Below are 57,671 nucleotides of genomic sequence, written 5' to 3'. Positions count from 1 at the left end.
TTTCGTGATGGATCGCGCTGGAATAGCGGATGGCGAGCCTGAATCGGCCGCCGATGACGACTCCGGTGATGTCCAGCAGATGGGGTCGCTCGGCACGGTCGCTCTGCTGGGCGACGGCCGGCAGGACGGCGCGTACCGGACCGCCGTCGGCGGCGCCCGGGGCGTCGTCGAACCGGCCGAGATAGTTGAAGACCACCTGCGGCGCGTCCGTGCCGGTCAGCACGGGTTCCCGCGTGAGGTGGCGCAGGGCGCCGTACCCCAGTCCGTGCCCGGGGACGGCACGCAGCCGCCGGCCTACGAGCTTCACGCGCGCTCTCGGCGGCTGATCACCGGGGACGCTCAGATGCACCGGATGGAGTGTGGTGAACCAGCCGACCGTGCGTGACAGATCGAGGTCGTCGAACAGCTCTTCGCGGCCATGGCCTTCGAGGTGGATGGAGACGCCGCCACCCGCCCAGCCGGAAAGGCTCGCGCCGAGCGCGGTCAGCAGAATGTCCTCCGTACGGACGCGGAATGCGGCCGGTACGGTACGCAGAAGCGCCTCGGTTTCCGACGTGTCCAGTTCGACGGTGAATTCCGCCTCCGACGCGACCGTATTCGGTCCTGGACCGTCCACCGGAAGAGGAGCGGATTCGTGCTCCAGCACCTCTTTCCAGTAGGGGACTTCGGATGCGAAGCCGCCGTCCTGGGCGTGCGCGGACAACCGGGCGGCCCATTGCGCGAAGGACGTACGGACCGGCTCGATCCGTACCGGACGGCCCTCGCGCGCCTGCCGGTACGCAGAGTCGAGGTCCGCGAGCAGGACGCGCAGCGAGACGGCGTCGGTCACCAAGTGGTGGACGGCCAGGAGCAGTCGGGGCGCGCTGCCCGCGCCGCCGTCGAAGAGAACGGCGCGCGCCAACGGTCCCTCGGCGAGGTCCAGCGACGCCTGGACCTCGGCCGCCGCCGTGTCCAGGACCTCCGTCAACTCCTGTGCGGTGACGCCGAAGATGTCCCGTCGGGCGACGGGGACGGTCTGTGCGGCGGGGGCGAGGTGCTGGCTCCGGTCGGCGCCGCTCCCGGTGAAACGGGTCCGCAGCGCCTCGTGGTGGGCCATGACGGCGGTGACGGCCCGGATCAGGGCGTCGTGATCGGTGTCCGGTGCCAGCTCCAGCTGGACGGACATGTTGTGGTGGTGCGGATCGGTGCGGTATGTCTCGAAGAAGCGGCGCTGTACGGGGGTGAGCGGCAGCGGTCCCTCTGTCATCGCCGTCGGCGACACCGGTCCGTCACCCGTTCCGTCACCCGGTCCGTCACTCGGGCCGTCGCTCGTTGCGTCGCCCAGGACGTGCCCGGCACCGTCCGCACTGTCGACCAGCTCCGCCAGTGCGCGAACCGTCGCGGCGCGGAAGATGTCCTTCGAGGTGAGCGGCACGCCGGCGGCGCGTGTGCGCGCCACGAGCTGGATGCTGAGGATCGAATCACCGCCGAGACGGAAGAAGTTGTCGTCCAGGCCCACGTCTTCGAGACCGAGCAGCTCGGCGAAGATCCCGGCGAGCAGCACTTCGGTGTCGGTGACCGGCCGCGCGTCGGGGTCTGCCGCCGTACCGGTCGGCTCCGGCGCCGGGAGCGCCTTGCGGTCGACCTTTCCGTTGGCCGTCAGGGGCAGTTCAGTGAGCACGACGAGGGCGGCGGGGATCATGTAGTCGGGCAGGGTCAGACCCGCGTGCCGGCGCAGCGCGTCGGTGTCGAGCGCCGGGGCGCCGGGGTCGAGCGAGGCAGCGCCCGTGTCGAGAGCGGCCCTGTCGCCGCCGCGCGCGGGGCTGTCCGGGCGCGGGGTGACGTAACCGACCAGCCGCAGCCCGCCCGGCCCCTCGACGGCCACCACACACGCCTGTCCGACGCCGGGCGCGGCGGCCAACACGGCCTCCACCTCGCCCAGTTCGATCCGCAGCCCCCGGATCTTGACCTGGTGGTCGGTGCGGCCGAGGTACTCGACGGTGCCGCGGCCGGTCCAGCGCGCCAGGTCGCCGGTACGGTACATCCGCGCGCCCGGCGCGCCGAACGGGTCCGCCACGAAGCGCTCCGCCGTCAGCCCCGGCCGCCCCAGATACCCCCGGGCCAGCTGCTCACCCGCGAGATACAGCTCACCGGGCACACCGACAGGCACCGGCCGCAGCAGCCCGTCCAGTATGTGCAGCCGGGTGTTCCAGACCGGCCCGCCGATCCCGTGCCGTATACCCGGGCGCACGTCCTCCGTGGTCGCCCAGATGGTGACCTCGGTCGGACCGTAGAGGTTGGTGACGCTCGCGGCGGCACCGGCGAGCCGCCCCGCCAGATCCGGCGGCAGCGCCTCGCCGCCGACGAGTACCCGCAGGCCGGTGACCACCTCGGGCCGTACGGCGAGCAGCATCCGCCACAGTGACGGGGTGGCCTGCATGATGCCCGCCCCGGACTCCTCCAGGATCCGGGCCAGCCGGTCGGGATCACCGACGGCCTCCTGCTCCGCGACGATCACGCTCGCCCCGGCGAGCAGCGGGAGATAGATCTCCAGCGCCGCGATGTCGAAACTGATGGTGGTGACGGAGAGCAGCCGGTCGGCCGCGGTGAGCGGGAAGCGGTCCGCCATGCAGGCGAGGAAGGTGGCCAGCGCCGCGTGCGGAATCACCACGCCCTTGGGCCGTCCGGTGGAGCCCGAGGTGTAGATGACATACGCCGGGTGCCGGCCGGCGTGCCGGCGTACCGGATCCACCGCCTGGTGGGCGGCGGGGTCGTAACCGTCGCTGCCCGCCGGGCTGTCGAGGACCAGCAGGGGGCTCTTGCTGTCCGCGACGAGATCGCGGGTGGCGGTGTCGGTCAGTACGTGGACGGGCTCCGCGTCCCGCAGTGTGTACGCGAGCCGGTCGGCGGGGTGGCCCGGGTCGAGCGGCAGATACGCGCCGCCCGTCTTGAGGACCGCGAGCAGGGCGACGACGAGGGTGGCGGAGCGGGGCAGCGCGAGGGCCACCACGTCCTCCGGGCCGACGCCCTGGGCGATCAGATGGTGCGCGAGCCGGTTGGCGTGCTCGTTCAGCTCGGCGTAGCTCAGGGTGGTGCCATGGCTGACGACGGCGGGCGCTTCGGGGGTACGGGCCGCCTGCCGCTCGAAGAGCTCGACGACGGTGACGTCCGGCAACCGCCTCTCCACGCCCGCCCGGTGTGTATCGATGCGCACGCGTTCGCGCTCGGTCAGCATCGCGAGCGACGCCATCGGACGCGCGGAGCCGCCGGGCGCGGCCAGCGCCTCCGCGAGCGTGACGAGATGACCGGTCAGCCGCTCGATCGTGGACGCGTCGAACAGATCCGTGCTGTATTCGACCGAGCCCCGCAGCTCCCCGCCCTCCTCCCAATACGTGAAGGTCAGATCGAAGAGCGAGAAATCACGGGAGAGCGGCTGCTCGGAGAGTTCCACACCGTGCAGCCGCATCGGGGCGGCGGGGGTGTTCTGGAACGCGATCAGCGCCTGCACCAGCGGCGGACGGCTCAGATCGCGCTCCGTGACGACCGCGTCGACCACCCGGGAGAACGGCGCCTCGCCGTGCGCGAACGCCTCCAGCACCGTCTCCCGTACGGAGTCCAGGAACTCCCCGAACGTACGGAGTTCGTCCACCTCCGAGCGCAGTACCAGGGTGTTGACGAAGAAGCCGATCAGCCCTTCCACCTCGGCGCGGTCGCGTCCGGAGCTGAGGGTGCCGAGCGCGATGTCCTTCCGGCCGGACCAGCGGGCGAGCAGCAGGGAGCTGAGCGCCGTGGTGGCCATGAAGAGCGACGCGCCGTGCTCCTGGGCCGCGCGGGTCAGTCCGTCGGTGGCGCGGGCGGAGAGCCGGAAGGTGTGCAGGGCTCCGGCGTAGCCGAGGACCGGCGGACGGGGCCGGTCCGTGGGCAGCTCCAGCGGTCGCACTCCGGCCAGCTTGCGCTGCCAGAAGCCGAGTTGGGCATCGAGTTCCTGGTCGGTGAGGTGCTCGCGCTGCCAGACGGCGTAGTCCGCGTACTGCACGGGGAGCGGGGGCAGGGCGCTGTGTCGCAGAAGATGGGCGGCATCGCGCGAGCCGGTTTCGAGGGCCGCGTTGTAGAGGGCGCCGAGTTCCCGCGAGACGACGCCCATCGACCAGCCGTCCGTGACGATGTGATGGATCGTCACGGCGAGCGCGTGGTCGTCGGGCGCGGCGCGGACCAGCAGCGCGCGCAGCAGCGGACCGTTCCGCAGGTCCATCGGCAGGGCGAACTGGGCGGCCAGGGTCGTCTGGAGCTCCCGCTCACGTGCGTCCGGGTCGGTCGCGGTGGGCGCGACGACCGGGACCGGGACCTCGTAGGGATCGCCGATCAGCTGTACGGCGCGGCCGTCGGCCGCGTCGAAGGTGGTACGGAGCGTTTCGTGCCGTACCACCAGCGCCGACAGCGCGGCGGAGAGCGCGGAGACGTCCAGCGGGCCGGTGAGCCGCAGCACTCCGCCGGCGTTGTAGGCCGGGTTGCCCGACTCGAACTCGTCCAGGAACCACAGGCGTTGCTGGGCGAAGGAGAGCGGCAGCGCGCGGTCGCGGCCGGCCGGGGTGATCCACGGGGTGTGCCCGGCGGCGCGGCCCTCGGCCACCCGTTCGGCGAACTCCGCGATGGTCGGCCGGTCGAAGAGCGTCCGGGCGGACAGCTCGATCCCGAAGGTCTTCCGCACGCGGGAGATCACCTGAATGCTGAGGATCGAATTGCCGCCCAGCTCGAAGAAGTTGTCGAGGACGCCGATGTCATCGAGCTGGAGCAGCTGCGTCCAGATGCCGGCCAACGCCTCTTCCAGGGCGTTGCGCGGGGCGACGCGCTCGGCGGTGGCTGCGAAGAGCGACGCGTCGGGGGCGGGCAGCGCCCTGCGGTCGACCTTGCCGTTGATGGTCAGCGGCAGTGTGCCGAGCACGACCACAGCGGCGGGGACCATGTAGTCGGGCAGGCTGCGGGTGGCGTACTCCCTGACGGTCGCGGCGTCGAGCGCGGTGCCGTACGGGCCGGGCGCGGTGCCGTACGGGCCGGGCGCGGTGCCGTACGGGCCGGACTCAGGACCGTGCGGGCCGGACTCAGGATCGTACGGGGCGGATGCCGTGTCGTGCGGTTCGGTCCCGGGGCCCTCGGGGCTCCCCGTCCGCGCGGTGACATACCCCACCAGCCGCAGCCCGCCAGGGGCTTCGGCGGCCACCACACACGCCTGCCCGACGCCGGGCGCGGCGGCCAACACCGCCTCCACCTCGCCCAGTTCGACACGATGGGCGCGAATCTTGACCTGGTCGTCGGTGCGGCCCTGGTACTCCAGGGCGCCGTCCACCGTCCGGCGCACGAGGTCGCCCGTACGGTACATCCGTCCGCCCGGCGCGCCGAACGGATCCGCCACGAAACGCTCCGCCGTCAGCCCCGGCCGCCCCAGATACCCCCGGGCCAGCTGCTCACCCGCGAGATACAGCTCACCGGGCACACCGACAGGCACCGGCCGCAGCAGCCCGTCCAGTACATAACCGCGCATGTTCCAGGAGGGCCTGCCGATCAGCACCGCGCCCGCGGGGTCGGTGTCGTCCGGAGCCAGGGTGTGTACGACACAGCCGACCGTGGCTTCCGTCGGCCCGTACTCATTGACGACGCTCGCGTCGCGGTGCCGCGCCCGCCACGGGGCGAGTGCCTCACCGAGCAACTGCTCACCGCCCACCACCAGATCGCCCCGGGCGAGCACGTCGTCGGGCAGCGACTCCAGCAGCGGGAGATGGCTGGGGGTGGCCTTGATGAACGTGGGCGCGGGCCCGCCGTCGCCCCACAGACCCGGGTCGATGTCCTCCAGCGCGCTGACATAGACCGTGCCGCCGACGGCGAGCGGTGCGAACAGGGTGGTGACGGTCAGATCGAAGGAGACCGAGGAGTGCAGTATCGCGCCACCACGGATGCCGGGGTACGAACCCTCGCACCAGCGAAGGTAGTTGGTGAGTCCGCTGTGCGGTACGACGACCCCCTTGGGGCGGCCGGTGGAGCCCGAGGTGTAGATGACGTAGGCGGCGTTTCCGGGCCGCAGCGGGGAGCGCCGGTCCGCGTCGGTGAGGTCGGCGGCCGACCGCGAGGCAAGCGCCTCCCGGGTGGCGGGCAGGTCGAGCACCAGATGCCGGGTGCCCGGGTCCGGCCGTACCGGGAGATCGGCCGCGCGCTGGCTGATCACCTGTACGGGGCGGGCGTCGGCGAGCAGCGCGGCGACCCGTTCCGCCGGGTAGTCGGGGTCGACCGGCAGATACGCCGCGCCCGTCTTGAGCACCGCGTACAGCGTCGCCATCAGATCGGCGGAGCGCGGCATGCAGACCGCGACCACGTCCTCAGGGCCGACACCCTGGGCGGCCAGCTCGTGGGCGAGCCGGTTGGCGCGCTCGTTGAGCCCGGCGTAGCTGAGGGTTCCGCTGTCGGTGACAACGGCGGGCGCGTCGGGGATACGGGCCACCTGTCGCTGGAACAGCCCGACCGCGTTGGTGTCCGGCAACTCCTCTGTCACACCTGCCCGGTCGGCGGCGATGCGCGCCCGCTCGCGCGCGGTCAGCATCGCCAGTCCGGCCATCGGACGCTCCGAGCCGCCGGGCGCGGTCAACGCCCCGGCCAGCGTGACGAGATGCCCGGTCAGCCGCTCGATCGTGGACGCGTCGAACAGATCCGTGCTGTATTCGACCGAGCCCCGCAGCTCCCCACCCTCCTCCCAGTACGTGAAGGTCAGATCGAAGAGCGAGAAATCACGGGGCAGCGGCTCCTCGGCCAGTTGTACGCCGTCCAGTCGCAGCGGCGCCGCGGGCGCGTTCTGGAGCGCGACCATCGCCTGTACCAGCGGCGGACGGCTCACGTCGCGCTCGGTGACCAGCGCGTCCACCACCTGCTCGAACGGCGCCTCGCCATGCGCGAACGCCTCCAGCACCGTCTCCCGTACGGAGTCCAGGAACTCCCCGAACGTACGGAGTTCATCCACGTCCGAGCGCAGCACCAGGGTGTTGACGAAGAAGCCGACGATCGGCTCCACCTCCCCCCGGTCGCGGCCGGAGACGGGGGTGCCGACCGCGATGTCACGCCGGCCCGAGTGGCGCGACAGCAGCAGCTGGCTGAGCGCGGTCACGGCCATGAACAGGGTCGCGCCGCGCTCCCGCGCGAGTGCGGTCAGCCGCTCGGTGAGTCCGGCGGGGAACCGGAAGGGGTACGCGGCGCCCGCGTACCCGCGTACGGCGGGACGTGGCCGGTCGGTGGCGGTGTCCAGCGGGGTCAGCGCCGCCAGTTTCCGCCGCCAGTAGTCGAGTTGGCGGTCCAGCTCGCCGCCGGTGAGCCGTTCGCGTTGCCAGCCGGCGAAGTCGGCGTACCCCAGGGGCAGCGGGGTCAGCCCGGCGCGCTCCAGCAGGCCGGCGGCCTCACGCGGCCCCGGTCGCAGAGCGGCGGCGTAGAGCGCGCTCAGCTCGCGCTCCAGAATGCCCATCGACCAGCCGTCCGTGACGATGTGATGCATCGTCAGAACGAGGATGCGGGTGGTGTCGTCGAGCTTGACCAACAGCGCGCGCAGCAGCGGACCGGTGCGCAGATCGAACGGCCGCGTGACCTCGGCCCTGAGCAGACTCCTGACGATCAGGTCCCGCTCGGCGCCGGGGGCCGGTGGCACCTCGGTGACGGGCACCGGCACCGCGAAGGGTTCCCCGATGAGCTGTACGCCCTGCCCGTCCACCGCGTCGAAGGTGGTACGGAGCGATTCGTGCCGTACCACCAGCGCCGAGAGCCCGGCGGCCAGCGCGGGGACGTCCAGGGCGCCGGTGACCCGCAGCGCCGAGCAGGAGTTGTACTCCGCACTGCCGGGCTCGAACTCGTCAAGGAACCACAGCCGTTGCTGGGCGAACGACAGCGGCAGGTCGCGGTCGCGGCCGACCGGGGTGATCCGGCCGGGCCGGGCCGTCCCGTCGTCGCCGCCGGCCAGCCGGGAGCGCATCCTGTCCCGCACATGCTCGGGCAGCGACTGAATCCAGCTCTCGCGTGATGCCGCGTCCATGCTGTCTCTCTCTCCTCTACGGGTGCCACGAGGTCGTACGGGTACGGAGGACGTACGGGGATTGAGGACGTACGGGGATCGCCGACGCCGGGGGCCGGCTGCGGCCACGGGCCACACTCGTGGCGCGGGGCCACACTCCTGGCGCGGGCCACACTTCTGGCGCGGGCTACTCCAGTTCCGCCAGCACCTGGGTCTCGACGGCCGACGCCAGGTCCGCCACCGTCGGGTTGTCGAAGAGCGTGCGGGCCGGCAGATCGACGGCGAACACCTCACGGACCCGGGAGATCACCTGAATGCTGAGGATCGAATCCCCGCCCAGATCAAAGAAGTTGTCGAGGACTCCGACGCTCTCAAGACCCAGCACCTCGGCCCAGATCCCGGCCACCAGTTCCTCGCCCGGGTCGCGCGGGGCAAGGCCCTCGGTGCCCTCCCCCGCCATCTCCTCCGGCGAGGGCAGCGCACGGCGGTCGACCTTGCCGTTCGGGGTGAGCGGGAAGACATCCAGGACGAGCACGGCGGCCGGGACCATATACGCGGGCAGCGAGCGGCCGACGAAGCTCTTCACCTCGTCCGGCTCGGGCACCGGCGCACCGGCCTCGGGCACCACGTACGCCACCAGCCGTTTGCTGCCCGGGATGTCCTCCCGCGCCAGCACCAGCGCCTGGGCGACGCCCGGATACCCGGCGGCGGCCGACTCGATCTCGCCGAGTTCGATGCGCTGTCCGCGGATCTTGACCTGGAAATCGGTACGGGAGACGAAGTCGAGGTTCCCGTCGGGCAGCCAGCGCACCAGGTCACCCGAACGGTACATACGTGAGCCGGGAGGACCGAACGGGTCGGCGACGAAGCGCTCGGCGGTGATCCGGGGCCGGTTCACATAGCCGCGCGCCATCCCGTCGCCGGACAGATACAGCTCACCTGCCACCCCTGGCGGCACCGGCCGCAGCGCGGCGTCCAGTACGTACACACCGGTGCCGGCGATGGGGGTGCCGATCGGCATCGGGCCGCTGCCCGCGTAGTTGTCGTTGACGACGAAGAGCGAGGTGAAGACGGTGCCCTCGGTCGGCCCGTAGCCGTTGATCACGCGGACACCGGGCAGTTCCTCGACCACCTTCACGCAGTGTGACGGCGAGAGGGTGTCGCCGCCCGACATGATCAGCCGCAGCCCCGCGAAGACCCGCACATCGCTGTCCACGATCTCGTGGAACAGTCCGGCGGTGATCCAGATCGCGGTCACACCACGGGAGTGCAGGAACGCACCGGTCTCTGCCGCGGACATTACGCGGGTGGGGCTGACCGCCAGCGCGGCGCCGTTGAGCAGGGCGCTCCAGATCTCCAGTGTGCCGGCGTCGAAGGAGACGGTGGCCAGCTGGCCGACGACATCGCGTTCGGTCATCGCCAGCTTGGGGTCGCGGGCGACCCGCAGCACACCGCGGTGCGGGAGTACGGCGCCCTTGGGCCGGCCGGTGGAGCCGGAGGTGTAGATGACATGCGCGAGGTTGTCGGGCCGTACGGGCACCTCCGGGGCATGGCCCGGCCGGGCCGCGACGGCGGCGCGCTCGGCCGCGTCGTCCAGGAGCAGGACGCGCGCGTCGGTGGGCGGCAGGGCCCCGGCACAGGCGCTGTCCGTGACCACGAGCCCGGCTCCGGAGTCGGAGACCATGAAGGCCAGTCGGTCGGCCGGGTACTCCGGGTCCAGTGGTACGTACGCCCCGCCGGCCTTGAGCACCGCCAGCAGCGCGACGAACAGTTCGGCGCGGCGGCCGAGGCACACGCCGACGCGGGAGTCGGGCCGTACCCCTCGCTCGATGAGGTGATGGGCGAGGCGATTGGCGCGGGCGTCCAGTTCAGCGTAGGAGACCCGCTCGTCGCCGACGATCAGCGCGGTGTTGCCGGGGACCCTAGCCACCTGCTCGGCGAAGATCTCGGTGAGGGTGTGCCCGCCGTCGCCAGGGGCTCCGCGGCCCCAGGTCCGCAGGATCTCGTTCCGCTTGCCGGGGGTGACGAGGCCGAGTCCGGCGATCTTCTCGTCCGTGACCTCGACGAGGCTCCGCGCGTGCAGGGTGAGCTGGTCGCGCAGCCCCTCGACGGTGGTGCGGTCGAAGACGTCGGGGTCGAAGAGCAGGATCAGTACGAGCCGCTTGCCGGTGAACGCGGCCAGGTTCAGGGGGTAGTTGGTCGCCTCGACCGAGCCGACCTCGCTGACGCTCAGGCCGTGCCGGTCGGCCGCGTCGGTGTCGACCGGATAGTTCTCGAAGATGACCAGGCTGTCGAACAACGCCTGATTCGGGCCGAGTTCGCTGAGTGCCTGGACGCGGTTGAGGGGGAGATGGTCGTGGCGGCGGGCTTCGACCTGCTCGCGCTGCAACCCCTGCAACCACTCCACCACCGGACGATCCGGATCCAACCGGACCCGCACAGGGAGGGAATTGATGAACAACCCCACCATGTCCTCGGCACCATCGAGATCAGTGGGCCGGCCCGAGGTCGTCGCGCCGAACACCACATCACCCTGACCACTACGGCCCGAAAGCAGCAGCGCCCACAAACCCTGCACCACAGCATTGACGGTCAGCCGATGCCGCCGCGCAAACGAAAAGAGCTGACCGGACAGTTCCTCCGACAACTCCACCTCCACCCGCTCCGAAGAACGAGCCTGACCGGCATGAACAGCCGGCCGGTCATACGGCAACACCACCGGCGCATCAAAACCCGCCAGACCAGCGCGCCAGAACTCCTCCGCCACCCCCACATCACGCCCCGCCATCCACCGCGCCTGAACACCCAGCCCACGACCACCCGACACCACCGGCAACACCACACCATCCCGCCGCGCCGCATAGTCATCCAGGACGAGGGAGAGGACCCGGGCGACGCTCCAGCCGTCGAGCAGGATGTGGTGGAAGGTGAACAGCACACGGATACGGCCCTCGCCGAGCCGGGCCAGGGTCAGCCGGGCCAGCGGCACCTGCCGCAGGTCGAGACCGCGCTTGTGGTCGGCGACCAGCAGCGCTTCCCAGCGGGCCTCCTGCTCCGTCAGGAGGCAGTCGCGCCAGTCCAGGATCTCGACGGGCAGACGCACATCCCGGTGCACCACCTGCACCGGCTCCGGCACGCCCTCCCACACCACCCCGATCCGCAGCGCCTGTATCTCATCGACCATGCGCTGCCAGGACGCGGCGAAGCGGTCGACGTCGGGGACGCCGTCGACCACGTACATCAGCTGCTCGAAGTAGGCCGGCCTGTCCGCCTCGGCGAGTGCGTGGAAGAGCATCCCGGACTGCAACGGCATCAACGGCAGCACGTCCTCGACACCACGCCCGTCACCGACCGCCGCATCGAGAGCGGCCTGATCCAGCGGGGACAGCGGGAAGTCCGACGGCGTGCAGCCACCCGCACCCGGCAGCTCGCAGTGTGCGAGGAAGTCCTCCAACCCGGTGATGAATGCGGCTGCCAGAGACTCCATCGTCTCGTCGGGGAACACACCGGACGCCCAGACGAAGTCGACCAGCAGCCGGCCGTCCGCGACCCGGGATGTCACGTCGAGAGCGTGGTCACGACCGGCGAGCAGACCGGCGCTGTCCTGGATGAACCCGACTTCCTGGAGGGGCCCTTGGGGCGCTGAGCCTGTCGCGCCGCCGGAAGCGGTGTCGAACTGGCCGAGGTAGTTGAAGCTGACCTGTGGGTGGATCTCGGGGACGGAGCGGCGCAGATGGCGCAGCGCGCCATAGCCGAGACCGCGTCCGGGCACCGAACGCAGCCGCTCCTTGGCCGATTTGACGAGCATGTCCCAGGCGGCGGCTGCCTCGCTCACGTCGTCTTCGGGGCGAGGGGCCGGCTCCGTGGTGGAGATCAGCTCCAGGGGGAAGACGGTGGTGAACCAGCCCACGGTCCCGGACAGGTCGACGCCCGGGAAGATCTCCTCCCTGCCGTGCCCCTCGACGTCCACGAGGACCCGGTCCTGGCCGGTCCACCGGCCGAGGACGCGGGCGAGCACGGCGAGCAGTACCTCGTTGACGCGCGTGCGGTACACCGAGGGAACCTTGTGCAGGAGCCGACGCGTGGCCTCGGGCGACAGCTCGGCGGAGGCGGTGGTCAGCTCCGTGGGGTTGGTGAGTTCCCTGGATTCGGTGGGATCCGTGGGTTCGGTGAGCTCCGTGGGTCCCGGCAGTTCGGTGGGGACGTCCTGGCCGACCCGGCTCCAGTACTCCAGCTCGGCGTCGAAACCACCCGCCTCCACATGCGACCGCAACCGCGAAGCCCACTCCTGGAACGACGCCGAACGCGGCCCCAGATCCACCACCACACCGGACACCAACTGCCCATACGCCAGCGCCAGATCCTCCAGCAACACCCGCCACGACACGCCGTCGACCACGGCGTGGTGGACCAGCAGCACCAGCCGGTCGCCGTCCCCGCCGAGTCCGAAGGTCAGCGCGCGGAGCAGTGGCCCCTCGGTGAGATCCAGTGTGTCGCGGGCCACGTCCGTGAGCCGGTCCATCTCGGCCTGCCGCTCGCCGGAGGGGACATGGGCGAGGTCGGTGTATGCGGTGTACGTGTGGGGCGCGTACGTGTGGGGCGCGTACGTGTGGGGCGCGTCGGCGACGTACTGCGTCCATACGCCGGCCTCGTCGCGTACGAAGCGCAGCCGCAGCGCGTCATGGTGAGCCACCAGGGCGGCCACCGCTCCCGCGAGCGCGTCGAGGTCCGTGCCGGGCGCGAGCGTGGCGGACATCGACATGTCGAAGCGGTGCGAGGGGCCGGCCGGGGCCGCGAAGAACCACTCCTGGATGGGCGTGAGACGTACCGGACCCTCGACATGCTCGACGGACTTGACGGGCCCGGCCGTGTCCGGCGGCCCGTCCGCCGCGGCCAACCGGCTCAGGTGCTCGGCCAGGGCACGTACCGACTGGCGGTCGAACACGTCCTTGGGCGAGATGCCCAGCCCGGCCGCGCGAGCCTGGGAGACGACCTGGATGCTGAGGATGGAATCCCCGCCCAGATCGAAGAAGTTGTCCTCGACACCGACCCGTTCAAGACCGAGCACCCGCGCCCAGATCCCGGTCAGGATCTCCTCCGTCGCGGAACGCGGAGCCACATACCCGGCCTCTTCCATTCCGGAGGACTCGGGACTGGGCAGCGCCTTGCGGTCGACCTTGCCGTTCGGCATCAGCGGCAACGCGTCCAGCATCACAAAGGCGGACGGCACCATGTATTCCGGCAGCACACCCCCCAGGAACTCCCGCACACCAGCGGCCGTCGGAGCCGCCCCCGCTACGGGAACGACGTACGCGACCAGCCGCTTCGCACTTCCGCCGCTCTGTACAGGCAGGGCGAGCGCCACCGCCTGTGCGATCTCGGGATGGCCGACGAGCGCCGACTCCACCTCACCCAGCTCGATACGGAAACCTCGCACCTTCACCTGATCGTCCGACCGGCCCACAAACTCCAGCACACCGTCGCTCGACCACCGCACCACATCACCGGTCCGGTACATCCGCGCACCCGGCACACCAAACGGATCCGCCACAAACCGCTCCGCCGTCAACCCGCGCAGACCCACATACCCCTGCGCCACACCCTCACCACCGACGAACAACTCCCCCGCCACACCCACCGGCACCGGACGCAACCACCCGTCCAGCACATACACACGAGCATTGGCGACCGGACGCCCGATCGGCGGGACTCGCTCGGCGGCCACGGACAGGGCATCGCTCAGGGTCACCGCGACGCTGGCCTCGGTTGGTCCGTACGCGTTGACCATCCGCCGACCCGGCGCCCAACGCGCCACCAGATCAGCACCCACCGCCTCCGCACCCACCATCAACGACCGCAACTCCGGCAACTTCACCGCAGGAAGCGTCGACAAAAGGGCGGGGACGAGGAACGCATGATTCACCCGATGGCGCTCCAGCAGCGCCACCAGATCCTCCGCCGACACCACGCCTGCGGGTGACACGACCAACGTGCCGCCCAGACCCAACCCCGCCAGCACCTCAAGAACCGACGCGTCAAAACTCGGCGACGCCGTCTGCAACACCCGATCCCCAGGCCGCACCCCAAACCCCTCAGCCAACCCCGCCACAAACGCACTCAACCCACCACTCGAAACCTCCACACCCTTCGGCACACCCGTCGAACCCGACGTATAAATCACATACGCCGGCTGCCCCAAATCCACCGGCACCCCAGGAAGAACCGAAGACAACCCCGCCAACACCTCACCCAGAGCGCTCACTTCCAGGACACGCACTCCACTGTCAGCGGGCACGACCTCACCGAGAGACGACTCGGCGAGCACCAGCACCGCCCCGGAATCGGCCAGCATGTGCGCGAACCGGTCCGCGGGGAACTTCGGATCCAGGGGTACGTACACACCGCCCGCGTGCAGTACGGCCTGCATGGCGACGAGCCACTCCACGCCTCGCTCCATCGCCACCGCGACCCGCTGCCCCGGCCGCACCCCCTCACCGATCAGGAAGTGCGCCAGCCGCGCCGCCCGCGCGTACAACTCCGCGTAGGTCAGCGTCACTTCGTCAGTGACCACTGCGGGCAGGTCAGGGGTCCGATCGAGCTGAGCACGGAAGATGCCCGCCAGTGTCAGCCGCTCGGGCCGCTCCTCGCCCCGGCCCCACTCCTCCAGAACCCGGTGTCGCTCGCCGCCGCCGAGGAGGTCCAGCCGCGCGAGTGTGCGCCCGGCGGGCGCGTCGGCGACGGTGCCCGTGTGCCGGACGAGGTCGCCGCGCAGGCTCTCGATGGTGGTGCGGTCGAAGACGTCCGGGTCGTACGCGAGGGTGAACGTCAGTCGGTCGCCGCTGTGGACGATCAGATTGAGCGGGTAGTTGGTGGCCTGGTCGACCGCGATCTCGCTGATCCCCAGGCCCTGCCGGGCGGCGCCATCGGTGTCGACGGGGGCGTTCTCGAAGACCACCAGACTGTCGAACAACGCCTGATTCGGGCCGAGTTCGCTGAGTGCCTGGACGCGGTTGAGGGGGAGATGGTCGTGGCGGCGGGCCTCGACCTGCTCGCGCTGCAACCCCTGCAACCACTCCACCACCGGACGATCCGGATCCAACCGGACCCGCACAGGAAGGGAATTGATGAACAACCCCACCATGTCCTCGGCACCATCGAGATCAGTGGGCCGGCCCGAGGTCGTCGCGCCGAACACCACATCACCCTGACCACTACGGCCCGAAAGCAGCAGCGCCCACAAACCCTGCACCACAGCATTGACGGTCAGCCGATGCCGCCGCGCAAACGAAAAGAGCTGACCGGACAGTTCCTCCGACAACTCCACCTCCACCCGCTCCGAAGAACGAGCCTGACCGGCATGAACAGCCGGCCGGTCATACGGCAACACCACCGGCGCATCAAAACCCGCCAGACCAGCGCGCCAGAACTCCTCCGCCACCCCCACATCACGCCCCGCCATCCACCGCGCCTGAACACCCAGCCCACGACCACCCGACACCACCGGCAACACCACACCATCCCGCCGCGCCGCATAGTCATCCAGCACCAGAGCCAGCACACGCGCCAGACTCCAGCCGTCCAGCAGGATGTGGTGGAAGGTGAACAGCACACGGATACGGTCGTCCGTGAGCCGGGCCAGGGTCAGCCGGGCGAGGGGAACGGAACTCAGGTCCAGGCCGCGCCCCCGGTCAGTGGCGACACGGTTCGTCCAGCGTGAGGCGTGCTCGGACGCCGGGGCGGTGCGCCAGTCCAGGATCTCGACGGGCAGACGTACGTCCCGGTGCACCACCTGCACCGGCTCCGGCACGCCCTCCCACACCACCCCGATCCGCAGCGCCTGCACCTCGTCGACCACCCGCTGCCAGGACGCGGCGAACCGGTCGGCGTCGGACACACCGTCGACGGCGAACATCAGCTGCTCGAAGTACGCGCTGGAGCCGTCCGAGCCACCCGCGCTCCCCGAGCCGTCCTGGGCGAGGGCGTGGAAGAGCATCCCGGACTGCAACGGCATCAACGGCAGCACGTCCTCGACACCACGCCCGTCACCGACCGCCGCGTCAAGACCCGCCTGATCCAGCGGGGACAGCGGGAAGTCCGACGGCGTGCAGCCACCCGCACCCGGCAGCTCACCGTGTGCCAGAAGGCTGTCCAGCTCCTCGGTGAATCCGGACGCCAGTTCCTCCATCGTCTCGTCGGAGAACACACCGGCCGTCCGGACCAGGTGCACGACCAGGCGTCCGTCGACCACCCGGGCCGCGACATCCAGGGCGTGGGCCCGTGGCCCGAGCGGACCGTGCTGCCGGCCCGCGGCGTCCGGCTCCGTCACGTGGTAGAGCGCGTTCCCGGCGGGCGAGGCATCGACATCCATCGGGCCGAGGCAGCTGTAGCCGACCTGCGGACGGACCGTTCTCCCGAGGTCGGCCGCCGCGGAGTCGGGGTCCCCGAGGTAGCGCAGGGCACCGTAGCCATGCCCATGGCCGGGCACCGCACGCAGCCGCTCTTTCGCGGACTTGACCAGTACGCCCCACTCGGTGTCGCCCGCCCCATAACCCGCGTCGGAGGCTCCGGACGCCAGCTCCAGCTCCAGCTCCAGGGGGAAGACCGTGCTGAACCAGCCCACCGTCCGCGACACATCGACGCCCCGGAACAGGTCCTCCCGGCCCGCTCGCTCGACGTCCACAACCACCCGGTCCTGGCGAGTCCACCGGCCCAGTACGCGGCCGAGCACCGCGAGCAGCACCTCGTCCGGACCGGTCCGGTACACCGACGCGACGTGCTGGAAGAGCTTCCGCGTCGACTCGGCCGACAGCTCCACCGATGTGACCAGCCCCTGGTGCGAGGCGTCGGGGGCGGGCGCGCCCTGGCCCGGCAGTTCGGTGGGGACATCCTGGCCGACCCGGCTCCAGTACTCCAGCTCCGCGTCGAAACCACCCGCCTCCACATGCGACCGCAACCGCGAAGCCCACTCCTGGAACGACGCCGAACGCGGCCCCAGATCCACCACCGCACCGGACACCAACTGCCCATACGCCAGCGCCAGATCCTCCAGCAACACCCGCCACGACGCCTCGTCCGCCACCAGATGGTGTGCGACAACCACCAACTGGTCCCCGGCTGAGCCGAGTTCGAAGAGCGCGAAGCGGATCAGCGGTCCGCCCGCCAGATCGAAGCCCGTCCGCAGGGCCTCGACGGCATCGTCCATGGCCGCTCGCGCGGCCGGTGCCGCGAGCGCCGAGAGATCGTGACGGTCGAGGGTGACGGACCGGTCCTCGGCGAGGTTACGCTGCCGCCAGCCGGCGCCGGTCCGTTCGTAGCGCAGTCGCAGGGCATCGTGGTGGGCCACCAGAGCGGTCACCGCACCCGCCAGCGCTGCCGGGTCGGTACCGGCACGCAGGCCGAGCCGTACGGCGGTGCTGAGCAGCTGCGGGTCCTTGCGGTGGGTGCGGAAGAACCAGCGCTGGATGGGGGTGAGTACCACAGGGCCCTCCACGGGCGGTCGGTCCCGGCCGGCGGAGTCGTCCGCATCGGCACTGGTCAGCGCGGCGGCGAGGGCCGCCACGGTCTGCCGTACGAACAGGTCCTGCACGGCGAGCGCGATACCCGCGGCGCGGCCCTGGGAGACGACCTGGATGCTGAGGATGGAATCCCCGCCCAGATCGAAGAAGTTGTCCTCGACACCGACCCGTTCAAGGCCGAGCACCCGCGCCCAGACACCGGTCAGGATCTCCTCCGTCGCGGAACGCGGAGCCACATACCCGGCGTCCTGGGCGCGGGTGGGCTCCGGACTGGGCAGCGCCTTGCGGTCGACCTTGCCGTTCGGCATCAGAGGCAACGCGTCCAGCGTCACAAAGGCGGACGGCACCATGTATTCCGGCAGCACACCCCCCAGGAACTCCCGCACACCAGCGGCCGTCGGAGCCGCCCCCGCTACGGGAACGACGTACGCGACCAGCCGCTTCGCGCTCCCCCGGCCCCGCACGGCCAGTACCACCGCCTGTGCGATCTCGGGATGGCCGACGAGCGCCGACTCCACCTCACCCAACTCGATACGGAAACCCCGCACCTTCACCTGATCATCCGACCGGCCCACAAACTCCAGCACACCGTCGCTCGACCACCGCACCACATCACCGGTCCGGTACATCCGCGCACCCGGCACACCAAACGGATCCGCCACAAACCGCTCCGCCGTCAACCCGCGCAGACCCACATACCCCTGCGCCACACCCTCACCACCGACGAACAACTCCCCCGCCACACCCACCGGCACCGGACGCAACCACCCATCCAGCACATACACACGAGCATGGGCAACCGGCCGCCCGATCGGCGGAATCCCCACCGCCGTCTCCGACAACCCGCCACTGAACGTCACCGCGACGCTGGCCTCGGTCGGTCCGTACGCGTTGACCATCCGCCGACCCGGCGCCCAACGCGCCACCAGATCAGCACCCACCGCCTCCGCACCCACCATCAACGACCGCAACTCCGGCAACTCCACCGCAGGCAAAGCAGCCAACAGAGCAGGCACAAGAAACGCATGATTCACCCGATAGCGCTCCAGCAGCCCCACCAGATCCTCCGCCGACACCACACCAGCCGGAGCAACCACCAACGTGCCGCCCAGACCCAACCCCGCCAGCACCTCAAGAACCGACGCGTCAAAACTCGGCGACGCCGTCTGCAACACCCGATCCCCAGGCCGCACCCCAAACCCCTCAGCCAACCCCGCCACAAACGCACTCAACCCACCACTCGAAACCTCCACACCCTTCGGCACACCCGTCGAACCCGACGTATAAATCACATACGCCGGCTGCCCCAAATCCACCGACACCCCAGGAAGAACCGAAGACAACCCCGCCAACACCCCACCCAGAGAACCCACTTCCAGCACCCGGATCCCACCGTCAACGGGCATGGCGGACTCATCGAGAGACGACTCGGCCAGCACCAGCACCGCCCCGGAATCGGCCAGCATGTGCGCGAACCGCTCCGCGGGGAACTTCGGATCCAGGGGTACGTACACACCGCCCGCATGCACCACACCCAACAGCGCGACGAGCCACTCCACGCCTCGCTCCATCGCCACCGCGACCCGCTGCCCCGGCCGCACCCCCTCACCGATCAGGAAGTGCGCCAGCCGCGCCGCCCGCCCGTACAACTCCGCGTACGTCAGCGTCACTTCACCGCACATCACCGCCGGCACGTCCGGAGTCCGTTCCAGCTGAGCGCGGAAGATTCCGCCCAGTGTCAGCCGCTCCACCGCCGCCTCGCCCCGGCCCCACTCCTCCAGCAGCTTCCTGGTCTCCTCCGCATCCAGCGTGCGGGCCTCAGCCATCGGACGGTCCGGAGCGGCGACCAGCTCGCCCAGCAGCGTGCGGAGGGTGTGGGTGAGGCGGTCCACGGTGGTGGGGTCGAAGAGGTCGGTGCTGTACTCGACGGAGCCCGTGAGGCCGCCGTCGGCGTTGTGCCAGAACTCCAGCGTGACGTCGAACAGCGCTGCCTCACGAGGGAGTTCGACCGTCGTGGCGTCAATGCCCGGCAGTTCGGGAACCCCCGCCGGGGCGTTCTGAAGAACAAGCATGACGTGAATGAGCGGGGGCCGGCTCGGGTCCCGTTCAGGAAGTACGGCGTCCACGACCCGGTCGAACGGCACCAGCGCGTGATCCAGCGCCTGCCGCACACTCTCCCGCGCGCGGTCGGTGAACTGCGCGAAGGTCAGGGCCTCGTCCACCTCCGCGCGCAGCACCAGCGTATCGACGAAGAAGCCGACAAGATCGGCGAGTTCGGCCCGGTCCCGGCCCGAGCCCGCTGTGCCGAGCACGATGTCACGCTGGCCCGACCAACGGGCCAGCAGCAGCTGGGTGGCGGCGGCGAGCGGCGCGAAGAGGGTCGTGCCTTGCGCCCGGCCGACGGCGGTGAGTCCCCAGACGGTCTCGGCCGGCACATCGAACAGCCGTCGTGCGCCGGCCGAGGTACGGACGGCTGGGCGCGGCCGGTCGGTAGGCAGCTCCAGCGGCGTGGCCCCGGCCAGCTCCCGCTTCCAGTGGGCGAGCTGTTCATCCACCACCGGTTCACCCAGCCGGTGGCGCTGCCAAGTGGCGAAGTCCGCGTACTGCACGGGGAGTTCAGGAAGTCCGGCAGCCGCAAGCACAGCATCTGGACCAGGACCAGAACCAGGACCAGAACCAGAACCAGGACCAGCATCAACCCCCACACCCGCGCCCGCACCCGCACGCGCACCCGCACCCGCAGACCGCACCGTAAGAGCAGCCGCGTACAACGCGCCCAGCTCCCGCCCGATCACCTCCATCGACCAGGCGTCGGCGGCGATATGGTGCGCGGTGAGCACGAGCAGGTGATCGTCGGGCGCGGTCCGCACCAGCAGCGCGCGCAGTACGAGTCCGGACCCGAGGTCGAAGGGCGCGGACACCTCTGCGCGCAGTACCTCGTCGAGCCGCCCCTCGTGGTCGCCTCCCGAGAGATCGGTGACCGGCAGCGGCACCGGCGCCGGGTCCCCGATGATCTGGAGCACCTGCCCGTCGGCCTCGGCGTATGTGGTACGCAGCGGCTCGTGCCGGGCGACGAGCGCGGTCAGCGCGGCGGCGAGCGCGTCGGTCCGCAGCACGCCGGTGAGCCGCAGTCCGGTGGCGCAGTTGTACGCGGCCCCGCCCGGTTCGTACGCGTCCAGGAACCACAGCCGCTGTTGCGCGGACGAGGCCACCAGCGCACCGCTCCGGTCGGCGCGGGCGATCGGCGCGGCGGCTCCCGCCTCCCGGCCACCGCCGCTCTCCGTCAGCCCGGCCGCGTAGCCGGCGTACGCGGCGATGGTCGGGTGGTCGAAGAGCGCGGTGGACGCGGGGGTGAGGCCGAGCCGTCGCTCGACCTGGAAGGCCATCCGCAGACCGGAGATGGAGTCGCCGCCGATGGCGAAGAAGTCGTCCGTCACACCGATCGGCGTCCGCCCGAGCACGTCTTCCCAGATCTCGGCGAGCTCCGATTCCAGTGCGGTGCGCGGTGGAGCGTACGGGACGGACTCGGCCCGGTCCGCGCCACCGACGTGATCGCCGGGCGCGGGCAGCGCCCGGCGGTCCACCTTGCCGTTGGGTGTCAGTGGCAGCCGCCGCATGGCGATATAGGCGGTCGGCACCATATGCACGGGCAGCCGGCCCGACACGTGCCGGCGCAGATCCACGGCGCCCGGGTCCGTCTCGGGGCGCACCGGTACGTAGTGGGCGACGAGTTGGTCCGTACCGGCGTTCTCCACGAGCGTGACCACCGACTGAAGGACCGCCTCATGTTCGGTCAGTACGGCCTCGATCTCGCCCAACTCGACGCGCAGACCACGGATCTTGACCTGACCGTCGGCGCGGCCGATGAACTCGTGCTCACCCCCCGGCAGCAGTCTCACGAGGTCGCCGGTGCGGTACATCCGGGATCCCGGTGGGCCGTACGGGTCCGCGACGAAGCGTTCGGCGGTGAGTCCGGGGCGGTTGACGTACCCGCGTGCCAGTCCGTCGCCCGCGATGCACAGTTCGCCCGTCCCGCCTTCGGGCACGGGACGCAGCTTCTCGTCCAGCACCATCACTCGGGCGCCGTCGATGGCCCGGCCGATACCGGGCGACACGGTGAGGTCGGCGGGCAGTGGCCCGTTGAGGGTGACGGTGACGGTCGCCTCGGTGGGGCCGTACATATTGATCATCCGCCGGCCGTCGGCCCAGCGGGCGACCAGTTCCGGCGAGCAGCTCTCGCCGCCGGTGGCCAGCGCCCGCAGGTGTGGCAGCTCGATCGGTGGTGCCACGGTGGCGAGCACGGACGGCGGCATCATGGTGTGGGTGACGGCCGCGTCGGCGAGCAGTGCTCCCAGCGCTTCACCGACGGCCTGGGTGGGGCTCTCGGGCAGGATCAGTGTGGCGCCCGCGTACCAGGTCTGTGCCAGGTCGGCGATGGAGACGTCGAAGTTGGGCGAGGCGAACTGGAGCACGCGGCTGTCCTCGTCGATGGCCAGCGCTGTCACATGTGCGAGGGCGAGGTTCCCGAGGCCGCGGTGGGTGACGGCCACGCCCTTGGGGGTGCCGCTGGAGCCGGAGGTGAACAGGATGTACGCGGTGTTGTCCAGGTGTGTGGTGACCTCCGGCGCGGTGTCGGGGCCGTCCGGGACCACCCCCACCAGGCTCTCCAGTGCCAGGGTGCCGGGAGCGTTGTCCGGCCGCGCGCCCGGACCGCTGTCGCTGATCACCAGCTCGATGCCGGCGTCCTCGACCATGAACGACAGCCGCTCGGCGGGGTAGTTGGGGTCGAGTGGTACGTACGCCCCGCCCGCCTTGAGGACGGCGAGCAGCGCGACGATCAGCTCGGGGCCGCGCCGCAGGCAGACGCCCACTCGCGTCTCGGGGCGCACGCCCCGGGCGGCGAGGCGGTGCGCGAGCCGGTTGGCGCGCCGTTCGACCTCGGCGTAGCTGAGCCGGACCGTGCCCCACTCGACGGCGGTGTGTTCGGGTCGGCGCGCCGCCCGGCTCTCGAACAGCCCGTGCAGCGTGCGGTCACCGGCGGTCCGGCGGCCGTGCGTAAGGGAGTTGCTGTCTGAGTTCATTGTCGAGACCCCATGGAACGCCGAGAGAGGGAGGGTGGCCTGTGCCGCGTGCGGAATGCCGATCCGAAAGTGACGAACACCCAAAGCACCTGTTCCATCACGCTGTGTGATGTCATGGCGCGTGCGTGACCGCCAGACGCGCTCCGGTTCCGCGCGCATCTGCTCTGCTGCGTGTGTTCGCCCCGCCTGGTTGACCCGCCGTGGCCGGCCGCTCCGCGCGGCCGGGCACGGCGGTGGTCAGTGTGGTTGTGCCGCGACCGGCTGGCGCAGCAGCGTACGGCCGCTGTACTGGAGGACGCGTACGTCCCCGGTGGTCGCGTCCTTGAGGAATCTGCCGAGGAACACGCCCGCGTCCCCCGGCCTGCTGGAGAAGACCAGATCGCTGTGGGAAGCGGCGGAGTCCCGTGCGCCGTTGGGGAGTTCCAGCAGTATGTTGCGGTCGTCGAGGCTGACCGTCACGGCGAGGTCGCCGTTGCGGTAGGTGCCCGCGCAGTCCGCGAATCCCGCCGTGGATCCGGGGGACGGCGGCACCACGCTGTAGACGCCGACGGGGAAGCCCGCGGACCGCAGTTCGCCGAGCACCGCCTCCCACAGCCCTTGTCCGGAGGCCGAGTTGGTCGTCAGCGCGACCACGGTCCCCTGTTTCGGATGGATGCGCAGATGGCAGGTGGTGCCGTCCAGCGTTCCGTCGTGGCCGAGCCAGCGGTCCTCCGCCGGGCCGAAGTGGCCCAGGCCCAGACCCCAGCCGTCGGCCAGTCCGAAGGGCTCCGCACCGGCGACCGGCCTGGCCATCTCGCGCAGCGCGTCGGAGTCGGCCACGGCGTCCCTGTCCAGGTCACCGGGGTCGTCCAGATGCAGTTGGGCGAAGCGGACGAGGTCGGCGGCGCTGCCGGCCAGCCCGCCCGCCGGGGTGAAGCCCGGGTCGGCGGAGCAGTGCACGGAGTGCACCACGCGGTCGCCGCCGGGGGTGGTGTGTGCGGTGTGTCCGGACACCGCACACACCGGCTCGCCGTCCTGCGGGGTGCCGGGCAGCAGGCCGATGCCGGTGCCGAGTGGTGCCAGCAGGTAGTCGCGTACGGCCTGCCACCAGGTCAGTCCGGTGGCGGCCTCGACGACGCGGCCGGCGATTCCGTAGCCGACGTTGGAGTAGGAGAAGGAGCCGGGGGCGGGCCAGTGCGCGGGCGCGTCCGACGGGCCGGTGGCCAGGAAGCCGGTCAGCCAGCGGCGCAGCGAGGTGGCGTCCTCGTCGTCGTGGTCGGAAGGCAACCCGGCCGTATGGCTGAGGAGTTGACGGAGCGTGGCGTCGAGGCCGGGATGGTTTCCGGCGAGGCCCCGTTCATCGAGCCAGGTGCGCACCGGAAGGTTCAGGTCGAGGTCGCCGTCGGAGACCAGCTGGAGTACGGAGGCCGCGGTCAGCGCCTTGGTGGCGGAGCCGTAGGGGAAGGCGGAGTCACGGTGCACGGGGCGTCCGCCGCCGTACTCCTCCTCGCCGAACTCCCAGGTGTGCAGGGTGCCTTGGTGGTACACCGCCAGCTGTCCGCCGACCACTCCGTGCTCGTCGCCCAGGCTGCCCAGACAGCCGAGGCGGTCGAGGGGAAGGCTGAAGGGAGCGCCACTGACCTTCTCTTCCGCGATGATCCCCAACACTGCGAACAAGCTCCTTCTTCACTGTGCGAAGTCCGGCGTGTACCGCTCGGCACGGCGGCCGACCGCTTCAGCTGCGCGCAGTCGACCGCACGAAAAGGATTCTTCAGCAGAGGTGAAGGCTCGAACAAGGATTTAAGTGCTGTTGTAAACACCCAGCCCAGAGGCCTGATCACGAAGACTTCCGGGGGCTGTGTGCGGCCTCCCGAAGGGTCCCGGGCGGCCTCCGGACCCTCTCGGCCCCGGGCGGCCTCCGGGCCCCCTCCGGTCCACGGCGTGTCAGCCTCGGCCGACGCTTGTCGGCGGCCGTTTGCGCAACACGGATTTCAGCGGCAGCACGTACCCCGCTCCGGCGGTGACGACCACGGCCAGCACGATCAGTCCTGCCTGGATCGGCGGGAGGTAGGGCCAGGATCCGGTCATCGCGAGACTGAAGGCGACCAGCGGGACGAGCGCGGTCACCGTGCCCACCACCAGCCCCACGAGCATCACGGTCATCGCCTCGATCCTGAGCATCCAGCAGATCTGCCGCCGGCCCGCGCCCACCAGCCGCAGCAGGATCACTTCCTGGCGGCGGCCGACCATGATGAGCACCAGCGTGCTGAGCACGGCGATGATCGTGAAGCCGCCGATCACACTCACCGCGACGACGGAGATGACCTGGCCGACGCCGCGGTCCTCCGTCTGGAGGTGCTCGCCCTTCGGCTGCTCCGCGACCGTCGCCCCGGGAGCGGCGCCCGTCAGCACGCGCTGGACCGCCGCCTTCACGTCCTGGGCGGCGGCTCCGGGCGCCAGGCTCAGCAGGACGCGTGTGTTCAGCGGCGCGGCCAGGTGCGGGGCCAGTTCGGCGGGGGCGAACAGGAAGTCGCCGAGCGCCAGGGACCGTTCGTACACCGCGGCCACGGTCAGCGCCACGTTCGCGCCGTCGCCGTAGCGCACCGTGACCTTGGAGCCGATGTCCAGGTCCAGCGCCCGCGCGCGCTCCTCCCCCACCGCGACGGTGCCCGCGCGCAGGTCGCCGAGATCGCCCGAGGTCACCTTCGGGTCGATGGTGGCGGGCAGCGCCGAGGGATCGAGGGCCATCACCGGCAGCCGGTCCAGCCTCGGCTCCCCGGCTTCCTTGCGGGCCAGTACGACCGTACTGTGCAGCACCCCGGAGGCCGCCGCCACACCTGGCACCTCCTTGACGCGGCGCACCGTCCCCTCCGGGATGCCCGGCCCGTCCGTGGTGACGGCCAACTCCGCCCGCATGGCCTGGCCGGCCTGTCTGCCGCCCTGCGTGTCGAGGGTCGCGCCGGCCGAGAGCTGGACCCCGGCGAAGGCCACCACGAGCACGATCGGGGTGATCGCGGCGCCCAGCCGACGGGAGTTGGCCCGGGACGCGGCGGCGGCGAGATAGCCGCCCGCGCCGCCCAGCCGCTCCGCGGGCACGCCGAGCACCCGCATGGCGCTCCGCGCGATCCAGGGCCCGAGCAGCGCGCACGCGATGACCAGGGACACGGCCGCGCTGCTGGCCGCCATCGCGGCCAGTTCGCCGAACTGGAGCACCGCGGTGCCGGCCGCGCCGAACCCCAGCACCAGCACCACAACGCCGGTGACGCCCCGGCCGCGGCTGAACTGTTCCGCGTCGCTCTGGGCCTCGCCCATCGCCTGCGCGGGGCGCACCTTCGCGATCCGGCGGCAGGCGATCGCGGCGGCGATCCTGGCCACCAGCACCGTCAGCGCGCCGGTGACCAGCGGGGCCGCGTACATCCAGAAGGGGGTGGGCAGTTCGAGCCCGACCGGCACCGCGCCGCGCGTCCGCAGCATCTTGATCAGCGCCAGGAACACCGGTACCGCACCGAACGCGCCGGCCACGGCGGCGGTCGCGGCCACCACATTGACCTCCCGGCTGACCATGGCGCGCAGTTGCCGCGGGGTCGCGCCCACCGCGCGCAGCAGCGCCATCTCCCGGGAGCGCTGGTGGATCGCCTGGGCGACCGTGCTGGAGACGACGAGCAGGGCGATCAGCACGACGAGCGAGCAGACCGAGCCGAGCAGCGCCAGCAGACTCATCCGGCTCGGGGCGGATGTGACGAACTCCGGTTCGCCCCGGCCGTTTCCGGTCAGTACGCGCAGGGAGGTGTTGTCGTCCTTGTAGCGCGTGTCGGCGGCGGCGCTGCGGGCGGGCTCCGCACCGTCCAGCGCTTCCCGCAGCCGGGAATGGAGGGTGCCGGCGCCGACGCCGGGGTCGGCGAGTACGCCGATGGCGTCGGTGGTCTCCGGGTGGCCGGCGAGGAGGCGGGCCCGCTCGTCGCTGAAGAAGACGGCCCCCTGGTTGCCGAGCCCGCTGTCGTCCGCCCGCCCCTCGGGCGCCGCGACGCCGGAGACGCGGTACGTGTCGGGCGCGCCCGTGGACTGGAGCCGTACCTCGTCGCCGACGCGGACACCGGCCCGTGCGGCGAGGTCACCGTCCAGGACGACCTGTTCCGGTCCTGCCGGGGCCCGGCCGTCGCGGAGTGTGAACGGCGCGAGCGCGGCGGCGTGCCAGGTGTGTCCGTAGACCGGGGAGGCGCCGGAGTCGCTGTCCGGGCCGGCCACGAGCGAGCCGTCCGCGCGGGTCAGCGCGACCGGGAAGGTGTCGTCGGCGATGGCCGCCCGTACGCCGGGGACGGCCTCGATCCGGGGCAGCACCGAGCGCGGCACCCGCACCCGCTCGGTGAGCGCCGCCGTCTGCGTCTGGGGCTTGGATCCCCAGGGCTTGGCGGTGAAGCGCGTCTCCTGGTCGCCCGCGACGACCGCCGCGGCGGCGCCGTAGCGCTCCACGCTCGCGTGGCCGAGGGCGGCGGAGAGTACGGCGAGACCGAAGCTGCCGAGCACGAGCGAGGTGAGCAGCAGGGCCGCGAACACCGCCGTCCACGCCTTGGTGTGGGTCCGCATCGAGCGGGCGGCGAGGAAGCGGGCGATACGGCGGGTGCGGGACGGGCTGTCGTGGTGCCGGGCCGTCGTGTCCGGGCCGGCCGGCCGCGCCGGGTCGGCGCCGGGGAGCGTACGGGATCCGAGCGGCACGCCCCTCACCCTTCCCTGAGCTCGGTCAGCATCCGCGTCACGGCGTCCGCGTCGGGGTTGGGCAGCCGGCCGACGATCCGCCCCGCCTCGATGAAGAGGGCCTCGTCCGTCCAGGACGCGGCGTGCGCGTCATGGGTGACCATCACGACGGTGTGCCCCTGCCGGTCCACCGCGTCGCGCAGGAGGACGAGCACGTCCCGCGCGGTGACCGGGTCGAGCGCGCCGGTCGGCTCGTCCGCGAAGATCACGGCGGGGTCGGTGACCAGCGCGCGGGCGATGGCGACCCGCTGCTGCTGGCCGCCGGAGAGCCGCAGTGGCGAGTCCTCGGCGCGGTCGGCGAGCCCGACCGACTCCAGTACCTGGAGGGCGCGTTCGCGTACGGCGGGGCTGTCGGGGCGTTCGCCGGCCAGCAGCAGGGGCAGCGAGGTGTTCTCCCGGACGCTGAGCGAGGGCACCAGATTGAGTGCCTGGAACACGAAGCCGATCCGCTCCCGGCGCAGCCTGGTGAGCGCGGCCTCGCTGAGCCGCGACAGATCGATGTCTCCGAGCCGGACCGTGCCGGACGTGGGCTGGTCGAGGCCGGCGCAGCACTGGAGGAAGGTCGTCTTGCCGGATCCGGAGCGGCCCATGACCGCCAGGAACGTGCCGCGCCCGACGGTCACGCTGACACCGTCCAGGGCGTTCACATGGGTGCCGTTGCGCCGGTAGCGGCGCGTGACGGAGTCCAGTGTCAGCGCCGCCGCCGGGCCGGGGGCGGCACTGTTCGAGGCCCCCTGGGTGCCACTTCTCGCCGTGGCACGTTTCCCCGTGCGAAGCCTGACCATGTGTGTGCGCCTTCCAGGCTGTACGGCCGAGGTGCGGCCGGGTCCGTGCCAGCCGGCCCCACCGCCCCGCCGGATGGCTTGTTCGTCCTGGTGAGAACGGTACGGAGCGGTCGGCTCCGGCACGATGGAGCGCACACCCGTCCTGGGGTTCAGCCTGCGTCACCCCGGCTGGGGTGACGGACGTACCTCGCCGACGGCCGATTCCCACTACCGTGATCAGCGGGGTCCGTCGTCCACCGGACGCCACGCCCGTTCCGCCCCGGACGACCGTCCTGCCCCCAGGGAGCCGCCGTGCGTGACTTCGCCACTCAACTCCAGCGTTCCTGGCATGACACGTACTATCTGGTGCTCGCCCTGCCCGTGGCCTCCATGTGCTTCCTGATGGCCGCCGCCGTACCGCTGGGGCTGGTCTTCATGGCGCTCATCATCGGCGCTCCCGCCTGGCCCGATCTCGTGCGATTACTCCGCAGACTGGCCGGATACGAGCGGGTGCGGGCCGGTACACGGCTCCGTGCGCCGGTCGCCGAGCAGTATCTGCCGCTCGACGGCGTGCCCGCGGACCGGCTGCGGCTGTCGCTGACGGACCCCGGCACCTGGCGCGACGCGCGCTGGCTGCCGTTACAGATCATCATCACCCTGCTGTTCTGCGCGGTGGCCATCCTGGTGTGGGTGGTCGGTCTGGTGGTGGACGGGCTCAACATGGGGGTGGGCGGCGCGGTCGCCCGGCGCCGCGAGGACACGTACGGTACGCCCGCCAAGCCCCGTACCCCGCTGGTGCTGCACCGGCTCGGCACGCTCGCCGACACCCAGGCCGCGTGGAGCGCGGCGCTGCTGCGTCCGAAGCCGTCGGCCCGGCTGGTGGACCGGATCGCGGAGCTGTCGGAGAGCAGGGCGGGCGCGGTGGAGGCACACAGCGCGGAACTGCGCCGTATCGAGAGGGACTTGCACGACGGCGTACAGGCGCAGCTGGTGGCGCTGTCGATGCGGATCGGGCTGGCCAAGCAGCTGGTGCGGACGAATCCGGACGCGGCGCTGGCCCGGCTGGACGAGGCGCAGTCGGGCGTGGAGTCCACGCTGGCGGATCTGCGGCATGTGGTGCGTACGGTGCATCCGCCGGTGCTGACCGACCGTGGACTGGCCGGTGCGGTCCGCGCGTTGGCGGCGTCCTCGGAGATCCCGGTGGAGATGGGCCTCGGCTCGGTCGAGAACTCCTTCCGGCTGCCCGCCGCGGTCGAGGCGGCGGCGTACTTCGTGGTGGCCGAGGGGCTGACCAATATCCGGAAGCATTCCCGGGCCACCCAGGCGTCGGTGCGCTTCACCCGGGGCAACGGCATACTGAGGGTCATCGTGGCCGACAACGGCCGCGGTGGCGCCGACGAGCACGAGGGCAGTGGGCTGATCGGCATCCGCCGGCGCGTCGCCGCGCTCGATGGCACGGCGAGCCTGTCCAGCCCACGCGGTGGGCCGACCAAGCTGAAAGTGGAGCTTCCTTGCGGATCGTGATCGCGGAGGACAACGCCCTCTTACGTGAGGGCATGGTCCTGCTGCTGACCAGCAACGGCCATGACGTGGTGGCGACGTGCGCCGCCGGTCCCGAGGTGATGCCGGCGCTGCGCGAGCACCGGCCGGACGCGGCGGTGCTGGACGTACGGCTGCCGCCGACCTTCCGCGACGAGGGGCTGCGCGCGGCGGTACAGGCCCGGAGCGAACTCCCCGACCTGCCGATCCTGGTGCTCTCCCAGTACGTCGAACAGACGTACGCGGCCGAGCTGTTGGCCCAGGGCGCGCGCGGCATCGGCTATCTGCTCAAGGACCGGGTCGGGCGGGTGGAGCAGTTCCTGGAGGCGCTGGAGCGCATCACCACCGGCGGAACGGCCCTCGACCCCGAGGTGGTCACCGAGATCCTCAGCCAGAAGGCCGCCGCACGGCCGTTGCAGGCGCTGACGCCGCGTGAGCACGAGGTGCTGGAGATGATGGCGCAGGGGCTCGCCAACGGGGCCATCGCGGAGCGGCTGGTCATCACCGAACGGGCGGTCAGCAAACACATCCGTGGGGTCTTCGACAAGCTCGGACTGCCGCCCGAGGGCGGAACCGTCCACCGCCGCGTGCTGGCCGTACTGGCCTATCTGGGCAATAACGCGCCGGAGAGCTCCGCATAGCGCTTCGGGCAGCGGAAAACCCCGGGCCATCCGGAGACGGGGGAGACTCCGGAGGCCCGGGGCGGGGATTCCACACTGCCACGACGGGGGAATGAACAGCCGTGGGAATCCCGGCTTCTGGGGTGCATGCTCGTTTCTCGGTCGCCATGCTTCAGTCGCCGTGCTTCAGCGGCCGTGCTTCACTGGCCGTACTTGAGTCGCCGTATTCCGGTCGCCGCATCTGTGCCGCCGCACATCGGCCGTCGCGTATCAGCCGAACGAGATGCAGGTGTTGCGGATAATTTTGATCCGCTTGGTGGTCTCCGAGACGATTTCGCCGACCGAGTCGGGATCACGGCCGCCGGGAGAGACGCTGCGTAATTCCTTCGCGGCCTCACGGAGCTTCTCGTCGTCGGTGTCCTCGGCCAGCTGTGCGATCTCGTCGGCGAGATCCTTGAGTTCCTTCTCCGCGGCCTCCGGGTCCTTCGAATCCGAGAAGTTCGCGGACTTGGCGAGGATCTTCTCGCACGCGTCTCCACGGCTCTTGGCGTTCTCCGGCCCCTCGCAGGCGGCCATACCGAGCATCGCCGGTACGACGACGAGGGCGGCGAGCAGCGCCCTGACGGCGGTCCGCCGTGGCCCCTGCCCCGGCCGCCGCGCGTCGGGGTCACGACCGGCGTGCGTGCCGCCGATGGCTGTCCTCTGGGCTGTGTCCGCCATGGAAGTGCTCCCACTCGTGCCCGTCGTATCGCGGTCGAGCCGCGCCGTCTGCCTCCATCGTCGCGGGCCACCGGGGTTCAGGTCAGTACACCGCGTACCCGGACCGGGGTGGCACCTGCACCACCATCGCGGGTTCAGCGCGCCGCGCCGGCGCCCTGACACCCGTCCCCAGCACGGCAGTTACGTCCAGGCTTAAAGGTCTGCCGGACGCCGCGCGGCGGTGAGACCATGCCGCCATGTCCCGCTCCCGCCCCCATCCCGACCTCCGGCGAAGGTGACGTACCGTGCCTCAGAACCGACCTTCCGCACCCCGGCGCGCACCACGCTGGGTGGTGTCCAGACCGCCACGGCCCGCGGCGGACATACGGCTGTTCTGCTTCCCTTACGCGGGCGGCGGCTCCAGCGTCTTCCGTTCCTGGGCAGGGCACTTGGACGAGAGCGTGGAGGTCTGTCCGGTGCTGCTCCCCGGCCGGGAGGAGCGGTTCAGCGAGCCTCCGCACACCCGGGTGACGGATCTGGTGCCGCTGCTGGCCGACCGGCTGGCCGGCTGGTTCGACAAGCCGTTCGCGTTCTTCGGCCACAGCATGGGCGGGGAGATCGCGTTCGCGCTCGCCGAGTATCTGTGCGCGCGGGGGGAGGTGCGCCCCGGACATGTCCTCGTCTCGGGATGTGTGCCGGTTCCGGGCCCCGTTCAGCGGCATACGCTGCCCGATCCCGAACTGCTGGCGGAGATACGGGAGATGAACGGGGCTCCGGCGGAGTTCCTGAACAACCCCGAGCTGATCGAGCTGATGCTGCCCACACTGCGGGCGGACTTCACCCTGGCGGAGACCGGTCTGCCGGATCCCGCCGCGGTGCTGCCGGTGCCGCTGACCGCGTTCGCGGGCACGGACGATCCGGAGGCGGGTCCGCGAGAGGTCAAGGCGTGGTCGCGGCACGCCGGAGGGGCGTTCGAGCTGTACGAGCTGGCGGGCGACCACTTCTTCCTGCATGACGCGGGCCCGCTGCTGGACATCGTCGGACGGGTGCTCAGCTCAGGCTCGGGGCCTCACCGCTCCGGCCGGAGCGCTCCAGACAGTCGCTGATCATGTCGGGGCCCGCCCCGGCGACCAGATCGACCACGCCCCCGTCCCGCAGGAACACCACGGCGTCGGCGCGCGCGGCCACCGCCGGCGCCGAGGTCGACATCACCGCCGCGACGCCATGCCCCTTCACCGCCCGGCGCAGCGCCGCGCCGGACTCCTCCGACGCCTCGTCGGCGAGCAGCAGACGCGCCCCGAGCGCGACCGCCGCCGCGACGGAGCCCGTCCCTCCGGGCCCGTCCACCCAGGACACCAGCGGTCCGTCCCGGTCCCCGCTCACGGGGCCGCGGCGCACCACCCCGGAGGACGGCTGGATCTCGCCGGAAAGACACTTCAGCAGCGTGGTCTTACCGGGGCTGCCCTCGCCCATTACCGCGAGAAACACCCCACCTCTCACGGCCAGGCTGACATTCCTCAGGGCGTAAACGGCCCGGGGTCTCGTGCCGTACATCATCGTGACATTTTCGAGGGCGACAACTTCGGACACGCGCTCGATCGATTGGCTCGAATCCACGTGCATCATCGAAACTCTCCCCTTTATCGCGCTGTCACGGCGAAATGAATCCGCACCCCGCACCTGTCCGCCGGCGCATCAGACGCGGCAAAGATACCGATACCGAGCAACGCGGAACAGGGGGGTCCACAAGTGAATTGAGGGTACAGCTGCCTCACCCGAGAACGTAGTGCGGGCACCCGCGACGGCGCGAAGCAGTCGAATTGCCCGCGCTATCGGCCACGCGCCATTCCCCGCTCAACCTTTCGGCCCGCATGACGCGTCCCAGAAAAGCCCCCATCGCCCGACCCGCCCACCACCCGCCGGGATCCGCCCACCACCCGCCGGGATCCGCCGACCGCCCGCCGGGATCCGCCGACCGCCCCCGCGTGCGCCGTCCAGCGGACGCGGCCAGGCGTGCGCGACGCGGGGGCACCGGCACGGGCCCCTCGCAGTGATCATTACGATCCGGTCTCGGGGTGCCCCCCAGGTCTTGCCTTCCGCTCGTGTAATCGATTCCAATCCTCCGTGTAATCGATTCCACGAGGAGGTGGACCGACGATGGCGGGCATCAAGGATGTCGCGGCCGAGGCAGGCGTGTCCGTCGCCACGGTGTCGCGGGTACTCAACGACCATCCGTCGGTCAGCGCCGCGTCCCGCGCCCGGGTGCTCGCCGCCGTCGCCGCGCTGGGCTACCGGCCCAACGCCGTGGCCCGGTCCCTGCGCACCGACCAGACCCGCACGCTCGGCCTGGTCATCAGCGATGTGCTCAATCCGTACTTCACCTCGCTGGCCCGCGCGGTCGAGGAGGAGGCGCGGACGCTGGGCTACAGCGTGATCATCGGAAACGCCGACGAGCGGCCCGAGTTGCAGGACCACCACGTCCGTACGCTGCTCGACCGGCGGATCGACGGGCTGCTGGTGTCGCCCACCGACCGCGGTTCGCCGCTGATACTCGACGCGGTGCGTGCCGCGACCCCGCTCGTCTTCGTGGACCGGTGGATCCCGGGCGTCGACGTGCCCGTCGTACGGTCCGACGGCCGCGCCGCCGTCAGTGAACTGGTCGCCCATCTGCTGCGGATCGGCCATCGCAGGCTCGCGATCATCGCGGGCCCCGCGACCACCACCACCGGCAGCGAACGCGTCGAGGCCTTCCGCGCGGCGCTGGGCGAGCACGGGGTCGCGCTGCCCGACGCGTATATCGGCCAGGGCGACTTCCAGGCCGAGAGCGGACGCCGGGCCGCCGAGTGCTTCCTCGATCTGCCCGAGCCTCCCGACGCCGTGTTCGCGGCGGACAATCTGATGGCTCTCGGCGCGCTCGACGCGATCCGCGCCCGGGGGCTCAGCGTCCCGGACGACATCGCCCTCGCGGCCTTCGACGACATCCCCTGGTTCGTGCACACGGATCCGCCGATCACGGCCATCGCGCAGCCGACGGACGAGCTGGGCCGGGCCGCCGTACGGGCGCTCGCCGAGCGCATCGCCGGCCGGGTCCCGCCGTCCGTCACACTCCCCGCCCGGCTGGTCGTACGCCGCTCCTGCGGCGCGCGGTCGCCATCGGCTCCCCGGCGTCCGGACCCCTCGGCCCCCGCCCCGTCAGCACGAACACGAAGGAGCAACCCGTGAGTCACCCGGACGAGTTGCTGCGTGTCGAAGGGATACGCAAGACCTTTCCCGGCGTGGTCGCGCTCGACAGCGTGGACTTCGATCTGCGCCGCGGCGAAGTGCATGTGCTGCTCGGCGAGAACGGCGCCGGCAAGAGCACCCTGATCAAGATGCTCTCCGGTGCCTACCGTCCGGACGCCGGACGCGTCCTCGTCGGCGGGCAGGAGGTCCGTATCCACGGCGCACAGGACGCGGAACGGCTGGGAATCGCCACGATCTACCAGGAGTTCAACCTGGTCCCCGATCTGACCGTGGCCGAGAACATCTTCCTGGGCCGCCAGCCGCGCCGCTTCGGTCTGGTCGACCGCAAGAAGATGGAGTCGGACGCGGCCGAGCTGCTGGAGCGCGTCGGAGTCACCACCCCGCCGCACACCAAGGTGCGTGAACTGGGCATCGCCCGGCTCCAGATGGTCGAGATCGCCAAGGCGCTCAGCCTGGACGCCCGGGTACTGGTGATGGACGAGCCGACGGCCGTGCTGACCTCCGAGGAGGTCGACAAGCTCTTCCGGATCGTGCGCGCACTGCGCGAGGACGGCGTGGGCATCGTCTTCATCACCCACCATCTGGAGGAGATCGCGGCGCTCGGCGACCGGGTCACCGTCCTGCGCGACGGCCGCAGCGTCGGGCAGGTGCCCGCGTCGACGTCCGAGGACGAACTCGTACGCCTCATGGTGGGCCGCGATATCGACCAGCAGTATCCGCGCCGGGCCGCGGAGCCCGGTACCGCCCTGCTGTCGGTCACCGGACTGACCAGGGAGGGCGTCTTCCGCGACGTGGGCTTCGAGGTACGCGCCGGTGAAGTCGTGGGCATCGCGGGGCTGGTGGGCGCGGGCCGTACGGAGGTCGTACGGGCGGTCTTCGGCGCGGACCACTACGACACGGGCTCGGTGCGGGTGGCGGGCGCCGCGCTGCCGCGCCATGACGTGAGCGCGGCGATGGCCGCCGGGATCGGTCTGGTGCCGGAGGACCGCAAGGGCCAGGGCCTGCTGCTCGACGCGTCCGTGGAGGAGAACCTCGGTCTGGTCACCCTGCGTTCGGCGACCCGCGCCGGGCTGGTGGACCGCGCGGCGCAGCACACCGCCGCCGCGCGGATCGCCGGACAGCTCGGCGTCCGGATGGCGGGGCTCGGCCAGCGGGTACGCACCCTGTCCGGCGGCAATCAGCAGAAGGTCGTCATCGGCAAATGGCTGCTGGCCGAGGTCAAGGTGCTGATCCTCGACGAGCCGACGCGGGGTATCGACGTCGGCGCGAAGGTCGAGATCTACGAACTCATCAACGAACTCACCGCCGCCGGTCACGCCGTGCTGATGGTCTCCAGCGATCTGCCGGAAGTACTGGGCATGAGCGACCGGGTGCTGGTGATGGCCGGGGGCCGGATCGCCGGCGAACTCACGGCCGACGAAGCGACACAGGACGCGGTGATGGCGCTGGCCGTCGGCGCCGCGCGCCCATCCGGACCGGCGATCGGCGAGGACGACGAGGAAGAAGGGGTGGAGGGCTCCCGTGGCCACTGACACGCTCAAGAACACAACAGATGGCGGCGGCGGTGGCAGAGGCGCCCGGACGGTCCGCCGGCTCCTGCTCGACAACGGCGCGCTGAGCGCCCTGGTCGTTCTGGTGGTGGCGATGTCGCTGCTGTCGGGCGACTTCCTGACCACCCAGAACCTGCTCAATGTCGGTGTGCAGGCGGCCGTGACCGCGATCCTCGCGTTCGGTGTCACGTTCGTCATCGTCACCGCGGGCATCGACCTCTCGGTCGGCTCGGTGGCGGCGCTCTCGGCGACCGTGCTGGCCTGGTCGGCGACATCGGAGGGCGTGCCGGTCTGGCTGGCCGTCGTGCTCGCCGTGGGCACCGGCATCGCGTGCGGGCTCGTCAACGGGGCGCTCGTCTCGTACGGCAAACTGCCGCCGTTCATCGCCACGCTGGCGATGCTCTCGGTGGGCCGCGGTCTGTCCCTGGTGATCTCGCAGGGCAGCCCGATCCCCTTCCCCGGCTCCGTCTCGCGGATCGGGGACACGCTCGGCGGCCGGCTGCCGGTGCCCGTCCTCGTGATGGTGGCGATGGGACTGCTCACCGCCCTGATCCTGAGCCGTACGTACCTGGGCCGCTCGATGTACGCGATCGGCGGCAACGAGGAGGCGGCTCGGCTGTCCGGGCTGCGCGTGAAGCGGCAGAAGGTCGCCGTCTACGCGCTGTCGGGGCTGTTCGCCGCGGTCGCCGGTATCGTCCTGGCCTCCCGGCTCTCCTCGGCGCAGCCGCAGGCCGCGCAGGGGTACGAACTCGACGCCATCGCCGCGGTCGTCATCGGCGGCGCCAGTCTGTCGGGCGGTGTCGGCAAGGCGTCCGGCACGCTCATCGGCGCGCTGATCCTGGCGGTGCTGCGCAACGGTCTCAACCTGCTGTCGGTGTCGGCGTTCTGGCAGCAGGTCGTCATCGGTGTCGTCATCGCGCTCGCGGTGCTGCTCGACACGGCGCGCTCCCGCGCCGGGGCGTCGGCGGCGGCCTCCGGCGCGTCCGGTACGGGAGGCGCGGGCGGCTCTGGAGGCGCGGGCCGTAAGGGCGCGCGGGCCGTGAAGTACACGGTCGCCGCGGTGCTGGTGGCCGCCGTCATCGGTGGTGTCTCCCTCTGGAACAACGGCTCCTCCGGCGGCGGGACCAAGCTCGGCCTGTCCCTCTCCACCCTCAACAACCCGTTCTTCGTCCAGCTGAAGGCGGGCGCGGAGGCCGAGGCGAAGGCCAAGGGCGTCGAGCTCACCGTGACCGACGCGCAGAACGACGCGTCCCAACAGGCCAATCAGATACAGAACTTCACCAGCGGGGCCATGTCGTCGGTGATCGTCAACCCGGTCGACTCGGACGCGGCGGGACCGTCCGTACGGGCGGCCGACAAGGCCGGCATCCCGGTGATCGCCGCCGACCGCGGTGTCAACAAGGCGGACATCGCCACGCTGGTCGCCTCCGACAATGTGGCGGGCGGCAGGCAGGCGGCGAAGACACTGGCGGAGAAGCTCGGCGGCAAGGGACAGATCGTGATCCTCCAGGGCACGGCGGGCACCTCGGCCAGCCGTGAGCGCGGCCAGGGCTTCGCCGAGGGGATCAACGCGTACCCCGGCATCAAGGTCGTGGCGCGGCAGCCCGCGGACTTCGACCGCACCAAGGGGCTCGATGTGATGACCAACATGCTCCAGGCGCACAGCGGGGTGAACGGGGTCTTCGCCGAGAATGACGAGATGGCGCTCGGAGCGATCAAGGCGCTGGGCTCCAAGGCGGGTACGTCGATCCCGGTCGTCGGCTTCGACGGCACACCCGACGGTCTGAAGGCGGTCGAGGCGGGCACGCTCTACGCCTCGGTGGCCCAGCAGCCGGCGGAACTGGGCCGGCTCGCCGTGCTCAACGCCATCAAGGCCGCGCGGGGCGAGGAGATCGCCTCGACGGTGAAGGTGCCGGTCAAGGTGGTCACGGCGAAGAATGTCGCCGACTACTCCTGACCACTCGCCGGATTCCGGACCATGCGCCGGATTCCAGGCGACCCGGCGGCTTCCAGACGACTCGACGGCTTCCAGGGAAAGAGGCGGAAAGACTGTGACGTACGACTACGACCTGCTGGTCGTGGGGTCGGCCAACGCCGATCTGGTGATCGGTGTCGAGCGGCGCCCCGGCCCCGGTGAGACCGTGCTCGGCTCGGACCTGTCCGTCCATCCGGGCGGCAAGGGCGCCAACCAGGCGGTCGCCGCCGCCCGCCTCGGAGCCCGTACGGCGCTGCTGGCCCGGGTCGGCGACGACGCGCACGGGCGGCTGCTGCTCGACTCGCAGCGCTCGGCGGGCGTCGACACGGCGGGGGTGCTGTCCGGCGGGGCGCCGACCGGGGTCGCGCTGATCACGGTGGATCCGTCCGGGGACAACAGCATCGTGGTGTCGCCGGGCGCCAACGCCCGGCTGACCGCGGCGGACATCCGGGACGCGTCGGGTCTGCTGCGGGCGTCGCGGGTGGTCTCGGCGCAGCTGGAGATCCCGCTGGAGACGGTCGGGGAGGTGGTGGCGGGTCTGGCGCCGGGCAGCCGCTTCGTACTGAACCCTTCTCCCCCGGTGCCCCTGCCGGCCGCGATCCTGGCGGCGTGCGACCCCCTGATCGTGAACGAGCACGAGGCGCGGGTGGTGCTCGGCGCGTCGGTGGGCGACGACCCGGAGGAGTGGGCGAGGGCGCTGCTCGCGCTGGGGCCCCGCTCGGTGGTGATCACGCTGGGCGCGCGCGGGGCGCTGGTGGCGGACGACCGTACGACGGCGCTCGTCCCTTCCGTACGCGTGCGCGCCGTGGACACGACAGGGGCCGGTGACGCGTTCACCGCGGCGCTGGCCTGGCGGCTCGGCGCCGGCGAGAGCCTGGTCGAGGCCGCCTCCTACGCGGCGCGGGTGGGGGCCGCCGCGGTGACGAAGGAGGGGGCGCAGGTGTCGTTCCCGACGGCGGCGGAGGTGGTGTCGCTTGCCGGAGAGGCCCAGGACCGCGCCCCGGAACCGCACGTCATCGATCCGGGACAGACGGTACTCAGCCCGACTCGGGGGGTGCCCGAGTGAAGAAGTCCGGGATCCTGAACCGCCATCTCGCGGGCGCCCTGGCCGAGCTGGGCCACGGGGACGGTGTCCTGGTCTGCGATGTGGGGATGCCCCTGCCCGAGGGCCCGCGTGTAGTGGATCTGGCGTTCCGGGCCGGGGTGCCGCGGTTCGCCGACGTACTCGACGGTCTGCTGACGGAGCTGGTCGTGGAGGGCGCGACGGCGGCCCACGAGGTCCGCGAGGCGAACCCGGAGGCGGCGCGGCTGCTGGCGGCGCTGCCCGGTCTCGGTTTCGTCCCGCACGAGGAGCTGAAGGCGCTGTCGGCGGGCGCGCGCCTGATCGTACGCACCGGGGAGGCACGGCCGTACGCGAATGTGCTGCTGCGCTGCGGGGTGTTCTTCTGAGCGGCGCCGCTGAGCCGCGCGGCTGAGCCATACCGCCGGGCCGCACCGCCGGGCCGCACCACGTGGCTCCTGTGACAGGGCCCAGTCTCGACAGGGGCCGGTCACGAGATATCTTGATGTCGAGCAATGTTGCAGACGTGGAGCGGAGCACCCGGTGACTGACTCGACCATCATCTACACGCACACCGACGAGGCCCCGGCCTTGGCGACGTATTCCTTCTTGCCTGTGGTCGAGGCGTATGCCTCGACGGCCGGGGTCACCGTGGAGAGCCGTGACATCTCTCTGGCGGGACGGATCATCGCGGGCTTCCCCGAGCGTCTTGAGGAGGGTCAGCGGATCGATGACGCGCTCGCCGAGCTGGGTGAGCTGGCCAAGACCCCCGGCGCGAACATCATCAAGCTGCCGAACATCTCGGCCTCGATCCCGCAGCTGAAGGCCGCGATCGCCGAGCTTCAGCAGCAGGGCTACGCGCTGCCGGACTACCCGGACGACCCGAAGACCGACGAGGACCGCGACGTCCGCGCGCGCTACGACAAGGTCAAGGGCAGCGCCGTCAACCCGGTCCTGCGCGAGGGCAACTCCGACCGGCGCGCCCCCGCGTCGGTCAAGAACTACGCCAAGGCGCACCCGCACCGGATGGGCGCGTGGACGGCCGACTCGAAGACGAACGTCGCGCACATGGACGCCGACGACTTCCGTTCCAGCGAGAAGTCCGTGGTCATCGCCGAGCCGGGCTCGCTCCGTATCGAGCTGGCCGGTGACGACGGCAGCACGACGGTCCTGCGCGAGTCGGTGCCCGTGCTCGCGGGGGAGGTCGTGGACGCGTCGGTGATGCGGGTGGCGGCGCTGCGTGAGTTCCTCAGGGCCCAGATCGGCCGTGCCAAGGCCGACGACGTGCTGTTCTCCGTGCACCTGAAGGCCACGATGATGAAGGTCTCCGACCCGATCATCTTCGGCCATGTCGTACGGGCGTTCTTCCCGAAGACGTTCGCCGAGTACGGCGAGGCGCTCGCGGCGGCGGGCCTGACCCCCAATGACGGCCTCGGCGGCATCCTGGGCGGGCTGGAGTCCCTGCCCGACGGCGCGGCGATCAAGGCGTCCTTCGAGGCCGAGCTCGCCGACGGCCCCGCGCTGGCGATGGTCGACTCCGACCGCGGCATCACGAACCTGCACGTGCCGAGCGATGTCATCGTCGACGCCTCCATGCCGGCCATGATCCGCACCTCCGGTCACATGTGGGGGCCCGACGGCCAGGAGGCCGACACCCTCGCGGTCATCCCCGACAGCAGCTACGCCGGCATCTACCAGGTCGTCATCGACGACTGCCGCGCGCACGGCGCGTACGACCCGTCGACGATGGGCTCGGTGTCGAACGTCGGTCTGATGGCGCAGAAGGCCGAGGAGTACGGCAGCCACGACAAGACCTTCGAGATCCCCACCACCGGCACCGTGCGTGTCCTGGACGGGTCCGGCGAGGTCGTCCTGGAGCACGTGGTCAGCGCGGGCGACATCTGGCGCATGTGCCAGGCCAAGGACCTGCCGATCCGGGACTGGGTCAAGCTCGCCGTCACCCGCGCCCGCGCGACCGGCAACCCGGCGGTGTTCTGGCTCGACGAGGGCCGCGCGCACGACGCGAACCTCATCGCGAAGGTCAGGACGTACCTCGCCGAGCACGACACCGAGGGCCTGCGCATCGAGATCATGCCGCCGGTGGAGGCGACCGCGTTCTCCCTGGAGCGCATCCGCCGCGGCGAGGACACGATCTCGGTCACCGGCAACGTACTGCGTGACTACCTGACCGACCTGTTCCCGATCCTCGAACTCGGCACGAGCGCGAAGATGCTCTCCGTCGTCCCGCTCATGAACGGAGGCGGGCTGTTCGAGACCGGAGCCGGCGGCTCCGCGCCCAAGCACGTGCAGCAGCTCGTCAAGGAGGACTACCTGCGCTGGGACAGCCTGGGCGAGTTCCTGGCGCTCGCGGTCAGCTTCGAGCACCTCGCGCAGACGACGGACAACGCGCGCGCCCAGGTGCTCGCTGACACCCTCGACCGCGCCACGGCCACCTTCCTGAACGAGGACAAGTCGCCCAGCCGCCGGCTCGGTGGCATCGACAACCGCGGCAGCCACTTCTACCTGGCGCTCTACTGGGCCCAGGAGCTGGCGAAGCAGACGGACGACGGCCGGCTGGCGGAGGCGTTCGCGCCCCTCGCCAAGACGCTGGCCGAGCAGGAGACCACCATCGTCGACGAGCTGATCGCCGTACAGGGCAAGCCGGCCGACATCGGCGGCTACTACCAGCCCGACCCGGCGAAGGCCGCGTCCGTCATGCGCCCGTCGGCCACCTTCACCCAGGCCCTCGCGCTCCTCGGCTGACGCGCAGGCTCCCACGGGCACGGGGATCGCCCGCCCGGCGTGACCGAGGTCCCATAACGCCTCTCCCGCGCCGAACACCCTTGGCCCGCAGGCCGGTTCCGCCCCGTCCGACATCTCTGTCGGACGGGGCGGTTCTGTCTTGGCGGCCACCGCCTCGGGCGCCCGCGACGGGCTGACCGGGGCGGTGGTCCGGTTGGGTCAGTGCTGGTGGCCGTCGGTCTCTTCCTTGTCCGGTGATCCGGTCGGCGTCGCGTTGCCGGCGGGGGCCGTTCCGGCGGTGACGGTGAAGGCGGCGGTGCGGACGGTGCCGTTGTGCTTGAAGTCGAGGAAGAGACGGTACGTGCCGGCGCTGGGTGCGGTGGCCGTGAAGGATACGTCCGGGCCGGGCTCGGTCTCGCCGTCGCCGGGGGCGCCGTTGGGGTGGACGTGCAGATAGGCCAGGTCGCCGGAGCGCAGGGCGACCAGGTGACCGTAGGCGCCGAGGTACGGCTGGAGGTCGGTGACCGGGCGGCCCGCCTTGGTGACCTTCAGGTTCAGCTCGCCGGCCGCCCCCGGGCGCAGCGGGCCGGTGAGTGTGACGGTGTAGCCGTCGACCGTGGCGGTGGTGGAGGGGGCGGGGACCGGGGCGGGCCGGTAGTCGCCCGCGACGGCGAGGTCCGCGCCGAGCGTGAGGTTCTTCGCCCCCTTGGCGGCCGGAGTGAAGTCCGCGAAGAGGCGGTAGCCCCCGGCTGCGGGCAGATTCGCCGGTGTGCTCCAGGTGCCGTCGGCCGCCCGGGTGGGGTGCAGATGCCGGTAGGCGGTCAGGTCCTGGGAGGCGAGGATCAGATGCAGTTCCTTGTCGTGCTCGCGCTGGAACGCGGTCACCTGACGGCCCGCGCTGTCGCGTATGGCGAAGCGCAGTTCGGTGGTGCGGGCCGCGGGGACGCGGGGCGTCCTGAGGTCGAGGGTGTAGCCGCCCTCCGAGACCTGCAACCCGCCCGCCGGCACGTCATGACCACCTCGCGTCGCCTCCCCTCCCCCGTCGGACGCGCCTCCGTGTTCCGCGTGCGCCGCGGGCTCCGGATCCGTCGAGACCGGCGTGACCACGGTCCCGACCCCGTACGCCGCACCGAAGGAGGCGGCCAGCGCGGCCGTGTACGCGGTGATCTTCGACGCGGTGTTCATGGTGCTCTCCTCTGATCGTCCGGTGATGGCCCGGCCGGCTGTCCGACCACCACCACCGTATACCCCCAGAGGGTATGTGCAAGCCCTGCGCCTCCTCTTGCCTTAGATACGGGGCAGGGGTATACATGGCGGAGTCGCCCAGGATACCCCCACCAGGTATCGAACACATCTGCCCTCCGGGAGGAACCATGTCCGACTGCTGTACGCCTGACGGCAGTTGCTCGACCAATACGACGCGGGGCGGTACGACCGCTGTCGCCGACAGCCATACGACCGTCTACGCGGTCGCCGGCATGACCTGCGGTCACTGCGAGTCCGCGCTCACCAAGGCCATCGGCGACCTGGACGGCGTCCTGAGCGTCGGCGTGGACCTCGCCGCCGGCCACGTCAGCGTCACCACCGACAGCGAGCCCGACGACGCCAGGATCGCGAAGGCGGTCGACGAGGCCGGATACGAGGTCACCGGCCGGGCCGCCTGACCCTCCGCACACACCGCCGGGCCCGTACGAGAACGGGCCCGGCGTCCGCCGGTCAGGGGTGACGGTCGTCAGCGGGCCGCCGGTCAGCGGCTCAGCGGATCGAGCGCCCGCGGCCCGCGCCGCGGACGTACCCCTCCCGCCCCGGCCCCGGTTCGGGGACCCCGGACGCCCGGGGCTGCCGCGTCACACAGGGCGCTCGGTGTTGACACCGGCATCGGCGTCGGCGTAGCCGAGGAAGTCGTCGACCATCCGATGGAACAGCGTGGCGAGCTGCTGAAGGTCCTGCGGCGACCAGTCCGCCAGGGCCGCCTGCATCCCCCGTCGACTCGTCTCGCGGATACGGTCGACCGCCTCCCGCCCGGCCGGGGTGAGCTGGATACGCTGCGCACGGCCGTCCTCCGGGTCCGGGACGCGGGTCACATACCCCGACTTCGCCAGCTGCTGCACCTGCCGGGTGACATGGGACGCCTCCACGGCCAGCCGGTTCGCCAGCTCACTGGGGCGCAAGGGTTCCGTATCCGCGATCTGCCGCAGCAGCGCCACGGCGGCGCGGTCCAGTGACACTCCGGCCTGGGCCATGAGGCGCTCATGCTGCCGGACCCTGCTGGACAGATAAGCGACGCGGCTCAGCGCGCGCTCGATCTCGATCACATCGGCCGAGGCCGGGACAACTGCTGGCAGTGACTTGGACATCCCTGCACTTTACCATCTATTTGCCTTACTCAAGTAACCCGGGGAGGCCACGCGGCCGACCCTCAGCCCCCCGGCCCCCTTCCGCCTTCCCCCCTTCCTCAACTCTCGGCCAGTTTTTCCTTGTTGAGGACAAAGTATGGACGGTGCGGTGCGCCGTCCCTACCCTGGGCGTCGTTCTCGCGCGGAAGTCCGCGTGAAGCGCGGCGTAACTCCGCCGCCGCACCGCCGGTACGTGTACGAACTCCACTCCGCGGACGCGGGCCGCCCGGCCCCGCCCACTCGCAGCCCCCAGCAGGAGGACGAGTGCAGCCACACAAGTACCAGACCCCCCGACCCCGTCGACGCAGATCACGGACCCTCACCGGGTTTCTCCTCGCCGCCCTCATCACCGGAGGTCTCGTGGCACCCGCCGTCGGCGCGGAGGAGCGGGCTCCCGCGGAACTGCCGCCGCAGGAACCCGGCGTCACCCTCCGTGTCTTCGACATCCAGTCCCCGCTCAGCAAGCTCTGTGACCTGAAGCCGGCCCAGACACCCAATGTCGACAAGCTGATCCCCACGGTCGACTGGTCCTCCACCGAGGGCTTCGGCTTCACGGACAACTTCATGTCGCAGATCATCGGCAACGTCAACGTGCCGGCCGACGGCACCTACGCCTTCCGTCTGATCAGCGATGACGGTTCCCGTCTGCTCATCGGCGACCAGCGGGTCATCGACCACGACGGACTGCACGGCGCCACGCCCAAGGACGGCGAGATCAACCTCACCGCCGGCTACCACGCGCTCCGTATCGACCACTTCGACCGCGGCGGCGAACAGCAGGTGACCCTCCAGTGGAAGCCGCCGGGCGCCACCGACTTCGTCCTCGTCCCGAACTCCGTGCTCAGCACGGACGCCGGCGTCGTACGCGTCACCGCTCCCGGCCGCAAGGAGTGCGAGGGCAGCTACGACACCCCCGGCGACGGCCTCCCGCTGACGTCCGTCCATCCCGGCTACACCCTGACCGACCTGCGTCCCGCGGGATTCGAGCCGCAGGTCTCCGCCATGGACTGGCTGCCGGACGGCCGGCTCGCCGTGACCACCTGGGGCGGCAGTAACAACACCGTGGGAGAGGCGTACATCCTCGACCAGGTCACCGGTGACACCGGACCCGAGAAGGTCACGTACAAGAAGATCGCCGGCGGGCTGAAAGAGCCGATGGGCATCAAGTACGTCGACGGAAAGCTGTACGTGTCGGAGAAACACCAGCTGACCGAGTTGACCGACACCAACGGCGACGACGTCACCGACACCACCCGCAAGGTCGCGTCCTGGCCGTACGGAGGCAATTTCCATGAATTCGCCTTCGGACTGCTCTACAAGGACGGGCACTTCTATCTGAATCTCTCGGTCGCCATCAACTACGGTGGTGCGACGACCGATCCGCAGCCGGCCGCGAACCGCGGCACCACGATCAAGGTCAACAAGGAGACAGGAAAGGTCAGTTACCTGGCAGGCGGTCTGCGCACTCCGAACGGGATCGGGTGGGGCCCCGAGGGCGGGCTCTTCGTCACCGACAACCAGGGCGGCTGGCTGCCCGCGTCGAAGCTCGTCCAGGTGAAGCAGGACCGGTTCTTCAACCACTACACCAACCCGGACGGCCCGTACGACGACCGTACGGTCACCAAGCCGGTGCTCTGGCTGCCGCAGAACGAGATAGCCAACTCGCCCAGCACACCGATGCTGATCAAGAAGGGGACCTTCGCCGGTCAGCTGCTCTTCGGTGATGTCACCTACGGCGGAATCCAGCGCGCCGACCTGGAGAAGGTGGACGGCGAGTACCAGGGCGCGGTGTTCCGCCATACGCAGGGCCTGGAGGCGGGCATCACCCGGATCAGCACGGGACCGGACGGTGCGATCTACGCGGGCGGCCTCGGCGCCGACGGGAACTGGGGCCAGGAAGGAAAACTCCGCTTCGGCCTCCAGAAACTCACCCCGAACGGCACGAACGCCTTCGACAACAAAACCATGCGCGCCACCCGCGACGGCTTCGAACTCACCTACACCAAACCGCTGTCGGAGGAGACCGCCGCCAAGCTGACGAGCGGCGGCTACTCGGTGGAACAGTGGCGTTACGTACCCACACCGGCGTACGGCGGCCCCAAGGTGGACGAGGAGCGCCTGTCCGTCTCGGCCGCCCTGGTCTCCGACGACCGCCGCACGGTCCGGCTCACCATCCCCGGGCTGAAGACCGACCGGGTGGTGCACGTGCGCTCGCCGCGCCCGTTCGCCTCGGCCGACGGCGAGCAGCTGTGGTCCACCGAGGCCTGGTACACCCTGAACGCGCGGCCGGGTCCCGAGGAGCCCGTCACGTCGTACGACGCCGAGTCCGGGCGCCTGTCCGGCGGCGCGGACATCGACACCGAGCACGCCGGCTACACGGGCGGCGGCTTCGTGGACGGCTTCGGTACGCAGGGCGCCACCGTCGGCATCGAGGTCGAGGTCCCCGCGAAGGGCACGTACGACGTGAGCCTGCGCTACGCCAACGGCCCCAACCCGTTCACCGGCACCAAAACGATCGGCGCGAGTGTCAACGGTGGGCAGACACGGCAGATCAGTCTCCCCTCCACCGGCGCCTGGAACCGGTGGTCCACCCGGACAGAGCGGTTCACCCTGAACAAGGGCCGTAACACCGTCACTTACGCCTACCGGCCCGAGGACACCGGCCATGTCAATCTCGACATGATCGAGGTCCGCAGACCCGGCAGCCGCATCGATCTGTTCTCCGGCGGCAGCATCTCCACCGCCTGGCAGCACACCGACGGCCGTAGCGTCGAATGGCCGCGCACCCCCGAGAACTCCGTCGAAGTGTGCTGTGGCGACATCCGGACCAAGCAGTCCTTCGGCGACTTCAGACTGCACGCCGAGTTCCGGGTGCCCAAGCTGCCGCCGGACGTCACCGGGCAGGACCGCGGCAACAGCGGCGTCTACCTCCAGGAGCGGTACGAGATCCAGATCCTGGACTCGTTCGGTGTGGAGAAACTCGCCGCGAACGAGGCCGGCGCGATCTACAACAAGGTGGCCGCGAGCCAGAACGCCGGCACGGCACCCGAGACCTGGCAGACGTACGACATCGTCTTCCGCGCCGCCCGGTTCGACGCCGCGGGGAAGAAGACCGAGGACGCCAGGGTCATGGTGGTGTGGAACGGCGTCAAGGTGCACGACAACGTCGCCGTGGACGGTCCCACCGGCAGTGGTGACGCGGAATCGGCCGCGACGGGCGCGATCCGGCTCCAGGACCACGGCAACAAGGTCCGCTTCAGGAACCTGTGGGTCGAACCACTGAGCTGACCGTCGCGCAGTACTCACGGCAGCACTCACGGCAGCATTGACGGCCGTACTCGCAGCAGGACTCCAGCGGACTCCAGCAGGGCTCCGACGCTTCCCCCGGCCGGAAACGACCGGGGGAAGCGTCAGGTCCGGGTCGCCGGAATCAGCCGGTTCAGGCCATCGCCCGCGCCAGTCTGCGGTCCACCTGAGAGGGCGACATGGCGTGCTCGGTCGCGAGGATCCCGGCCCCCATGACCGCGGCGTTCTCGCCCGTACGGCTCGGCTCGATCCGCAGCACGCGCGTGGCCAGCGGATGCGAGCGCCGGTACACCGCTTCCCGTACCCCGGCGAGCAGTTGGTCGTGTACGGCGGCCAGCGCGCCGCCGAGCACGACCGTGTCCGGATTGAAGAAGTTGACCAGTCCGGCCAGGACCTCGCCGACCGCCCGGCCCGCCTCCCGCACCATGCCCACGGCGTCCCGGTTGCCGGAGGCCACCAGCCGTACCACATCGCTTCCGGAGGCCGCGTCCAGTCCCATACCGGTCAGTTTCGCCGCGAGCGCCGCCCCGCCCGCCACCGCCTCCAGACACCCGGTGTTGCCGCACCGGCACGAATCCTCCTGGTCCCCGACCCGAATGTGTCCGATGTCGCCGGCGCTGCCCTGAGCGCCGCGGTGGAGCCGGCCGTCGGCCACGATGCCGCAGCCGATGCCCGTACCGACCTTGATGTAGAGGAGGTAGCGGGTGTCCGGAAACGCACGGCGCTGCTCGGCCAGCGCCATCACGTTCACATCGTTGTCGACCAGCGCCCGCACCCCGAAGCGCGAGGCGAAGAACTCGGGGATCGGATACTGGTGCCAGCCGGGCATGATCGGCGGATCGATGGGACGCCCGGTCGAGAACTCGACGGGTCCCGGCACCCCGACCCCGATCGCGCGCAGCGTCCGGGGCTCCTGTCCCGTCTCCTTCAGCAGCGCGTGCAGCGCCCGTTCCACCCTGCGCAGTACCGATTCCGGACCGTCCGCGATCGACAGTGGCTCCTTGTGTGTGGCCAGCGTCGCTCCGCCGATGTCCGTCAGCGCCACCGCGCAGTGCGAGGCGCCGAGGTCCACACCGGCCACCAGGTGTCCCGCGGTGCGCAGTTGGAGCCGGCGCGGCGGGCGGCCTCCGGTCGAGTCGCCGGGGGCGGGGGCCGATTCGTCGACCAGTCCGTGCGCGATCAGCGCGTCCACGCGCTGGGAGACCGTGGAGCGTGCGAGTCCGGTGATCCGCGCGATGTCCGCGCGCGTCGCCACGGCTCCGGAACTGATCAGCGCCAGCACCTCGCCGGGCGTGTGGGTGGCGGAACCGCTGTGATCCGACGGCGCAGGCATGACAGTCACCCTAGGGACGACTTCCGCTGCTCACAAGGCGTTCTATGTTCGCCGGTCGACACAAGTTTCGGTCAACTCGCCGAAAATCAAGGCTCCTTGGGCCCTTGACAGGTCAAAGGGGAGTCACGACTCTGCACAACAGACCGCTGACCGAGGAGCCGGCTGATGCTGACGATGAAGGGCGTGTCCAAGAGCTTCCTGGGGGTGCGTGTGCTCCGCGACGTGGAGCTCGACCTCGAACGGGGTGAAGTCCATGCCCTGGTGGGCGAGAACGGCGCCGGCAAGTCCACCCTGATGAAGATCCTCGCCGGCGAGCACATCCCCGACTCCGGCACCATCACCCTCGACGGCACCGCGCACACCTTCACCCACCCGGCCCAGGCGCAGGCCGCCGGAATCGGCATCATCCACCAGGAGTTCGCGCTCCTTCCCCACCGCACGGTCGCCGAGAACGTCTTCCTCGGCCGTGAACCGGTCCGCCGCGGACTCGTGGACCGCAAGGCCATGGAGCGCCGTACGGGTGAACTCCTCGCCGAGATCGACGAAACCGGCATCACGCCGCGCACCCTGGTCCGCGAGCTGTCCGTGGCGCGCCAGCAGACCGTCGAGATCGCCAAGGCCCTCGCCTCCGACGTCCGTGTCCTCGTCATGGACGAGCCCACCGCGCCCCTCGCCGACCACGAGAGCGAACTCCTCGCTGCGCTCGTGCGCAGGCTCGCCGCGCGCGGCCTCGGGATTCTCTACATCTCACACCGGCTGCCGGAGGTCTTCGCCCTCTCACGGCGCATCACGGTCCTCAAGGACGGCCGCCGCGTCACCACACTCAACACCGCCGAAACCAGCGCCGACGAGGTGGTCCGGGGCATGGTCGGGCGGGAGCTGACCGCCTATTACCCACCGCGTGCCCGCCCGGAGGAGATCGGGGCGGAGCGGCTCACGGTCACCGGCGGCGGCAATGACCGTATTCATGACATGAACCTGACCTTGCGGGCGGGCGAGGTCGTCGGCGTCGCCGGCCTCCAGGGTTCGGGGCGTACGTCCCTGGCGCGTGCGCTGTTCGGTGCGGCCCCCTTCACCACGGGCGGCATGACCGTGGGCGGCACACCGCTGCGTCCCCGCCGTCCGCGCCAGGCCATCCGCGCCGGCATCGCGCTGGTCACCGAGGACCGCAAGACGGAGGGCCTCGCGCTGCACCAGTCGGTACGGGACAACGCGCGGCTCGTCACCCGGGCCGTCTCCCCGCGCGGCGGGCCGCCGGCGGGCAGGGAGATCACGGCGCTCCTCGAACGCGTACGCCTCCAGGCGCGCGGTGAGGACCAGCAGGCGCTGTATCTCTCGGGCGGCAACCAGCAGAAGGTCGTCATCGCCAAGTGGCTCGCGGCCCGGCCCCAGGTGCTGCTGTTCGACGAGCCGACCCGCGGTGTGGATGTCGGCGCGAAGGCCGCCATCCACACCCTCGTACGTGAACTCGCCCGTGAAGGTCTCGCGGTACTGATCATCTCCTCGGAACTGCCCGAGCTGATCGGTATGAGCGACCGGATCCTCGTGATGTCCGAAGGCCGGCTCGTGGGCGAACTGCCCGCGGGCGCCGAGGAGGAGAGCATCATGCGACTCGCCACCAGTGGCCGCCGGGGCGGACGGGAGGAGGCCGCGTGACCGCGACCGAACGAGGACCGCTCGCCTCGCCCCGGGCCGGTGTCCGTCTCCGAGGCGTCCGGCTCGGCGATCCCGTCGTCGGTGTGTGGCTCGCGGCGCTGACCGTGACGCTCCTCGGCTGGATCGTCGTCGCCGCCCGGGGCGGGGATTTCCTCACCACCACCAACGTGGTCGCGATCCTGCAGAACAGTGTCGCGCTCGGCCTCGTCGCCGTCGGCCAGTCCGCCGTCATCCTCACCGGCTCCCTGGATCTGTCGGTCGCCTATCTCATCAGCCTCGGCACACTCGTCGCGGCCGAGACCATGGCCGAAGGCGGTGTGGTGACGGCCGTGATCGCCGTCCTCGCGCTGTCGGCCGCGGTCGGGCTCGCCAACGGGCTCATCGTCACCGGCCTGAAGGTCAACGCGTTCATCGCGACCCTGGGTACGGCGTTCATCCTGCGCGGCTGGATCGAGGACAACTACACCGGCCCCGCCGGGAAGGTGCCGGCCTCCTTCCAGCATCTCGGGTACGACCGCGTCGGTCCCGTCCCCGTCTCGGTGTTCCTCCTCGCGGCGGTGGCCGCCGCGGTGTGGTTCCTCACCCGCCGTACCCGCCTGGGCCATCACATGTACGCGACCGGGGGCGACGAGCACGCGGCCAGGCTCTCGGGCGTGCGCACCCGCCGTACCGTCGTCATCGCGCACATCATCTGCTCCCTGTGCGTCGGCGCGGCGGCGCTGTTCCTCGCGGCGCGCCTCGGCGCGGGTGCGCCCTGGGCGGGTACGGAGGCCCGCTACGACCTTGAGTCGATCGCCGCGGTGGTCCTCGGCGGCACCGCGCTGGCCGGCGGTCGCGGCGGGGTGGCGGGGACGCTCGGCGGTGTGCTCGTCCTCGCCGTTCTCGACAGTGTGTTCAACCAGCTGGCCGTCGACCCGTTCTTCAAGAACGTGGTCCGCGGTGTCGTCATCATCGCGGCCGTCGCCGTCTACGCCAGGCCCCGCCGTGCCGCGAAGGGAAGGCCGACCGCATGACCACGGCAACCGTCACCCACCACGGCAGGCGCGTCGTACGGGCGCTGGGCACCGGCGCCCCCGTCTATGTGCTCCTCGCCGTGCTGCTCGCCGCGCTGGCTTTCACCGACCCGGGCTTCTACGAACCGGACCGCTTCCTCTCCTTCGTCAAGCGCGCCGCGCCGCTCGTGATCCTCGCCGCCGGCCAGTATCTGGTCATCGTCTGCGGCGAGTTCGACCTCTCCGTCGGAGCGATCGTCACCGCGGGTGTCGTGGTCGCCGCCGAGCTGTACGGCTCGTTCCCCGGCGCCCCCTGGCTCCTGGTCACCGCCCTGCTGCTGGTCGCGGGCGGGGTGGCAGGACTCGTCAGCGGGCTGATCACCACCGCTCTGCGGGTGCCGTCGTTCATCACCACCCTCGGGATGATGCTGATCCTCGAAGGAGCGGTGTTCTTCTGGACCGGCGGCTCTCCGCAGGGCGCCCTGCCGGCCGCCTTCCGCCAGCTCGGGCGCGGCGCCGCGTTCGGCTGGCTGCCCTGGGCGGTGATCGTCTGCCTGGTCGTGGGCGCCGCCGCCGTACTGCTGATGCGCTCGGACTTCGGCCGTACGCTCGTCGCCACCGGCGACAGCGAACGCGCCGCGGCCCTCGCCGGGGTACGGGTCGCCCGCGCCCGGATCATCGCGTTCGTCCTCTCCGGGGCCGCCGCGGCGATCGCCGCCGTCCTCGTCGGCGGCTTCTCGGGCGTCTCCGCCCAGGCGGGCAGGGGCTATGAGTTCGAGGCGATCACGGCCGTGGTCCTCGGCGGTGTGGTGCTCGGCGGCGGACGGGGCTCCGTCGTCGCCGCCATGGCCGGCGCCTTCTCGTTGCAGGCGCTGTTCACCCTGCTCAACCTCCAGGGCGTCTCCGGCGCGCTGGAGTCCACCGTCCAAGGATGCATCGTCATTGCCGCGGTCGGCCTGGGAGCCGCCGACTGGTCCCGGCTGCGCCGCCGACGTACGAACCCCTCGGGAGGACAAGCCTCATGACAGCGATCCGCCCCCTGCGCAGAAGTCCGCTCCGCGGCCGCGCCCTCACCTCGGCCGCCGCCCTGCTCGTGGCGGGTCTGCTCGCGTCGTGTACGAGCGACACACCACCGGATTCGCCGGCCGCCCCCGGCAGCTCCTCCGCCTCGGCGGACGCCTCCGGCAGCGGCACCCAGTCGAAGTTCTTCGAACAGGCGGAGTACGAGCGTCAGTTGGCCCTCGCGAAGGAGCGGCCCCAGGGCCCGGCGGGCAAGCCGTGGGAACAGATGCTCAGCCCCGAACTCATCGACACCACGCGGTACAAGAAGCAGCAGGCGGGCGGTGTCCATCTCTGCTTCTCCAACGCCGGTGTCTTCAACCCGTGGCGCCAGGTGGGCCTGAAGAACATGACGGCGGAGGTCGAACAGCACGAGGACATCACCGAGTTCACCGTTCTCGACGCCCAGGGCAAGGACGACAAACAGATCTCCGACATCCAGGAGCTGACCGGCAAGGGCTGCGACGCGCTGATCGTCTCCCCGAACACCACCGCCACCCTCACCCCCGCCGTCGAGCAGGCCTGCGCCAAGGTGCCCGTCATCGTCTTCGACCGCGGTGTGGAGACGGACTGCGCGGTCACCTTCATCAACCCGGTCGGCGGCTACGGATACGGGGCGGTCGCCGCCGACTTCCTCGTCGAGAAGGTCAAGCCGAAGGGCAAGATCCTCGCCCTGCGCATCTCGCCGGGTGTGGATGTGCTGGAGACCCGCTGGTCGGCCGCGAAGGTGGCCTTCGACAAGAGTGAACTCGACGTGGTCGACGTGAAGTTCACCGATGGTGACCCGGCCAAGACCAAGTCGGTCGTCACCGACGCGCTGACCCGGCACGGCTCCGTCGACGGCGTGTGGATGGACTCCGGCGCGACGGCCGTGGCCGCGGTGGAGGCGTTCGAGGACGCGGGGCAGGACGTACCGCCCATCACCGGTGAGGACCAGCAGGACTTCCTCCAGGCGTGGAAGGAGAAGAAACTCACCGCGATCGCCCCGACGTACCCCACCTTCCAGTGGCGTACCCCGGTCATCGCCGCTCTGCGGATCCTTCAGGGGCAGCAGGTCCCCAAGGAGTGGAAGCTCCCGCAGCCCTCCATCACACAGGACACCCTCGACGAGTACCTCAAGCCCGGCATGCCGCCCCTGCACTACGCGATGTGCGGCTGCGCCGATCTGCCCGGGTTCCCCGAGGACTGGGGAGGCAAGGGATGACGCGGTTCCCGCTCGGCGCCAACCCGTGGATCTGGCACTCCCCCGTCGGTGGTGACGCCCTGGCCGAGGTCCTTCCGAGGCTGGCCGGCTGGGGTTTCGACTGCGTCGAACTGCCACTGGAGCAGGCCGGGGACTGGGAGCCCGCGGCCACCGCCAAGCTGCTGGAGGCCACCGGGCTCGCCCCGGCGGCCGTGATCGCGGTCATGCCGCCCGACCGGAATCTCGTACGGACCGATCCGGGCACCGTACGGGCCACCCAGGAGTATCTGCTGCGGTGTGTCGACGCGGCCCACACGGTGGCGGCGCCCGTCGTGGCGGGCCCGGTGTACACGGCCGTCGGACGCACCTGGCGCATGACGTCCGCCGAACGGACCGCCGCCTACGCGGAGTTCAGGGAGAACATCGCGCCCGTGACCGACCACGCGCGCGCCGCGGGGGTACGGATCGGGGTCGAGCCGCTCAACCGGTACGAGACCGGTCTGCTCAACACCGTCGGCCAGACCCTGACGGCCCTGGAGGGTCTCGACACCTCGGTCATCGGTGTCGCCCTCGACACGTACCACCAGAACATCGAGGAGCGCACACTGCCCGGCGCCGTCCATGAGGCAGGCTCCCGCATCGTCCACGTACAGGTGTGTGCCAACGACCGCGGCACCCCCGGCGCCGACCATCTCGACTGGACCGGGTTCCTCGCCGCGCTCGACGGGAGCGGCTACCGGGGCGCACTGTGCGTCGAGTCGTTCACCGCGCACAACAACGCGATCGCCGTCGCCGCGTCCGTCTGGCGCCCGCTCGCCCCCACCCAGGACGGGATCGCCACCGAGGGCCTCGCCTTCCTCCGCCAGGCCCTCGGCACCCCTTGATCGGTACCGCACCCGCACACCGAACTCCCCCAGAGAGGACCGGTTATGAGCCGTCATACTCGCGGCATAAGAAGGGCGGTCGTCGCCGCGGCGAGCGCGTTACTGCTCGGATTCGCCGCGATTCCCGCCGCCGCCACCGCCGCGACCAGTGAGGAACCCGCCTTCCGCGCCCTGCTCTTCACCCGCGCCGTGGGGTACGTCCACGGTTCCATCCCCGCGGGCATCAAGATGTTCGAGGAAGAGGCGGCCGAGAACAACTTCGAGATCGTCCAGACCGCCGACCCGGCCGTCTTCGACGACGAGAAGCTGAAGGACTTCGACGCCATCGTCATGCTGCAGAACTCCGGCATGGTCTGGGACACCGAGGCACAGCGCGACGCGATGGAGACGTACGTACGCGGCGGCAAGGGTGTCGTCGCCGTTCACAACACCCTCGACATGGGCGTCGAGGAGCAGTTCCCGTGGTGGGACGACACCATCAACGGCGGCGTCCATATGCCGGCCCACTCACCCGGTGTGCTCCAGGGAACGGCCAAGGTCGCCGACCGCGTGCACCCCTCCACCAAGGGCCTGCCCGAGCGCTGGGAGCGCCCGGAGGAGTGGTACAACTTCGACCGCAATCCCCGCGGCGACGTGCATGTCCTGGTCACCGCGGACGAGACGACCTACAACCCGGGCGGCTCCGCGATGGGCGCCGACCACCCCATCTCCTGGTGCCGCAACACCCAGGGCGGCAAGGTCTGGGCCACCGCGATGGGGCACGACACCCCGGCCTACAGCGAGGCGTACTTCCGGGACCATGTCATCGGCGGCCTGAAGTGGGCGGCGGGCACCGAGGCGGGTGACTGCGGCGGCACCGTCTGGAGCGGCTACGAGAAGGTCACCCTCGACGACAACACCGCCGACCCGATGGAGCTCGACGTCGCCAAGGACGGGCGCGTCTTCTACGTCCAGCGCAGCGGCGAGGTGAAGGTCTTCGACCCCGAGGCCCACTCCACCGCCACCGCCGGCAAGCTCGACGTCTACACCGGCGGCGAGGACGGCCTGATCGGCATGGAACTCGACCCGGACTTCACCAGAAACGGCTGGATCTACCTGTACTACTCGCCCGCCGGGGCCACGCAGGACATCAACCGGCTCTCCCGCTTCACCATCAAGGGCGACACACTGGACCCGGCCAGCGAGAAGAAGCTCCTCGACGTTCCCGCCTACCGGGACCGCACCTTCCCGGAGCCCGGACACACCGGCGGCGCCGTCGAGTTCGGCCCGGACGGCACGCTCTATCTCGGTGTCGGCGACGACGTACCGCCCAACCTCGACCCCAACTGGCAGGGGTACGCGCCGATCGACTGGCGTCCGGGCAAGGAGATGCTCGACGCCGCGCGCACCGCGGGCAACACCAACGACCTGCGCGGCAAGATCCTGCGCATCAAGCCCACCAAGGGCGGCGGCTACACGATCCCCAAGGGCAACCTCTTCAAGCCCGGCACCAAGAAGACCCGCCCCGAGATCTACGCGATGGGCTTCCGCAACCCGTTCCGCTTCACCGTCGACCAGAAGACCGGATACGTCCATGTGTCCGACTACGGCCCGGACCGCGGAGCCCCCACCACCGACAGAGGGCCGGAGGGCCTCGTCGAGTACAACGTCATCAAGAAGCCGGGCAACTTCGGCTGGCCGTTCTGCCACGGCAACAACCAGGCGTACGCCCCGTACAACCCGGACACCAAGGAGGTCGGCGCCAAGTTCGACTGCGCGAACCCGACGAACCCCTCGCCCAACAACACCGGGCTCACCGACCTCCCGGACCTGACGCAGCCGGAGATCTGGTACGGCTACGGCGAATCCGAGGAGTTCCCCGAGATGGGTGCGGGCGGCTCCGCCCCGATGAGCGGGCCGGTCTACCGCTACGACGCCAAGAACCCCTCGCCGACGAAGTTCCCCGCCTACTTCGAGGGGGCCGGCTTCTTCTACGAGTGGTCGCGCAACTACGTCAAGGAGATCCGGTTCGACAAGGACGCGAAGCTCCTCAAGATCAATGACTTCCTGTCCTCGGCGAAGTTCAACAAGCCGATGGACATGACCTTCGGACCCGACGGCTCGCTGTACGTGCTCGAATGGGGCAGCGCCTTCGGCGGCGGCAACAACGACTCGGGCCTGTACCGCATCGACTACGCCCAGGGGCAGCGCATCCCGGTCGCCAAGGCCACGGCCTCGGTCACGAACGGGCCCCTGCCGCTCGATGTCGCCTTCTCCAGCGAGGGCAGCACGGACCCGGACGGCGACGCGCTGACCTACGCGTGGGACTTCGACGGAGACGGTACGTACGACTCCACCGAGGCGGCCCCCACCCACACGTACACCACCGCGGGGGACTTCACCGCCCAGCTCAAGGTCACCGACTCCACCGGCAAGTCGGGGTACGCCAACATCCCCATCACGGCGGGCAATACCGCCCCCAAGGTGACCATCGACTTCCCGGTCAGCGGCAAGCTCATCACCTTCGGCGACAAGATCCCCTACAAGGTGACGGTCACCGACCCGGAGGACGGGCCGGTCGACTGCTCCAAAGTCACCGTCAACCCGGCCCTCGGCCATGACGACCACGAGCACCCGACCACCGACCTCCCGGGCTGCGAGGGCACCGTCGACACCGGTGACCTGGGCGGCCACCCCGAAGGCGCGGACCTCACCTACGTACTGAACGCCAAGTACACCGACAAGGGCGCGGCGGGCGCCTCCGCGCTCACCGGCTACGGCCGCGCCGTCCTGCAGCCCAAGCACAAGCAGGCCGAGTACTACGACGCCCAGTCCGGCACGCGCGTGATCTCCCAGGCGGGCGCCGAGAACGGCAAACGCATCGGCGACATCAGCGACGGCGACTGGATCGCCTTCGACCCGATGAGCGTCGAGGGCATCAGCGGTGTCAGCTACGCGCTGTCGTCGCCGTACGGCGTCGGCGCGATCGAACTCCGCGCGGACGCGCCCGACGGCAAGCTCCTCGCCACCACCCCCGTCCCCAACACCGGCGGCTGGGACACCTACCAGTCCACCCCACCCGTCCCGGTCGAAGCCCTCGCGGGCACCCACAGGCTGTATCTGGTCTTCACCTCCCCGCAGAACAACTCGTTCGACGTGGACGCGGTGGAGTTCATCAGCCCGTAGGCCCCGCCTGACCCTGAACAGCGACACGGCACGCGCCGCGCGCCCGGCGACATCACCGGGCGCGCCGCGCGGGTACGGTAGGGCGGGGGGGGGCCGGGCCCCGGCCGACCCGGGCCCCCCCGGGGGGGCCCCCAGGTCGCGGGGGGCCGGCGTGCGAGGCG

General features: G+C 70.8%; 27 protein-coding genes (1 of these 27 running past the window's edge). 17 read left to right on the top strand and 10 right to left on the bottom strand.

What is annotated here, in order from left to right; translation table 11 throughout:
- From ACFRKB_RS19975 to ACFRKB_RS19955, 5 genes are all read right to left on the bottom strand, one after another.
- On the bottom strand, positions 1-8,038 hold the 5' portion of the coding sequence (locus tag ACFRKB_RS19975) for an amino acid adenylation domain-containing protein (protein ID WP_383107387.1). It extends 59 nt beyond the left edge of the window; 8,038 of the gene's 8,097 nt are visible here — the first part of the coding sequence; its start codon is at positions 8,036-8,038; its stop codon lies off the left edge, out of view.
- A gap of 166 nt (positions 8,039-8,204) precedes the next feature.
- On the bottom strand, positions 8,205-22,613 hold the full coding sequence (locus ACFRKB_RS19970) for an amino acid adenylation domain-containing protein (RefSeq protein WP_383107385.1): 14,409 nt from the start codon (positions 22,611-22,613) through the stop codon (positions 8,205-8,207).
- Between the two features lie 237 nt (positions 22,614-22,850).
- On the bottom strand, positions 22,851-24,260 hold the full coding sequence (locus ACFRKB_RS19965) for a serine hydrolase domain-containing protein (RefSeq protein WP_383107635.1): 1,410 nt from the start codon (positions 24,258-24,260) through the stop codon (positions 22,851-22,853).
- Positions 24,261-24,536: 276 nt separating this feature from the next.
- Positions 24,537-27,305, bottom strand: coding sequence for an ABC transporter permease (locus ACFRKB_RS19960; protein ID WP_383107384.1), 2,769 nt, complete (start codon positions 27,303-27,305; stop codon positions 24,537-24,539).
- A 5-nt stretch (positions 27,306-27,310) separates the two neighbouring features.
- A complete protein-coding gene (locus ACFRKB_RS19955; protein ID WP_383107383.1) occupies positions 27,311-28,129 on the bottom strand; it encodes an ABC transporter ATP-binding protein in 819 nt (272 codons plus the stop codon).
- A 291-nt stretch (positions 28,130-28,420) separates the two neighbouring features.
- Here ACFRKB_RS19955 and ACFRKB_RS19950 point away from each other — a divergent pair, with 291 nt between their 5' ends.
- Together ACFRKB_RS19950 and ACFRKB_RS19945 are read left to right on the top strand one after the other, a co-directional pair.
- A complete protein-coding gene (locus ACFRKB_RS19950; RefSeq protein WP_383107381.1) occupies positions 28,421-29,632 on the top strand; it encodes a sensor histidine kinase in 1,212 nt (403 codons plus the stop codon).
- Positions 29,620-30,288: a response regulator transcription factor gene (locus ACFRKB_RS19945; protein ID WP_383107380.1), complete on the top strand. Its 669-nt coding sequence runs from the start codon at positions 29,620-29,622 to the stop codon at positions 30,286-30,288. Before ACFRKB_RS19950 ends, ACFRKB_RS19945 begins: the two co-directional genes overlap by 13 nt.
- A gap of 249 nt (positions 30,289-30,537) precedes the next feature.
- Here the strand turns inward: ACFRKB_RS19945 and ACFRKB_RS19940 are convergent, their stop codons facing one another.
- A complete protein-coding gene (locus ACFRKB_RS19940; protein WP_383107378.1) occupies positions 30,538-30,987 on the bottom strand; it encodes an SPX domain-containing protein in 450 nt (149 codons plus the stop codon).
- Between the two features lie 332 nt (positions 30,988-31,319).
- On the opposite strand from ACFRKB_RS19940, the gene ACFRKB_RS19935 reads away from it, so the two are divergent.
- A complete protein-coding gene (locus ACFRKB_RS19935) occupies positions 31,320-32,072 on the top strand; it encodes a thioesterase II family protein (RefSeq protein WP_383107377.1) in 753 nt (250 codons plus the stop codon).
- Here the strand turns inward: ACFRKB_RS19935 and ACFRKB_RS19930 are convergent.
- Positions 32,017-32,520, bottom strand: coding sequence for an ATP-binding cassette domain-containing protein (locus ACFRKB_RS19930; protein WP_383107634.1), 504 nt, complete (start codon positions 32,518-32,520; stop codon positions 32,017-32,019). The two genes, ACFRKB_RS19935 and ACFRKB_RS19930, sit on opposite strands and share 56 nt — an antisense overlap.
- A 603-nt stretch (positions 32,521-33,123) precedes the next feature.
- Here ACFRKB_RS19930 and ACFRKB_RS19925 point away from each other — a divergent pair.
- The 6 genes from ACFRKB_RS19925 (at position 33,124) to ACFRKB_RS19900 (ending at position 41,557) form a co-directional block, all read left to right on the top strand.
- Positions 33,124-34,188: a LacI family DNA-binding transcriptional regulator gene (locus tag ACFRKB_RS19925; protein ID WP_383107375.1), complete on the top strand. Its 1,065-nt coding sequence runs from the start codon at positions 33,124-33,126 to the stop codon at positions 34,186-34,188.
- Positions 34,185-35,741 (top strand): sugar ABC transporter ATP-binding protein, encoded by a 1,557-nt coding sequence (locus tag ACFRKB_RS19920; RefSeq protein WP_383107374.1) that lies wholly within the window; start codon positions 34,185-34,187, stop codon positions 35,739-35,741. Before ACFRKB_RS19925 ends, ACFRKB_RS19920 begins: the two co-directional genes overlap by 4 nt.
- A complete protein-coding gene (locus ACFRKB_RS19915; protein ID WP_383107373.1) occupies positions 35,731-37,716 on the top strand; it encodes an ABC transporter permease/substrate-binding protein in 1,986 nt (661 codons plus the stop codon). The genes ACFRKB_RS19920 and ACFRKB_RS19915 overlap by 11 nt, the downstream gene beginning before the upstream one ends.
- 94 nt (positions 37,717-37,810) lie before the next feature.
- Positions 37,811-38,800, top strand: coding sequence for a ribokinase (locus ACFRKB_RS19910; protein ID WP_383107371.1), 990 nt, complete (start codon positions 37,811-37,813; stop codon positions 38,798-38,800).
- Entirely contained in the window at positions 38,797-39,183 is a 387-nt protein-coding gene (gene rbsD, locus ACFRKB_RS19905) for a D-ribose pyranase (protein ID WP_383107370.1), read from the top strand. Before ACFRKB_RS19910 ends, rbsD begins: the two co-directional genes overlap by 4 nt.
- A 154-nt stretch (positions 39,184-39,337) precedes the next feature.
- Positions 39,338-41,557: an NADP-dependent isocitrate dehydrogenase gene (locus tag ACFRKB_RS19900; RefSeq protein ID WP_383107368.1), complete on the top strand. Its 2,220-nt coding sequence runs from the start codon at positions 39,338-39,340 to the stop codon at positions 41,555-41,557.
- Positions 41,558-41,755: 198 nt separating this feature from the next.
- Here ACFRKB_RS19900 and ACFRKB_RS19895 read toward each other — a convergent pair whose 3' ends face one another.
- Positions 41,756-42,721 carry a hypothetical protein gene (locus ACFRKB_RS19895; protein ID WP_383107367.1) on the bottom strand — a complete coding sequence of 322 codons (966 nt, stop codon included), beginning with the start codon at positions 42,719-42,721 and terminating at the stop codon, positions 41,756-41,758.
- 188 nt (positions 42,722-42,909) lie between these two features.
- Here ACFRKB_RS19895 and ACFRKB_RS19890 point away from each other — a divergent pair, with 188 nt between their 5' ends.
- A complete protein-coding gene (locus ACFRKB_RS19890; RefSeq protein ID WP_383107366.1) occupies positions 42,910-43,200 on the top strand; it encodes a heavy-metal-associated domain-containing protein in 291 nt (96 codons plus the stop codon).
- Positions 43,201-43,383: 183 nt separating this feature from the next.
- Here the strand turns inward: ACFRKB_RS19890 and ACFRKB_RS19885 are convergent, their stop codons facing one another.
- The gene (locus ACFRKB_RS19885; RefSeq protein ID WP_383107365.1) at positions 43,384-43,893 is read right to left on the bottom strand and encodes a MarR family winged helix-turn-helix transcriptional regulator; all 510 of its coding nucleotides are present in this window, start codon (positions 43,891-43,893) and stop codon (positions 43,384-43,386) included.
- A 303-nt stretch (positions 43,894-44,196) separates the two neighbouring features.
- On the opposite strand from ACFRKB_RS19885, the gene ACFRKB_RS19880 reads away from it, so the two are divergent.
- Positions 44,197-47,220, top strand: a complete 3,024-nt coding sequence (locus ACFRKB_RS19880) for a 3-keto-alpha-glucoside-1,2-lyase-like domain-containing protein (RefSeq protein ID WP_383107363.1) — start codon at positions 44,197-44,199, stop codon at positions 47,218-47,220.
- Between the two features lie 151 nt (positions 47,221-47,371).
- Here the strand turns inward: ACFRKB_RS19880 and ACFRKB_RS19875 are convergent, their stop codons facing one another.
- Entirely contained in the window at positions 47,372-48,571 is a 1,200-nt protein-coding gene (locus ACFRKB_RS19875) for an ROK family transcriptional regulator (protein ID WP_383107362.1), read from the bottom strand.
- Positions 48,572-48,736: 165 nt separating this feature from the next.
- On the opposite strand from ACFRKB_RS19875, the gene ACFRKB_RS19870 reads away from it, so the two are divergent.
- From ACFRKB_RS19870 to ACFRKB_RS19845, 6 genes are read left to right on the top strand one after another with little or no spacing between them, the layout of a single operon-like run.
- The gene (locus ACFRKB_RS19870) at positions 48,737-50,227 is read left to right on the top strand and encodes a sugar ABC transporter ATP-binding protein (protein ID WP_383107360.1); all 1,491 of its coding nucleotides are present in this window, start codon (positions 48,737-48,739) and stop codon (positions 50,225-50,227) included.
- Entirely contained in the window at positions 50,224-51,240 is a 1,017-nt protein-coding gene (locus tag ACFRKB_RS19865; protein WP_383107358.1) for an ABC transporter permease, read from the top strand. Before ACFRKB_RS19870 ends, ACFRKB_RS19865 begins: the two co-directional genes overlap by 4 nt.
- The gene (locus tag ACFRKB_RS19860) at positions 51,237-52,244 is read left to right on the top strand and encodes an ABC transporter permease (protein ID WP_383107357.1); all 1,008 of its coding nucleotides are present in this window, start codon (positions 51,237-51,239) and stop codon (positions 52,242-52,244) included. Before ACFRKB_RS19865 ends, ACFRKB_RS19860 begins: the two co-directional genes overlap by 4 nt.
- Positions 52,241-53,482: an ABC transporter substrate-binding protein gene (locus ACFRKB_RS19855; RefSeq protein WP_383107355.1), complete on the top strand. Its 1,242-nt coding sequence runs from the start codon at positions 52,241-52,243 to the stop codon at positions 53,480-53,482. The genes ACFRKB_RS19860 and ACFRKB_RS19855 overlap by 4 nt, the downstream gene beginning before the upstream one ends.
- The gene (locus ACFRKB_RS19850; RefSeq protein ID WP_383107354.1) at positions 53,479-54,345 is read left to right on the top strand and encodes a sugar phosphate isomerase/epimerase family protein; all 867 of its coding nucleotides are present in this window, start codon (positions 53,479-53,481) and stop codon (positions 54,343-54,345) included. The genes ACFRKB_RS19855 and ACFRKB_RS19850 overlap by 4 nt, the downstream gene beginning before the upstream one ends.
- 45 nt (positions 54,346-54,390) lie before the next feature.
- Positions 54,391-57,510: a ThuA domain-containing protein gene (locus ACFRKB_RS19845; RefSeq protein ID WP_383107352.1), complete on the top strand. Its 3,120-nt coding sequence runs from the start codon at positions 54,391-54,393 to the stop codon at positions 57,508-57,510.
- The last annotated feature ends 161 nt before the right edge of the window (positions 57,511-57,671 follow it).

It is taken from the genome of Streptomyces scopuliridis (assembly GCF_042790125.1).
In the GTDB taxonomy this organism is placed as follows: Bacteria; Actinomycetota; Actinomycetes; order Streptomycetales; family Streptomycetaceae; genus Streptomyces; species Streptomyces scopuliridis_A.
Note: the sequence above shows the minus strand (reverse complement) of the source record. Positions and strands in the feature narration are given on the sequence as shown.

Coding starts and splice junctions, on each gene's coding strand:
- ACFRKB_RS19930 (WP_383107634.1), bottom strand. CDS start 32,520: ATGTACGGCACGAGACCCCGGGCCGTTTACGCCCTGAGGAATGTCAGC.
- ACFRKB_RS19925 (WP_383107375.1), top strand. CDS start 33,124: ATGGCGGGCATCAAGGATGTCGCGGCCGAGGCAGGCGTGTCCGTCGCC.
- ACFRKB_RS19845 (WP_383107352.1), top strand. CDS start 54,391: ATGAGCCGTCATACTCGCGGCATAAGAAGGGCGGTCGTCGCCGCGGCG.
- ACFRKB_RS19940 (WP_383107378.1), bottom strand. CDS start 30,987: ATGGCGGACACAGCCCAGAGGACAGCCATCGGCGGCACGCACGCCGGT.
- ACFRKB_RS19955 (WP_383107383.1), bottom strand. CDS start 28,129: ATGGTCAGGCTTCGCACGGGGAAACGTGCCACGGCGAGAAGTGGCACC.
- ACFRKB_RS19875 (WP_383107362.1), bottom strand. CDS start 48,571: ATGCCTGCGCCGTCGGATCACAGCGGTTCCGCCACCCACACGCCCGGC.
- ACFRKB_RS19860 (WP_383107357.1), top strand. CDS start 51,237: ATGACCACGGCAACCGTCACCCACCACGGCAGGCGCGTCGTACGGGCG.
- ACFRKB_RS19885 (WP_383107365.1), bottom strand. CDS start 43,893: ATGTCCAAGTCACTGCCAGCAGTTGTCCCGGCCTCGGCCGATGTGATC.
- ACFRKB_RS19850 (WP_383107354.1), top strand. CDS start 53,479: ATGACGCGGTTCCCGCTCGGCGCCAACCCGTGGATCTGGCACTCCCCC.
- ACFRKB_RS19895 (WP_383107367.1), bottom strand. CDS start 42,721: ATGAACACCGCGTCGAAGATCACCGCGTACACGGCCGCGCTGGCCGCC.
- ACFRKB_RS19855 (WP_383107355.1), top strand. CDS start 52,241: ATGACAGCGATCCGCCCCCTGCGCAGAAGTCCGCTCCGCGGCCGCGCC.
- ACFRKB_RS19870 (WP_383107360.1), top strand. CDS start 48,737: ATGCTGACGATGAAGGGCGTGTCCAAGAGCTTCCTGGGGGTGCGTGTG.
- ACFRKB_RS19970 (WP_383107385.1), bottom strand. CDS start 22,613: ATGAACTCAGACAGCAACTCCCTTACGCACGGCCGCCGGACCGCCGGT.
- ACFRKB_RS19890 (WP_383107366.1), top strand. CDS start 42,910: ATGTCCGACTGCTGTACGCCTGACGGCAGTTGCTCGACCAATACGACG.